This is a genomic window from Rhodococcus sp. 66b (genome assembly GCF_002076325.1).
Taxonomy (GTDB): domain Bacteria; phylum Actinomycetota; class Actinomycetes; order Mycobacteriales; family Mycobacteriaceae; genus Rhodococcus_F; species Rhodococcus_F erythropolis.
The window spans coordinates 1-57,671 of sequence record NZ_MUZB01000022.1 but is presented as its reverse complement, the minus strand read 5'-3'; the positions used below and the strand labels follow the sequence as shown (position 1 = coordinate 57,671).

43 protein-coding genes and 5 tRNA genes (1 of these 48 running past the window's edge) are annotated in these 57,671 nt (G+C 62.8%); 17 read left to right on the top strand and 31 right to left on the bottom strand.

The window, feature by feature from the left end; all coding sequences use genetic code 11:
* Positions 1 to 160: the 5' portion of a hypothetical protein gene (locus tag B0E55_RS29030; protein ID WP_021333455.1), read on the bottom strand. The gene continues 248 nt to the left of window position 1, outside the view; 160 of the gene's 408 nt are visible here — the first part of the coding sequence; its start codon is at positions 158 to 160; the stop codon falls past the left edge of the window.
* A 233-nt stretch (positions 161 to 393) separates the two neighbouring features.
* Here B0E55_RS29030 and B0E55_RS29025 point away from each other — a divergent pair, with 233 nt between their 5' ends.
* Positions 394 to 1,113 carry an aspartate/glutamate racemase family protein gene (locus B0E55_RS29025; RefSeq protein WP_080910972.1) on the top strand — a complete coding sequence of 240 codons (720 nt, stop codon included), beginning with the start codon at positions 394 to 396 and terminating at the stop codon, positions 1,111 to 1,113.
* Positions 1,114 to 1,170: 57 nt separating this feature from the next.
* On the opposite strand, the gene B0E55_RS29020 is transcribed toward B0E55_RS29025, so the two are convergent.
* Positions 1,171 to 1,252: transfer RNA gene (locus B0E55_RS29020), tRNA-Leu, on the bottom strand.
* 73 nt (positions 1,253 to 1,325) lie between these two features.
* Positions 1,326 to 2,042 (bottom strand): hypothetical protein, encoded by a 717-nt coding sequence (locus tag B0E55_RS29015; RefSeq protein ID WP_046378796.1) that lies wholly within the window; start codon positions 2,040 to 2,042, stop codon positions 1,326 to 1,328.
* A gap of 419 nt (positions 2,043 to 2,461) precedes the next feature.
* On the opposite strand from B0E55_RS29015, the gene B0E55_RS29010 reads away from it, so the two are divergent.
* Together B0E55_RS29010 and acpS are read left to right on the top strand one after the other, a co-directional pair.
* Positions 2,462 to 11,773 carry a type I polyketide synthase gene (locus B0E55_RS29010; RefSeq protein WP_080910971.1) on the top strand — a complete coding sequence of 3,104 codons (9,312 nt, stop codon included), beginning with the start codon at positions 2,462 to 2,464 and terminating at the stop codon, positions 11,771 to 11,773.
* Between the two features lie 10 nt (positions 11,774 to 11,783).
* Complete coding sequence (gene acpS, locus B0E55_RS29005; RefSeq protein WP_020970027.1) at positions 11,784 to 12,182, top strand: holo-ACP synthase AcpS; 399 nt, start codon at positions 11,784 to 11,786, stop codon at positions 12,180 to 12,182.
* A 58-nt stretch (positions 12,183 to 12,240) separates the two neighbouring features.
* On the opposite strand, the gene B0E55_RS29000 is transcribed toward acpS, so the two are convergent.
* Positions 12,241 to 12,942: a TetR family transcriptional regulator gene (locus tag B0E55_RS29000; RefSeq protein ID WP_019749142.1), complete on the bottom strand. Its 702-nt coding sequence runs from the start codon at positions 12,940 to 12,942 to the stop codon at positions 12,241 to 12,243.
* Positions 12,943 to 13,232: 290 nt separating this feature from the next.
* On the opposite strand from B0E55_RS29000, the gene B0E55_RS28995 reads away from it, so the two are divergent.
* The gene (locus B0E55_RS28995) at positions 13,233 to 14,582 is read left to right on the top strand and encodes a dipeptidase (protein ID WP_080910970.1); all 1,350 of its coding nucleotides are present in this window, start codon (positions 13,233 to 13,235) and stop codon (positions 14,580 to 14,582) included.
* Here B0E55_RS28995 and bcp read toward each other — a convergent pair.
* Positions 14,579 to 15,052, bottom strand: coding sequence for a thioredoxin-dependent thiol peroxidase (gene bcp / locus B0E55_RS28990; RefSeq protein ID WP_019749140.1), 474 nt, complete (start codon positions 15,050 to 15,052; stop codon positions 14,579 to 14,581). The genes B0E55_RS28995 and bcp overlap by 4 nt on opposite strands.
* Before the next feature lie 145 nt (positions 15,053 to 15,197).
* Here bcp and B0E55_RS28985 point away from each other — a divergent pair, with 145 nt between their 5' ends.
* The gene (locus B0E55_RS28985) at positions 15,198 to 15,419 is read left to right on the top strand and encodes a DUF3618 domain-containing protein (protein WP_003945299.1); all 222 of its coding nucleotides are present in this window, start codon (positions 15,198 to 15,200) and stop codon (positions 15,417 to 15,419) included.
* 66 nt (positions 15,420 to 15,485) lie between these two features.
* On the opposite strand, the gene B0E55_RS28980 is transcribed toward B0E55_RS28985, so the two are convergent.
* The 3 genes from B0E55_RS28980 to B0E55_RS28970 all read right to left on the bottom strand — a co-directional run bounded on the left by B0E55_RS28980 (position 15,486) and on the right by B0E55_RS28970 (position 17,266).
* Positions 15,486 to 15,558, bottom strand: a tRNA-Lys gene (locus B0E55_RS28980).
* A gap of 93 nt (positions 15,559 to 15,651) precedes the next feature.
* Positions 15,652 to 17,082, bottom strand: a complete 1,431-nt coding sequence (locus B0E55_RS28975; protein WP_080910968.1) for an amidase — start codon at positions 17,080 to 17,082, stop codon at positions 15,652 to 15,654.
* A gap of 111 nt (positions 17,083 to 17,193) precedes the next feature.
* Positions 17,194 to 17,266 (bottom strand) — tRNA-Lys (locus B0E55_RS28970).
* 329 nt (positions 17,267 to 17,595) lie between these two features.
* On the opposite strand from B0E55_RS28970, the gene B0E55_RS28965 reads away from it, so the two are divergent.
* Entirely contained in the window at positions 17,596 to 18,804 is a 1,209-nt protein-coding gene (locus tag B0E55_RS28965) for a L,D-transpeptidase (protein ID WP_080910967.1), read from the top strand.
* 134 nt (positions 18,805 to 18,938) lie between these two features.
* Here the strand turns inward: B0E55_RS28965 and B0E55_RS28960 are convergent, their stop codons facing one another.
* Positions 18,939 to 19,901, bottom strand: coding sequence for an oxidoreductase (locus B0E55_RS28960; RefSeq protein ID WP_020908264.1), 963 nt, complete (start codon positions 19,899 to 19,901; stop codon positions 18,939 to 18,941).
* Between the two features lie 55 nt (positions 19,902 to 19,956).
* On the opposite strand from B0E55_RS28960, the gene B0E55_RS28955 reads away from it, so the two are divergent.
* Positions 19,957 to 20,367, top strand: coding sequence for a MerR family transcriptional regulator (locus B0E55_RS28955; protein ID WP_019749137.1), 411 nt, complete (start codon positions 19,957 to 19,959; stop codon positions 20,365 to 20,367).
* A gap of 231 nt (positions 20,368 to 20,598) precedes the next feature.
* On the opposite strand, the gene B0E55_RS28950 is transcribed toward B0E55_RS28955, so the two are convergent.
* Positions 20,599 to 20,671: transfer RNA gene (locus tag B0E55_RS28950), tRNA-His, on the bottom strand.
* Between the two features lie 84 nt (positions 20,672 to 20,755).
* Positions 20,756 to 21,355, bottom strand: a complete 600-nt coding sequence (orn, locus tag B0E55_RS28945; protein ID WP_024487359.1) for an oligoribonuclease — start codon at positions 21,353 to 21,355, stop codon at positions 20,756 to 20,758.
* Positions 21,356 to 21,475: 120 nt separating this feature from the next.
* On the opposite strand from orn, the gene B0E55_RS28940 reads away from it, so the two are divergent.
* Complete coding sequence (locus B0E55_RS28940) at positions 21,476 to 23,215, top strand: helicase HerA-like domain-containing protein (protein ID WP_080910966.1); 1,740 nt, start codon at positions 21,476 to 21,478, stop codon at positions 23,213 to 23,215.
* Between the two features lie 19 nt (positions 23,216 to 23,234).
* Here B0E55_RS28940 and lysA read toward each other — a convergent pair whose 3' ends face one another.
* The 5 genes from lysA to B0E55_RS28915 form a co-directional block, all read right to left on the bottom strand.
* Positions 23,235 to 24,578, bottom strand: a complete 1,344-nt coding sequence (lysA, locus tag B0E55_RS28935) for a diaminopimelate decarboxylase (protein ID WP_021333447.1) — start codon at positions 24,576 to 24,578, stop codon at positions 23,235 to 23,237.
* 153 nt (positions 24,579 to 24,731) lie between these two features.
* Positions 24,732 to 25,169, bottom strand: coding sequence for a hypothetical protein (locus B0E55_RS28930; protein WP_029255689.1), 438 nt, complete (start codon positions 25,167 to 25,169; stop codon positions 24,732 to 24,734).
* A gap of 172 nt (positions 25,170 to 25,341) precedes the next feature.
* Positions 25,342 to 26,145, bottom strand: a complete 804-nt coding sequence (cmrA, locus tag B0E55_RS28925) for a mycolate reductase (RefSeq protein WP_019749133.1) — start codon at positions 26,143 to 26,145, stop codon at positions 25,342 to 25,344.
* A 19-nt stretch (positions 26,146 to 26,164) separates the two neighbouring features.
* Positions 26,165 to 28,195 carry an NADPH-dependent 2,4-dienoyl-CoA reductase gene (locus B0E55_RS28920; RefSeq protein ID WP_021333446.1) on the bottom strand — a complete coding sequence of 677 codons (2,031 nt, stop codon included), beginning with the start codon at positions 28,193 to 28,195 and terminating at the stop codon, positions 26,165 to 26,167.
* Positions 28,192 to 28,806, bottom strand: coding sequence for a PadR family transcriptional regulator (locus tag B0E55_RS28915; protein WP_019749131.1), 615 nt, complete (start codon positions 28,804 to 28,806; stop codon positions 28,192 to 28,194). The genes B0E55_RS28920 and B0E55_RS28915 overlap by 4 nt, the downstream gene beginning before the upstream one ends.
* Positions 28,807 to 28,934: 128 nt before the next feature.
* Between B0E55_RS28915 and B0E55_RS28910 the strand changes: the two genes are divergently transcribed.
* Positions 28,935 to 30,296: an MFS transporter gene (locus B0E55_RS28910; protein WP_046378786.1), complete on the top strand. Its 1,362-nt coding sequence runs from the start codon at positions 28,935 to 28,937 to the stop codon at positions 30,294 to 30,296.
* Here B0E55_RS28910 and B0E55_RS28905 read toward each other — a convergent pair.
* From B0E55_RS28905 to B0E55_RS28895, 3 genes are all read right to left on the bottom strand, one after another.
* Entirely contained in the window at positions 30,286 to 31,107 is an 822-nt protein-coding gene (locus B0E55_RS28905) for an acyl-CoA thioesterase (RefSeq protein ID WP_080910965.1), read from the bottom strand. The genes B0E55_RS28910 and B0E55_RS28905 overlap by 11 nt on opposite strands.
* Before the next feature lie 75 nt (positions 31,108 to 31,182).
* Positions 31,183 to 32,022, bottom strand: coding sequence for an alpha/beta fold hydrolase (locus tag B0E55_RS28900; RefSeq protein ID WP_003945355.1), 840 nt, complete (start codon positions 32,020 to 32,022; stop codon positions 31,183 to 31,185).
* Between the two features lie 35 nt (positions 32,023 to 32,057).
* Entirely contained in the window at positions 32,058 to 32,753 is a 696-nt protein-coding gene (locus B0E55_RS28895; protein WP_003945327.1) for a TetR family transcriptional regulator, read from the bottom strand.
* A 168-nt stretch (positions 32,754 to 32,921) separates the two neighbouring features.
* Here B0E55_RS28895 and B0E55_RS28890 point away from each other — a divergent pair, with 168 nt between their 5' ends.
* The 3 genes from B0E55_RS28890 to B0E55_RS28880 are packed head-to-tail and all read left to right on the top strand — an operon-like array spanning position 32,922 to position 35,522.
* Entirely contained in the window at positions 32,922 to 34,055 is a 1,134-nt protein-coding gene (locus tag B0E55_RS28890) for a ferredoxin reductase (protein WP_041815042.1), read from the top strand.
* A 35-nt stretch (positions 34,056 to 34,090) separates the two neighbouring features.
* Positions 34,091 to 35,263 carry a fatty acid desaturase family protein gene (locus B0E55_RS28885; protein ID WP_020908255.1) on the top strand — a complete coding sequence of 391 codons (1,173 nt, stop codon included), beginning with the start codon at positions 34,091 to 34,093 and terminating at the stop codon, positions 35,261 to 35,263.
* Between the two features lie 13 nt (positions 35,264 to 35,276).
* Entirely contained in the window at positions 35,277 to 35,522 is a 246-nt protein-coding gene (locus B0E55_RS28880) for a hypothetical protein (protein WP_019749125.1), read from the top strand.
* A gap of 175 nt (positions 35,523 to 35,697) precedes the next feature.
* Here B0E55_RS28880 and B0E55_RS32015 read toward each other — a convergent pair whose 3' ends face one another.
* The 4 genes from B0E55_RS32015 to gdhA all read right to left on the bottom strand — a co-directional run bounded on the left by B0E55_RS32015 (position 35,698) and on the right by gdhA (position 39,709).
* Positions 35,698 to 35,865 (bottom strand): hypothetical protein, encoded by a 168-nt coding sequence (locus B0E55_RS32015; RefSeq protein WP_003945367.1) that lies wholly within the window; start codon positions 35,863 to 35,865, stop codon positions 35,698 to 35,700.
* Positions 35,866 to 36,109: 244 nt separating this feature from the next.
* On the bottom strand, positions 36,110 to 36,256 hold the full coding sequence (locus tag B0E55_RS32010) for a hypothetical protein (protein ID WP_167333749.1): 147 nt from the start codon (positions 36,254 to 36,256) through the stop codon (positions 36,110 to 36,112).
* Between the two features lie 363 nt (positions 36,257 to 36,619).
* Positions 36,620 to 37,879, bottom strand: coding sequence for a PucR family transcriptional regulator (locus B0E55_RS28875; protein WP_019749122.1), 1,260 nt, complete (start codon positions 37,877 to 37,879; stop codon positions 36,620 to 36,622).
* Positions 37,880 to 38,365: 486 nt separating this feature from the next.
* A complete protein-coding gene (gene gdhA / locus B0E55_RS28870; RefSeq protein WP_003945368.1) occupies positions 38,366 to 39,709 on the bottom strand; it encodes an NADP-specific glutamate dehydrogenase in 1,344 nt (447 codons plus the stop codon).
* Positions 39,710 to 39,980: 271 nt separating this feature from the next.
* On the opposite strand from gdhA, the gene B0E55_RS28865 reads away from it, so the two are divergent.
* Positions 39,981 to 41,315, top strand: a complete 1,335-nt coding sequence (locus B0E55_RS28865; protein ID WP_080910964.1) for a DUF4185 domain-containing protein — start codon at positions 39,981 to 39,983, stop codon at positions 41,313 to 41,315.
* 82 nt (positions 41,316 to 41,397) lie between these two features.
* On the opposite strand, the gene B0E55_RS28860 is transcribed toward B0E55_RS28865, so the two are convergent.
* Entirely contained in the window at positions 41,398 to 43,575 is a 2,178-nt protein-coding gene (locus tag B0E55_RS28860; protein ID WP_019749120.1) for a glutamine synthetase III family protein, read from the bottom strand.
* Positions 43,576 to 43,800: 225 nt separating this feature from the next.
* Between B0E55_RS28860 and B0E55_RS28855 the strand changes: the two genes are divergently transcribed.
* A complete protein-coding gene (locus B0E55_RS28855) occupies positions 43,801 to 44,070 on the top strand; it encodes a putative quinol monooxygenase (protein ID WP_223257903.1) in 270 nt (89 codons plus the stop codon).
* A 364-nt stretch (positions 44,071 to 44,434) separates the two neighbouring features.
* Here the strand turns inward: B0E55_RS28855 and B0E55_RS28850 are convergent, their stop codons facing one another.
* The 6 genes from B0E55_RS28850 to B0E55_RS28840 all read right to left on the bottom strand — a co-directional run bounded on the left by B0E55_RS28850 (position 44,435) and on the right by B0E55_RS28840 (position 52,287).
* The gene (locus B0E55_RS28850; protein WP_019749117.1) at positions 44,435 to 45,250 is read right to left on the bottom strand and encodes a class E sortase; all 816 of its coding nucleotides are present in this window, start codon (positions 45,248 to 45,250) and stop codon (positions 44,435 to 44,437) included.
* 66 nt (positions 45,251 to 45,316) lie between these two features.
* Positions 45,317 to 45,460, bottom strand: a complete 144-nt coding sequence (locus B0E55_RS32005) for a hypothetical protein (protein WP_003945342.1) — start codon at positions 45,458 to 45,460, stop codon at positions 45,317 to 45,319.
* Positions 45,461 to 45,588: 128 nt separating this feature from the next.
* Positions 45,589 to 50,208 (bottom strand): DUF5979 domain-containing protein, encoded by a 4,620-nt coding sequence (locus B0E55_RS28845; protein ID WP_080910963.1) that lies wholly within the window; start codon positions 50,206 to 50,208, stop codon positions 45,589 to 45,591.
* A 1,132-nt stretch (positions 50,209 to 51,340) separates the two neighbouring features.
* A complete protein-coding gene (locus B0E55_RS32000; protein ID WP_021333432.1) occupies positions 51,341 to 51,484 on the bottom strand; it encodes a hypothetical protein in 144 nt (47 codons plus the stop codon).
* Positions 51,485 to 51,934: 450 nt separating this feature from the next.
* The gene (locus B0E55_RS31995; protein ID WP_020908247.1) at positions 51,935 to 52,093 is read right to left on the bottom strand and encodes a hypothetical protein; all 159 of its coding nucleotides are present in this window, start codon (positions 52,091 to 52,093) and stop codon (positions 51,935 to 51,937) included.
* 118 nt (positions 52,094 to 52,211) lie between these two features.
* A tRNA-Arg gene (locus tag B0E55_RS28840) sits at positions 52,212 to 52,287 on the bottom strand.
* Positions 52,288 to 52,384: 97 nt separating this feature from the next.
* Here B0E55_RS28840 and B0E55_RS28835 point away from each other — a divergent pair.
* Both B0E55_RS28835 and ssb read left to right on the top strand, forming a co-directional pair.
* A complete protein-coding gene (locus B0E55_RS28835) occupies positions 52,385 to 54,520 on the top strand; it encodes a cytochrome c oxidase assembly protein (RefSeq protein ID WP_020908246.1) in 2,136 nt (711 codons plus the stop codon).
* Between the two features lie 181 nt (positions 54,521 to 54,701).
* The gene (ssb, locus tag B0E55_RS28830; RefSeq protein ID WP_007733347.1) at positions 54,702 to 55,115 is read left to right on the top strand and encodes a single-stranded DNA-binding protein; all 414 of its coding nucleotides are present in this window, start codon (positions 54,702 to 54,704) and stop codon (positions 55,113 to 55,115) included.
* Positions 55,116 to 55,119: 4 nt separating this feature from the next.
* Here the strand turns inward: ssb and B0E55_RS28825 are convergent, their stop codons facing one another.
* A complete protein-coding gene (locus B0E55_RS28825) occupies positions 55,120 to 55,578 on the bottom strand; it encodes a MarR family winged helix-turn-helix transcriptional regulator (RefSeq protein WP_003945320.1) in 459 nt (152 codons plus the stop codon).
* A 106-nt stretch (positions 55,579 to 55,684) separates the two neighbouring features.
* Here B0E55_RS28825 and B0E55_RS28820 point away from each other — a divergent pair, with 106 nt between their 5' ends.
* The gene (locus tag B0E55_RS28820; protein WP_049940979.1) at positions 55,685 to 57,502 is read left to right on the top strand and encodes an ABC transporter ATP-binding protein; all 1,818 of its coding nucleotides are present in this window, start codon (positions 55,685 to 55,687) and stop codon (positions 57,500 to 57,502) included.
* Positions 57,503 to 57,671: the final 169 nt, after the last annotated feature.

The following is a 57,671-nucleotide window of genomic DNA, read 5'->3' as shown; positions in this document are numbered from 1 at the left end:
CGAAGAGCGGCCACTGGAACGCGTACCCGAGATTCTGTCCCGAGCCTCCGACGGCTTCGAAGCGCTCCCACTGCCACCAGCCGAGCGCGAGGCAGCCGGCAGCTGACACGATGACCAGCAGAATCAGCGCAGGTCGGCGTTTAGTAGCGTTCTTGGACACACTAAGACGGTACCTGAGAGCTATAGTGCCTCGCCCTGCGATCTCCGACACGGTGTCGTAGAAGCCGTGCCACGGCGTGTCGTAGATGCCGTGCCACGGCGTGTCGTGTAGTCCGTGCCGCAGCGCCTGTGCGCTATGCCCATCCTCACCCGCAACGCCAGGCACTGAACACATTTTCCCAGCTGTGCTGCATCGATAACCTCGGGGCGTATCCGAAAGCAGGGGAGTGTTTCATGCACATCAGAGTGATTCGCCCGGTCATCGACACCACGCTGACTCCGGCGGTGACAGCCGAGGTGGAGCACTGGGCGGCGCCCGGCACGACGGTCGATGTCGTGTCACTGCTCTCTGGCACGGCGAGCATCGAGTCCGAGCACGACGAGGCACTGGCCGGCCCCGGGATCGTGCAGCGGGTCGAAGAGGCGGCAGTCGACGGCGTCGACGGTGTATTCATCACGTGTTTCGCCGATCCCGGAGTGCATGCCGCCCGAGAGATCATCGACGCTCCGGTGGTCGGCGGCTTCGAGCCGTCATTTCTGACAGCGATGAGTCTGGGCGATCGCGTCGGTGTCGTGACCATCCTGCCGAACGTCGTGCCCATGCTGCGATCGCTCACTCGGCGGTATGGGCTCGATAGTCGGCTGGGCAGTATTCGAGTCGTGGACATGCCGGTGCTGGGCCTCACCGATCGGGAGGAACTGATTGATCGACTGGCCGCTCAGGCGTCTGCGGCAGTGGAGAACGGCGAGGCCGATTCCGTCGTTCTCGGTTGCACCGGGATGCTCGGTGTGGCCAGTGCGGTCCGAGACAGGCTGCATGGCAAAGGGATTCACGTTCCGGTTGTGGATCCGACGGCGTCGGCGATCACGTGGTTGGAGAGCTCGGTCCGTCTGGGGCTGACGCCGAGTCGGACGACATACATGACCCCGCCGGTCAAGGCTCGAAAGCGCTGAGCCTGATCTAGAACCGAAAAAGCCCCGCCGGATCTGATCCGGCGGGGCTTTTCGTTGTGCGCGAGGGGGGACTTGAACCCCCACGTCCTGAGACACTGGAACCTAAATCCAGCGCGTCTGCCAATTCCGCCACTCGCGCGCGGAATTCAAAGGATACGCGAGTGGAATCGCTCGCGGGCACACCACCCTGGTCGGGATGCGCCCGCCCGCTCTCAGGCCGTTTCGGCGAGTGGATCCGCTGCGGGCGGCGTGGTGGATTTCTTCGACCGGCGCGGTTGCTCGGCCGTGCGTTGATACCGCCACGCAGCGTGGGTGAGTGTCCGAACATCGACATCGAGATGTTCGGCAACCGCAACTAGCAACTCGGCTGCGTCGGTGCTCGACAACAATTCCTCGCTACTGCTTGCTTCGGTGGCGAACCGTGCAAGTAGATCTATCGAAGTTGCCGTCAACTTCCCAGACAGGAATACCAGCGTCTCGAAGGTCCTGGGGCCCAGGCCTGGAACGGAGACGACTGCCGAACGGAGGCCTTCGGTGTCCTCGACGTCGGCACCGCACCGGCAACCGGCGTCGGCGAGCGCTTTGGCCGCACGAGCCGCACCCTCGGCTTTGGTGAAGTAGTTGCCCGGCACGCGCTGGCGATTGCCGAGAATCGTTGCGAGCTCGTCGCCACGGTCGGTGAAGGCGGCGAGAGCGGACAAGCTGTCGAGGTGTTCGCCTGCGGCTACCGAGCGGTGTGTGCGCCAACGGTCGAGGACGGCGCGGACTCCGGTCTTCGGTGTTCCGTAGGCGGCGCGCGACGAGAAGATCGCATCGAGAAGGGCGGCTTCGGACTCGCGCGGCCATCCCTGATTCCAATGCGGCCACGCCTCGCGCGGAAGCTCGGCGCCGATGAATTCGGCCGCTCTGACTACGTCTGTGTCTTTCATGATTTCTCCCCCCGAGAAGTCGTCCGGTGTGGACGCGCTGAACGTAGCGAGGGGGTCCGACAGATGGTGGCCCGGAACGCACGGGATCGACCGTCCGTCAAGGAGGTCACGAATTGGTAACAATAAATATGAGGGGTTCCTCAGGTTTCTGAAAATCCCGGTAACAGTCCCAGGCAGGGCGTTCGCGACCTACTCGCGAGTCACTTTCTCGAAGTCTCGTGAGGAAGATCACGGCCTCGAAAGTCCAGATTTCCAGGGTGCCGACAAACGTGAGGAAATCCTCATGATTCTGTGTAAACCTTGTCTTGCACGAACGCCCTGACTCCGTCGATTCTCTCGACGAATTCGCGAGCACTTCAGCCGGGCAGCACACCGCAAATCCCACCTCGCCGCAGAGGTGACCAGGAGAGGACGTACGCGTGACGATCGATGACACGACACCTACAGGAAACGGACGCGACTCGAAGGGTGGACGCCGTTTCGGCGTCGATGGGGGACAGTCCCGCACGACCAGCAAAGGTGCCCTCGTCGATTCGCTGAACAACGGCGTTTCCTACGCAATCGCTTTCGGTGGACAGGGCGCTCCCTGGCTCACTTCGCTCGAGGAGCTCAGCCGTGACAACGGCCTGGAGCCCGTTCTGACCGATCTGGTCAATGACGCAGCAGCACGCCTCGCGCCCGTCGCACAGGATCTCCTCGTGGTTCGCCCGGTCGGATTCGATCCGATCGCGTGGATGCTCGAAGCCGAGATCGTCGACGAAGAAGAAGGTGAGAAGTCGGCCGGGCCTTCCGCTGCCGCGCTCACCGCAGCTCCGGTGTCACTCCCCGGCGTCTTCCTCACGCAGCTTGCGGCGTTGCGTGCACTCTCCGCTCAGGGTCTGGATGTAGCCGGCAACCCGCCTGCTGCCGTCATCGGCCACTCGCAGGGCCTGCTGGCCACCGCTGCCGTAGCCGCGCAGGGCAACGACGACGGTGAACTCCTCGCCGTCGCACAGCTCGTCGGTGCTGCTGCCAGCCTGGTCGGCCGTCGCCGCGGCGTCATCGCCGGCGCCTCCGCGAAGCCGATGGTTGCGGTCTCGGGCGTCGATCCCGAGCGTCTCGCCGCCATCGTCGCCGAGCTTGCCGAGGGTGTTGCCCCCGAACGCGCGGCTGTCCTCGCCATTCGCAACGGCCGTCGCCGCGTCGTTCTCGCCGGACCGCCCGCTCAGCTGGCACGCGTGCAAGAGCGTTGCGAGCAGATCGAAGCCGAAGAAGCTCGCGAGCGAGAGGGCAAGAAGCGTGGCGGTTCCGTCTTCGCTCCGTCCTTCGATCCGCTCGACACCGAAATCGGCTTCCATCACCCAGCATTGGCCGAGGCGGTCGAACTTGTCGGCAGCTGGGCAACCCGTTGCGGTCTCGATGCCGACCGTGCGCGTGAACTTGCACAGGGTGTCCTCGTCGATCCGGTCGACTGGGTCGAGGCTGTCGACGGCGCAATCTCCGCCGGCGCCAAGTGGATTCTCGATCTCGGACCCAGCGATCAGCTGACCCGTATGACGTCCTCTTCGCTGCGTGGGCAGGGCATCGGCATCATCGCCGCCGCCACCCGCGGCGGACACCGCAATCTGCTCACCCCCGGTGCTGCGCCTGAGGTCTCCCGTTCGTGGAGCGAATTCGCGCCGAAGCCTGTTTCGCTTCCCGGTGGCCGCATCGGCGTCGAGACCGCGTTCACGAAGCTGACCGGTCGTTCACCCATCCTGCTCGCAGGCATGACGCCGACGACGGTCGACGCCAAGATCGTTGCCGCGGCAGCCAATGCCGGTCACTGGGCTGAGCTCGCCGGTGGCGGACAGGTCACCGAGGAAATCTTCGAAGACCGTGTCGCAGAGCTGAAGATGCTGCTCGAGCCGGGCCGTGCGGTCCAGTTCAACTCCCTGTTCCTCGACCCGTACCTGTGGAAGCTGCAGCTCGGTGGCAAGCGCCTGGTGCAGCGTGCCCGTACTGCCGGCGCTCCCATCGACGGCGTCATCGTCACCGCCGGTATCCCGGAACTCGAAGAGGCCGTTGCCCTCATCGACGAGCTGTCCGAGATCGGCATCACCAACATCGCGTTCAAGCCCGGCACCGTGGCGCAGATCCGCTCCGTGATCCGCATCGCCAACGAGGTTCCGAACTTCCCGGTCATCGTGCACATCGAAGGCGGCCGCGCCGGCGGACACCACTCGTGGGAAGACCTCGACGACCTGCTCCTCGACACGTACGCCGAGCTGCGTACACGTCCGAACCTGGTCATCTGCGTCGGCGGCGGCATCGGAACCCCCGAGCGAGCAGCCGATTACCTCACCGGTCGCTGGTCTGCCGCAGCCGGTTTCCCGGCTATGCCCGTCGACGGCATCCTGGTCGGCACTGCAGCCATGGCGACTCTCGAGGCCACCACCTCTCCTGAGGTCAAGCAGCTCCTCGTCGACACGCCCGGTACACCGGATTGGGTCGGTGCCGGTACCGCTGAAGGCGGAATGGCCTCTGGCCGTAGCCAGCTCGGTGCCGACATTCACGAGATCGACAACGCGGCTTCGCGCACCGGACGCCTCCTCGACGAGGTTGCCGGCGATTCCGAGGCAGTGGCAGAGCGCCGCGACGAGATCATCGCCGCCCTCGACGTCACCGCCAAGCCGTACTTCGGCGACGTCGAGACCATGACGTACGCACAGTGGCTGCGCCGCTACCTCGAGCTGACCGTCGGTATCGACGCGGCGAAGGAATTCGATTGCGGCGCAGATCTTCAGGACGCCATCGTCGAGGCGACCTCGAGCCCGTGGCTCGACATCACCTGGCGTGCTCGCTTCGGCGAGATGCTCCAGCGCACCGAGGCGCGTCTGCACCCGGTCGACCGTGGCCCGATCCCCACACTGTTCGGCGACGCCGAGACTCTCGAGCGCCCCGAGGCTGCGATCTGCGCACTGCAGGCGTCGTACCCGGACTACTCGACGACGGTTCTGCATCCCGCAGACGTCTCGTTCTTCACTTCGCTGTGCAAGACGCCGGGCAAGCCGGTCAACTTCGTTCCCGTCGTCGACGGTGACGTTCGCCGTTGGTGGCGCAGCGACTCCCTGTGGCAGGCACACGATCCCCGCTACACCGCCGATCAGGTTTGTGTCATCCCCGGCACCGTCGCCGTCGCGGGCATCACCCGTGTCGACGAGCCGGTCGGTGACCTGCTCGATCGCTTCGAGAAGGCGACCTACGACGAATTGGTTGCTGCCGGAGCCGCTCCGGTTGCACTCGCGAGCCGTCGCCACCAGGATTCCGCACCCGGACTTCTCGACGCCGTCCTCTCCGCTCCCGACCTCCAGTGGGCCGGCCGCCTGACCCAGAACCCCGTCCGTCGCCTCGGCGACCTCGACGAGTGGAACGCAGAGTCTGCCGACAAGGCAGTTCACGGCACCACGGGGTCCAGCTTGACCGTCGTCGATTCCTCGCACGTGCTGCTCTCGGTTCCGTTGGTGGCAGACAAGTCGGTCGACATCACGATCACCATCCCCGAGTCCGTCGTAGACGGCGGCGCTCCGGTTGTCACCGAAGCCGATGCCGAAGGTGCGATGTCCGCGCTCCTGGCAGTTGCTGCCGGACAGGAACTTCCGACAGTCAAGAACGGCAAGGCTCGCCTCAACGTCGCGTGGGTTCCCGATCGCATCGCCGATCACGCCGGTGTCACCGGTTCGGGTCTGCCCGCCACGCTCAGTGTCAGCGGCAAGGCTGTTCCGGACGTCGTCGTCGGAGCATGCTGGCCTGCAGTGTTCGCAGTCCTCGGCGCAGCCAAGCTCGACAGTCTTTCAGTCATCGAAGGCATGCTCGACCTGGTCCACCTCGACCACACCGTCGACTTCGTCGGTGAGCTGCCCTCCGAGACAAGCATTCTCGTGGTCAATGCCGAGGTCGCCTCGGTTCTCGACACCGACCTCGGTCGCGTCGTCGAGGTCAAGGTCGAGGTCGGTGCCATGCTCGGCGAGGGCCTCGACGCCCCCGCAGTCGTCACCATGACCGAGCGTTTCGCGATCCGCGGACGCACCGGCGCTGGCGAACTCGCCGACCCGGCTCGCGCCGGTGGATCGATCAGCGATGCGGCTGTCGACACCTCGCGTCGTCGTCGCCGTGACGCGAAGATCCTCGCGCCGGTCAGCATGGGTGCGTTCGCTCAGGTTTCCGGTGACCACAACCCGATTCACACCTCCGACAACGCCGCTCTGCTGGCCGGCCTCGGAACCCCGATCGTGCACGGCATGTGGCTCTCCGCCGCAGCGCAACAGGTAGTCACCGCAGTCGACCCGGCCGAGACCCGCGTCCCGCCGCGCCGCCTGACCGCCTGGACCGCCCGCTTCCTCGGGATGGTTCGCCCCGGCGCCGAGATCGACGTCCGCGTCGACCGTGTCGGCATCGACCAGGGCGCAGAAATCGTCGAGGTCGGCTGCCGCATCGACGGCGAACTGGTGATGGTCGCCACCGGCCGCACTGCCGCACCGAAGACCGTCTACGCCTTCCCCGGCCAGGGCATCCAGCGCCCGGGCATGGGCCTCGACGCTCGTGCACGCTCCAAGGCCGCCCGCGACGTCTGGGAGCGTGCGGACAAGCACACCCGCAAGGCGCTCGGATTCTCGATTCTCGCTGTCGTGCGCGACAACCCGGTGACCGTCAAGGCGCGCGGTGTCGAGCACAAGCATCCTGACGGTGTCCTGCACCTGACTCAGTTCACCCAGGTGGCCATGGCCGTTCTCGGTGTTGCCCAGGTTGCCGAGCTGCGCGAGTCAGGAACATTCATCGAGGATTCCCTTCTGGCCGGTCACTCGGTCGGTGAGTACAACGCACTCGCTGCTGTCGCCGAGGTTTTCCCGCTCGAAGCACTTCTCGAGGTCGTCTTCCAGCGTGGCTCCGCCATGCACCAGCTCGTTCCCCGTGACGAAGCCGGTCGCTCCGACTACCGCATGGCTGCTATTCGCCCGTCGCAGATCGGTGTTTCCGACGACGACGTGCAGGGCTTCGTCGCCGGTGTCGCCGAGACCTCCGGTGAGTTCCTCGAAATCGTCAACCTGAACCTGCGCGGCAGCCAGTACGCCATCGCCGGTTCGGTAGCCGGTCTCGACGCACTCGAGGTCGAAATCGATCGTCGCCGAGCAGAATTCGGTGGCAAGCGGGCATACATCCAGGTTCCCGGCATCGACGTGCCGTTCCACTCCACCGTCCTTCGTGGCGGCGTGGCGGACTTCCGCGTGTGCCTGCAGGACTTGCTCCCGCACGACATCGATCCGGACATCCTGATCGGCCGCTACATCCCGAACCTGGTTCCGAAGCCGTTCTCGCTGCGTCGTGACTTCGTTCAGGAAATCGCCGACCTGGTGCCGTCCGAGCCGCTGCAGGAAGTCCTTGCAGACTTCGACAGCTACGCAACGCGCACTCACGAGTTGTCCCGCATCATCCTGATCGAGCTGCTGGCTTGGCAGTTCGCCAGCCCGGTCCGTTGGATCGAGACGCAGGACCTGCTCTTCGGTGACGAGTCCGAAGGTGGACTCGGGGTCGAACGCTTCGTCGAGATCGGTCTCGGTGCTGCCCCGACCGTTGCAAACCTCGCGTCGCAGACCCTCAAGCTGCCGGGCCGCTTCGGCTACCCGGTCGAGGTTCTCAACGTCGAGCGCGAAGCTGCGATCGTCTACGGCACCGACGTCGACCCCGCCGTCGATGACGACGACGAGATCGAAGCGCCTGCTGCGCAGGCTGCACCGGTTGCCGCGGCCGCTGCTCCGGTTGCAGCTGCTGCGCCGGCTGCACCCTCGGGTGGACCGCGTCCGGACGACCTCACCTTCAAGGCGCCCGACGCCACGAAGGTCCTGATCAGCCTGTGGACCAAGCTCCGTCCCGATCAGGTCGGCCCCGCCGACACGATCGAGGCACTGTGCGACGGCGTCTCCTCGCGTCGTAACCAGCTTCTGGTCGACCTCGGCTCCGAGCTGTCCCTCGGCGCCATCGACGGTGCCGCGGATGCCGACATGGGCTCCTTGGGAGCAACCGTCGACAAGCTCGCCCGTACGTACAAGCCGTTCGGACCGGTGCTCTCCGATTCGATCAACGATCACCTGCGCAAGGTCTTCGGCCCCTCGGGCAAGCGTCCCGGCTACATCGCCGACCGCGTCAAGAAGGTCTGGGAACTGGGCGACGGCTGGGCGCACCACGTCACCGCAGCAGTGGCTCTCGGCACCCGTGACGGCGCCAGCATCCGCGGCGGCGACCTCGGTGGCCTGAGCTCCGGCGCACTGGCCGACGCCGCAGCGGTCGACGCAGTCATCGACAGCGCAGTTGCCTCGGTCGGCTCTGCACGCGGAGTCAGCGTCTCGTTGCCGGCTACCGGCGGCGGAAGCGGCGGAACCGTCGACGCAGCCGCCCTGGGTGAGTTCACCGAGAACATCACCGGACGCAACGGCGTTCTGGCCTCGGCTGCACGCCTGGTACTCGAGCAGCTCGGACTGAACGAAGAAACGGCAGTCGCGACGGTCGAGGACACCGAACTGGTCGACCTGGTCTCGGCTGAACTCGGCTCCGACTGGCCGCGTCTGGTTGCTCCGGCATTCGACGCACAGAAAGCCGTGCTGCTCGACGACCGTTGGGCAAGTGCGCGTGAGGATCTCGCTCGTATTTGGCTCGGTGACACCGCGTTGTCGGTCGAGAACTTCATCGGTGCCGGTTCCACCGTCGCCGCACAGGCGAAGTGGTGGGCCACCCGTGCAACCGACGAAGGCCGCACCGCGGTCGCCGAGGTCTACACCCGCATCGCTGATGCGGCCGTGACGACAGAAACCGACGCACCCGAGTGGGCAGGCGAGGTCGCAGTAGTGACCGGCGCCAGCAAGGGTTCCATCGCGGCAGCGGTCACGGGCAAGCTCCTTGCCGGTGGCGCAACGGTATTCGTGACCACCTCACGACTCGACGGTCAGCGTCTCGGCTTCTACCGCGACCTGTACCGCGAGAACGCTCGCGCCGGTGCCGCCCTCTGGGTGGTTCCCGCGAACATGGCGTCGTACACCGACGTCGACGCACTGATCGACTGGATCGGCAACGAGGCCACCGAGAACGCAGGCGGCGCAAAGAAGCTCATCAAGCCGGCCATGACGCCGACGATGCTCTTCCCGTTCGCAGCTCCGCGTGTCGGCGGCGAACTCTCCGACGCCGGCGCTCGCGCCGAAATGGAAATGCGCGTGCTGCTCTGGTCGGTGGAGCGCCTCATCGGCGGTCTGTCGAAGATCGGTTACGACAGCGATGTCGACACGCACCTGCACGTAGTGCTGCCCGGTTCGCCGAACCGCGGAACGTTCGGCGGCGACGGTGCTTACGGTGAGGCCAAGGCTTCGCTGATCGCCGTGGTCAACCGCTGGAAGGCCGAGCGGAACTGGGCCGAGCGGGTCACGTTGGCACACGCGGTCATCGGTTGGGTTCGCGGAACCGGACTCATGGGTCACAACGATCCGATCGTCGACGCGGTCGAAGCTGCGGGCGTCCGCACCTGGTCCACCCAGGAGATGGCGACCCAACTGCTGAAGACGGCAACCCGCGAGTCGCGGCGCGCTGCAGCAGAGGCTCCGCTCGAGGTCGACCTGACCGGCGGACTGTCCGAGGCCAACCTGGATCTGGGTGCTTTGGCCAAGGAAGCTGCCGAGGTTGCCGAGATCGCCGAGGCTGTCGACGAAGCAGTGGACGAGTCCAGCATCCTGGCGCTGCCCACGCCGGCTCGCATCGACGACTCGGTCAAGGCTCCGAGCTGGCCCGAACTGGACGTCACCCCCGCGGACCTCGTGGTCATCGTGGGTGCCGGAGAGCTCGGACCCTACGGTTCCTCGCGTACCCGCTTCGAGATGGAGGTCGACGAGCAGCTCTCTGCCGCAGGCGTTCTCGAATTGGCGTGGAACACCGGACTCATCGTCTGGGAGAACGACCCCAAGCCGGGCTGGTACGACGTCGAATCCGGTGACCTGGTACCCGAGGCGGAAATCGCCGACAAGTACCACGACGCAGTCGTCGAGCGTTGCGGCATCCGTCGCTACGTCGACGAGGGCGCGATGATCGACAACACCGCTCCGCTGCTCACCTCCGTGTTCCTGGACAAGGATCTGAGCTTCGTGGTCGGCAGTGAGGCAGAGGCTCAGGCCTTCGTCGAATCCGATCCGGAGAACACGACGGCGACGGTTTCCGCCGAGTCCGGAGACTGGACGGTCACCCGCCGGGCAGGCACCGAGATCCGCGTCCCGCGCAAGATGAAGCTGACTCGCAGTGTCGGCGGCCAGATCCCGACCAACTTCGACGTCACCAAGTGGGGCATCCCCGCCGACATGGCAGATTCGGTCGACCGCGTCGGACTCTGGAACATCGTCGCAACGGTGGACGCCTTCCTCACCGGCGGCTTCACTCCGAGCGAACTGCTCCGCTGGGTACACCCGAGCCTGGTCGCCAACACGCAGGGCACCGGCATGGGCGGCATGACCTCCATGCGGAGCCTGTACATCGACACGCTGCTCGGCGAGAACCGTCCGAACGACATCCTGCAGGAAGCGCTGCCGAACGTCATTGCAGCGCACGTCGTTCAGTCGTACGTCGGCGGTTACGGCGCGATGGTTCACCCCGTCGCCGCCTGCGCCACGGCCGCGGTATCCGTCGAAGAAGGCGTCGACAAGATCCGACTCGGCAAGGCCCAGTTGGTTGTTGCCGGCGGGTTCGACGATCTGAGCACGGAAGGCATCATCGGCTTCGGTGACATGTCGGCCACTGCCAAGACAGAGGACATGCACGCCAAGGGCATCGAGGATCGCCGCTTCTCGCGGGCCAACGATCGTCGCCGCGGCGGATTCGTCGAGTCGGCCGGTGGCGGAACGATTCTCCTCGCTCGCGGAGACCTGGCACTCGAGATGGGCCTGCCCGTCCTCGGTGTGGTCGCCTGGGCCGGATCGTTCGCCGACGGTGTCCACACCTCGATCCCGGCACCGGGACTCGGAGCACTGGGCGCCGGACGTGGGGGAGCGGATTCGCAGCTCGCACTCTCGCTCAACGCTCTCGGCGTGAGCGCCGACGACATCGCCGTGATCTCCAAGCACGACACCTCCACTGCCGCCAACGATCCGAACGAGGCAGAGCTGCACGAGCGCCTCGCCGGGGCATTGGGACGCAGTGAAGGTGCGCCGATGTTCGTGGTATCGCAGAAGAGCCTGACCGGTCACGCCAAGGGTGGTGCCGCAGCCTTCCAGCTGATCGGGCTCTGCCAGGTACTGAGCCAGGGCATCGTCCCGCCGAACCGCAGCCTCGACTGCGTCGACGACAAGATGGCCGAGTTCGAGCACCTCGTGTGGGCACGTCAGCCGCTCAAGTTCGGTGATCAGCTTCCGCTGCGTGCCGGCCTGCTGACCAGCCTCGGCTTCGGTCACGTCTCCGGCCTGATCGCAGTCGTGCACCCGCAGGCATTCGTCGAGTCGGTTCCGGCCGACAAGCGCGCCGACTATGTTGCTGCGGCGCAGCAGCGGACGATCGACGGTCAGCGCCGCCTCGCCAAGGCGATGTGCGGTGGCGACAGCCTTTACGAGCGCCCGGCGGATCGTCGCCTCGGTGCCGACGGAACGCCGGCAAAGGCGTCGCGTCAGCTCGAAGCGGACATGCTGCTGAGCGAGGACGCACGACTCGGCGCAGATCTGGTGTACCGCTCGAATCTGCCCGGCTGCAAGTAATAATCACGGTATGGGAGTTCTGGGTATCGGCTTCGACCTCGTGACGGTGTCGGAGTTCGCCGAGCAATTGAACAGGCCGGGAACGGCAATGCTCGACAACTTCACACCGGGCGAGCGTCGAGACGCCGCTACCCGGAGCTCCGAACCGGCACGACATTTCGCCGCCCGGTGGGCAGCGAAGGAAGCAGTGATCAAGGCATGGTCAACTGCTCTCTTCGCCAGCCCGCCGGTGCTGGGGGAGATGATCCACAATCAGATCGAGGTCATCTCGGACGCCTGGGGTCGCCCGGGCATCCGGCTTCGCGGTGACGTGGCCAAACACCTCACCGGAGTGAAAATTCATATCTCGCTCACCCACGACGGGGACATGGCGGGCGCTTTCGCGGTCATCGAATCCGACCCGGAGTAGCACTGCCGGACACGAAAGAGCCGGTCTCCCAAGGGGAGACCGGCTCTTTGTCGTTCGACTAGTCCTTCGTGCGGGATTCCTTCTCGGCGACGAGGAGATACGCGATCATCAACCTTTTCAGTTCGGCGACGGCGTCGGCATGCGACTGACCGTCCTGAACCGAGAAATTGAGCATCGAATACACCACGTGGACAAGAACTTCCGCCATCATCAGGCGACGATCTCGCCGCGTACGCGGCGTCAACGGACCGAGCATTTTCGCTACGGTCTCGGCGAACTGCTTTTCGTGAATGACTCCGGTGGCCCGCGTGGACGGCGTCGACTGCATCGCCAGCCAGACCTCGCGGCGCGACGGATCCGACGTCCACAGTCCGGCCATGTGATCGACGAAACTGTTCAGGAACCGCAACCAGTCGAGTGACGGTACTTCGCCGCCGAACTGCGCAAGCTCGTGCTGGACCCCGACGAGGTCCTGGCGGTTCAATTCGCACACGATGACGTACTTGTTCGCGAAGAATTGGTAGAGCGTCCCGATCGGGACGTCAGCACGTGCCGCGACCTCTTCGCAGGTGAACGATTCGAAACCGACATCGGTGAGGAGTTCCCGTGACGCTGCCAGGAGTGCGTCGAATTTACGCTGGCTGCGCTCTTGCGTCGGACGCTTGCGCGGCAGCAGTTCCTGCGGTTCTTCGAGGCTCTGAGGATTCTCCAGTGCTGGGTCGACTCGTCGCCGCGCGCGGTTACGAGTCGTGGGCTGCACGTCTTCCAGGCTATCGGTGTTTTCTGTCGAATTTGGGACTTGTGCATTATCCGGTGTCATCGGCCACCTACTTCGGCGGTCGTGATCGGTCGAAACGCACCGCGCAGGTGCGCGCACACGAGTCCCGATGCTGTTGCCACACCTCGATACTAGGTGACCACCTGTCCAGTAGCTGAAGAGGTTGCTGCGCGGTGTGGCGCAACGGCGATCCTGCCCACTCCCTACGCCCGATTCGGGCACACTGAGATTCTTCGGGCACACCGAGGTTCGATGCCGACGAGAGGGAGACGATGACGGAAGAACTGCGAACCGCGGTACGTGAACTCATGCCGCGTGCCCGTGAAGATCTCAGTGCACTTGTGGCGATGAAGTCCGTCGCAGATGCACGGCAGTACCCGTCGGAAGAGTGCGCGGCCGCGGCACATTGGGTCCTGGAGGCATTCCGGGATCAAGGTTTCGCCGATATCGAGGCGATCGAGACCTCCGACGGCTCGGCCGCCGTCGTCGGTCGTCGACCAGGTCCAGGCGGTGCTCCGACGGTTCTGCTGTACTGCCACTACGACGTTCAGCCGCCCGGAAACGAAGAGCTCTGGGGCTCGCCGCCTTTCACGCTCACCGAGCGGGGTGGACGGTGGTACGGACGCGGCGCTTCCGACTGCAAGGGCAACGTCGTCATGCATCTGACGGCTCTGCGAGCGCTCGCCGCTGCCGGTGTGGATCCGAGCGCCCATCTGACGATCGTCGCCGAAGGATCAGAGGAGATGGGCACTGGCGGTCTCGAGGATCTGGTGCGAGAGCGGCCCGAACTTTTTGCGGCCGACATGATCCTGATCGCCGATACCGGCAACACCGAGGTCGGGGAGCCGACGATCACGACATCACTGCGCGGGATCGCCAACGTGGTGGTCCACGTGTCGACGCTCGAGGGTGAGATTCACTCCGGTGTCTTCGGTGGACCGGCACCCGATGCGATCACCGCGCTGGTGCACATTCTCTCGACGCTGCACGACGGCGCCGGAAACACCACTGTCGAAGGCTTGACCAACGACCAGGAGTGGGAGGGAGTCAGTTACGACGGCGATCAGTTCCGCTCCGACGCCGGGGTACTCGAAGGGGTACAGCTGACTGGTTCCGGTTCGGTCGCGGAGCAGGTGTGGGCTCGTCCGGCGCTGACCATCCTGGGTATCGACTGCCCGCCGGTCGTGGGTTCTGCGGCGGCAATCACGCCCCGTGCATCCGCACGCCTGAATCTTCGTGTCCCGCCTGGCGCGGATCCGGCGCGGGCACAGAAGTTGTTGACGGACCACCTCCGTGCAGCGGCGCCGTGGGGCGTCCACATCGAGGTCGTACCGGAATCGACGGGATCACCGTTCTCGTCGTCGACCGAAGGAGCGGGTTTCGCGCAGCTGAAGTCTGCGCTGACCGATGCCTACGGCCGCGAAGTGGGGTTTGCCGGCCAAGGGGGATCGATTCCGCTGTGCAGTGCGTTGGCCGAGCAGTTCCCCGACGCGGAGATCGCGTTGATCGGCGTCGAGGAACCGCAGTGCCGCATTCATGCACCTGACGAAAGCGTCGACCCGTCGGAGATCGAGAATCTCGCTTTCGCGGAGGCGCTGTTCTTGAGCAGGTACGGGAGTTAGACGGATAGATCGCGTCGTAGCTTGGCGACGTGGCCGGTGGCCCGGACGTTGTACTGGGCCACCTCGATCTTGCCTTCCTCGTCAACGAGGAACGTCGAGCGGATGACGCCCTGGACCGTCTTGCCGTACATCTTCTTCTCTCCGAATGCGCCCCAGGCTTCGAGCGTCGCCTTCTCGGGGTCGGAGAGCAGCGGGAAGGTCAGCTCTTCGGTATCGCGGAACTTCGCGAGTTTGGCTGGCTTGTCCGGCGAGATTCCGACGACCTCCAGCCCGGCGCCGTTCAATTCGGCGAGGCTGTCGCGGAAGTCGCAGGCCTGCTTGGTGCACCCCGGGGTGCTGGCCGCGGGGTAGAAGTACACGATGACCTTGCGGCCGCGGTAATCGTGAAGCGAAACCTCGTTGCCGTCGGCGTCGGGGAGCGTGAAATCCGGCGCGACGTCGCCGGCGGACAATCTACTGTTCTCGGTCACGGGAATCGAGGTTAGTCGAGAAATTGCGCGGCAGGTGGGCGCGAGGGCATTCTGCTCCTCTACGGTAGAGCGAAGTGTCGGCGCGCTGCGTCCGCACAGCAGACCCGCACACAGAGCAGCAGAACACAGACAAGTTGGAGGACACGTGCCCAGGGACACCGAGAGCATCGAACGCGAGATCGAGAAGGCGCGTAACCAGCTCGCGAGCACACTCGACGAACTGACGGTCCGCACCAACCCGAAGCGGCTGGTCGAGAACACCAAGAAGACGGTGCTCGCCAAGCTCAACGAGCCGGCAGTGAAGTACGCGCTTATCGCAGTTGGTTCAGTGGTGGGACTACTCGTGGTCCGGAAGATCATTCGCTGACCCGAGTTTTCGAAGGCAGAACATGAAGAAGGCCCCCACCTGGTGAGGTGGGGGCCTTCTTGCAAGTGCGCCCACAGGGACTCGAACCCCGGACCCAGTGATTAAGAGTCACTTGCTCTACCAACTGAGCTATAGGCGCTCGCTCTTGCGAGACAGAACATTAGCCGACAGGCTCAGGAGTTTGCAAAACGCGTGTTCATCGTGGTGACGATGGTTACATCGCTTCCGGAATTCACGAGTGTGGCGGGCGTGAATCCGGCCAGCGGACGGTGCTTTCCAACTGCTGTGCGACGGCGAGAATCGCCGATTCGCCACCGCTGCGCGCAACCAGTTGGACGCTCAGGGGGAGACCGTGTTCGGAGAAGCCGGCGGGTACCGCGGCCGCCGGGTTGCCGCAGACATTCCAGATAGAACAGTAGGCGGCGATCGGCAACGCCTTGCGGACTGCGGACAGAAGGCCGGTTCCTTCGAGTTGTCCGATCGGGCGTGGCAGCGCGGGCGTCGTCGGCATCAGGACCAGGTCGAAGGTGTCGAAGACCTGGTTGACCGTCGCTGCAATTCGCTCACCTTTGCGGTAGGCGAATTTACCGACGCGCGCGGGTGCAGCTATCCGGCCGATCGAGGCGAGCGCTCGCGTGCGCTTCTCGAGAAGCGCTGGATGATCGACACGAAGCGCTTCGTCGCGGACACCGCCGAGCACCTGCGGGAGAAAAGCGGCAGTGGCATCCGGGTACTCGGGATCGTGTTCTTCGACGTGATGTCCCAACGCGCTCAACATCTCTGCGATCGAGAGCACCGCGGCAACGATCTCCGCTGACGGACGGACGCCCCGGACCGGACTCCGGGTGGACACCGCGATGCGAAGCGGCCCGGGTGCCGACACGGCCGCGTCGGCAAAGCTGGTTCGGAGCGTTTCGGCTGTGTAGTCATCGGTCTCGGTGGTGCCGGTGATTGCGTCGTATACGAGCGCGCTGTCCTCGACCGAACGAGTGAGAGGCCCGATTGTGCCGAGTCCGCGCCAGAGGTTTCGGTTCGGCGCGGTGCTCACCCGACCGCGTTGCGGCTTGAGTCCGAACAACCCGCAGAACGCCGAAGGCAATCGTATGGAACCGCCGCCGTCGCCGCCTATTGCCGCCGCGACCATTCCCGACGCGACGGCCGACGCAGATCCTCCGCTCGATCCGCCGGTGGATATGCCGGTGTCCCAAGGGTTTCTCGTGTATCCGTTTGCGGCAGTCTCGGTGAAGGGCCAGATGCCGAACTCGGGCATCGTCGTCTTGCCGACGATCACCGCACCCGCTTCGCGCAACCGACGGACAACCTCTGAATCGGCCGATGCGATGCGCGTTGCTGCCGCACCGCCGTACGTCGTCGGCGTTCCGGCGACGTCGTTCTCGTCCTTGATTGCAATCGGGACTCCGTGCAGTGGGCCCAGGGTTTTGCCGTCGGCCTGACGTTGATCGAGCCGTGTCGCCTCGTCGAGTGCTTCGTCCGCGAGAACTCGTACAAATGCGTTGAGCGTCGAATCGAGGCGCTCGATACGGCGAAGTGTGGTCTCGGTGAGTTCGCGGGCGGACAAAGCTCCGGACCGGATCAGAGCTGCCTGACCTGCCACCCCGGCAAATGCCAGTTCGCCGCCGGGCGTGAATTCGCGCTCAGTCATCAGACCTCCAGGCCGTGGTTCCGGTAACTGTGAAGTCTATTCACCACGACCTGTCCACCAAGCCACAAAGAAAAATCCCCACCTTCCGAAGAAGGTGGGGACCTTTGCAAGTGCGCCCACAGGGACTCGAACCCCGGACCCAGTGATTAAGAGTCACTTGCTCTACCAACTGAGCTATAGGCGCTCGCTCTTGCGAGACAGAACATTAGCCGAATCGCCGGTTCGGGAGCAAATCGCCAGGTGGCGGCCTCGCTGCCGTAGTCCAATCGGAGGAAATCCGCTGAAAGCGGTAACAAAACGGACGGTTCGGAGCGATTGATACTTGAACGTTACTGACGGCGTGGCCCTTCATGACCGTTGGTAACGAGCGCGCCTGGCATCATTGGTGCAGCGCAGTCATACCGCAAGTCCCACTTGCCTTCCGGTAAGTGGGATTCGCATGTGATGCGGAAGTTAGTCGGAGAAATTGTGAAGCGGAGTCGAACGATGAGTCGTCAAAGGTGGGGTCTGTCCGTGCGCGGGGGGAACGGTCGAGTGTCGAAGAGTGCGGCGATGATCGCGGTGTCTCTCGGTGCGCTCGTTCTGGTCACCGCGTGCACGTCGGGTGGCAAGGACGTCAGCACCGAGGGATCGGCGCCGATCGATTCCAATCCGCTCACCGAACTCATCAAGCCGAAGCTCACCTCGACCGCCGCCGACGGCGCTGTCGGCTTCTCGCCGGGCGACCCGGTCAAGATCAACGTCGCTGACGGCGCCCTGTCCGACGTGACGATGGTCAATCAGGACGGCAAGGCAGTTGCCGGCGCGATTGCTGCCGACGGTGCGTCGTGGACGACCACCGAACCGCTCGGCTACAACCGCAAGTACAAAATCGAGGCCCGCGCATTCGGATTGGGCGGCGCCAGTACGACGGTCACGTCCTTCACCACCAGCGCGCCCGGCAACGTCACCAAGCCGTATGTCTTGCCGAACGAGGGCGACGTGGTCGGCATCGGTCAGCCCATCGCGGTGCAGTTCGACGAGAACATCCCCGATCGCAAGGCTGCCGAAGCCGCGATCACCGTCACCACGACTCCGACCGTCGAAGGTGCGTTCTACTGGGTCAACAATCGTGAGGTCCGTTGGCGTCCGGAGAACTACTGGGCACCCGGCACCAAGGTCGACGTGAGCGTCGACGTGTACGGGCGCAATCTCGGCAAGGGAGTCTTCGGGCAGGAAGACGCGAAGAGTTCCTTCACCATCGGTGATGCCGTCATCGCCACGGCGGACGACAACACCAAGCAGGTCACTTTCCAGGTCAACGGTGAGACCGTCATGACCATGCCCACCTCCATGGGCAAGGACAGCACTCCCACCGACAACGGCGTCTACATCATCGGCGACCGCTTCGCGAACATGATCATGGACTCGTCCACGTACGGCGTCCCGGTCACCTCGGCGCAGGGTTACAAGACCCCCGTCGACTGGGCGACCCGAATGTCCTACAGCGGCATCTTCTTCCACTCGGCGCCGTGGTCGGTCGGGCAGCAGGGGTACTCCAACACCAGTCACGGCTGCCTCAACCTGAGCCCGTCCAACGCCAAGTGGGTCTACGACAACACCAAGCGTGGGGACATCGTCGTCGTCAAGAACACCGTCGGCGGAACGCTCTCCGGCACCGACGGCCTCGGTGACTGGAACATCCCCTGGAGCGTCTGGAAGACCGGCAACGCGGACGTCTGAGTGCGTCCCTGAAGCACTGAACGTCAGAATGCCCCCGACCGTCCGGTTGGGGGCATTTCTGCATCTGTATTCCTTTTGTGAGCGAAAGTGCCTCTCGGTCTATCTGAGGCGACGGGAGGTACGTTCGCTCGGCGTCAGCGTCGACCGAAGGCGTCCACTCCGGTCATTTCAGCGGACAGTGCCCACAATCTGCGTGCGTCGTCGCGATCGGTAGCCCAAGGTTTCACTCCGCCGACGCTCATGTCATCCGTCTGCGCGACGTCCGCGATGTTGCAGTCCTGGAGGTACGCGCCGGAGTGATCGGCGAGTATCGGTGCCGTCGCTGCCCACACCGTTGTAGCGGCGCCCTGGGAGGGAGTCTTGAATCCCGGCACGGCGTCGCCATTCGACGTCGTCCATCCGAGATCGTGTTTCTCCGATGCAGAGAAGTGACGTTGAAGGGGAGTGAGGATGCTCCCGGGATGGACGGAGAACGCAGTGATACCGCGTGAAGCACCGGCGCTCGCCAGCTGGACAGCGAATAGAGCATTTGCAGTCTTGGCTTGACCGTACGCAAGCCAGCGGTCGTAACCGTTGCGGAAATGTATGTCATCCCAACGCACTCCCGACAGAAAATGTCCCGCCGACGAGACAGCGACTACGCGAGAACCGTTTGCGGGCATGGCTGGCACAAGCAGGTTCACCAGTACAAAGTGCCCGAGGTGATTGATCGCGAATTGTGATTCCCATCCGGAGCCGACACGGAGTTCCGGGCAGGCCATGACCCCCGCATTGCAGATGATGATGTCCGGAGTGATCCGGGATTCGAGAATTTCTCGCGCACACGATCTGACACTGCTCGGGTCCGAAAGGTCGCACGCTCGCACTTCGATACCCGGAAGGTCGGCCACCTCGCTCCGTGCCTGTTCTGGTCGGCGGGCAAGAACTACAACTCGCGCGCCGACCGAAGAAAGTGACCGCGAAATCTCGTATCCGAGTCCGGAGTACCCGCCAGTGACCAATGCAGTTGTGCCGGTTAAATCTTGTCCGGCAAGTACGTCGTCGGCAGTGGAGATTCGGGAGAATTCGGTGTTGATTTTGCGCTGAATGGAATTCATGGCCGCGACCGTAAAATCTGGAGTGCACTCCAGGTCAAGGAAAGGTAGACGGGTAATGCGTGAACTATCAATCGGTGACGTAGCTGTCGAGACCGGAATCAGCATCGATTCCCTTCGATACTTCGAACGTGAGGAATTGCTCGTTCACGAGGTTGCGCGCTCGGCAGGTGGGCGTCGGGTCTACGCCGAAAACGATGTCGCTTGGTTGAAGCTGTGCAATCGATTCCGAGACTCGGGTATGCCGATCGCAACGATCCGCGAATTCGCCGCACTCGTCAGGTCAGGGCCGGGAAACGAGAAGGAACGGCTTTCACTTCTACAAAAGCATGAGGTGTTGATTCGATCCAGGATCTCTGCGCTGCAGGACAACCTGACCGTCATCCACGACAAGGTTTCGGCATACGAGCGACACGTTCGCGAGGGGACCGTCGCAGGTGTCTGGGAGCCGCAACCGTCGCCCGAGTGATCGACGGCTGGGCCATTTGCGGCGATTTCCAGCTACCCCGATGTGAGCGAAAGTGGCTTTCGGTCTATCTGAGGCGACGAGAGGTACGTTCGCTCGGCCCGGGCACAGGTTGCTCGGGAGCGCGCGATTTGTCGCGGTCGCCACCCGGCTGTGGAAGGGGGGATTGGGGCCGGCGCACAAACCAAAAGAACCCCCGAAAATGTCTTTCGACATCTTCGGGGGTTCCGCTTGGGTGAGCGACGGGACTCGAACCCGCGACAGCCAGGATCACAACCTGGTGCTCTACCAACTGAACTACGCCCACCATTGCCTCGGCCACCGGTTTGACCCGGCTGCTTTGACGAAAGAGATACTAGCGCGAAAGTCGGTCAGGAAGCCAATCGGCAGGTCAGGCGGGACCCAAGCCCTCTACGACGGCTGCGATCTCCGCGCTCGACGGTCCGGGCGCCGCGACGAATGCAGTGCCGCGGTAGTACTTGAGTTCGCGGATGGATTCCTTGATGTCGGCGAGTGCCCGGTGGGCGAGACCTTTTTCGGGCTGGCCGAAGTAGATTCGCGGGTACCAGCGGCGGGAGAGTTCCTTGATGGAGCTGACATCGATCATCCGGTAGTGCAGGTATGTGTCCAGCGCCGTCATGTCACGCGAGATGAATCCGCGGTCGGTGGCGATGGAATTACCTGCCAGGGGAGCCGTACCGGCGACGGGAACGTGCTTGCGGATGTACGCGAGCACCTCTTTCTCCGCCTCGGCGAGGGTGACCGTCGACTTACGAACCTCTTCGGTCAGTCCCGACTTCGCATGCATCTTCTTCACGACGTCGGGCATTGCAGCCAATGCGTCGTCGTCGGCGTGGATGACGATGTCCACACCTTCGCCCAAGATGTTCAAGTCGCTGTCGGTCACCAGAGCCGCAATCTCGATGAGTTTGTCCGACTCGAGTCGCAGCCCGGTCATTTCACAATCGATCCATACCAATTTGTCCTGCACCAGGAACACAGTAGTGCGCGCGGGCGCGGGATAAGGTCTGCGGTGGAAACTCGACGTGTGTAAGACGGCGTTCGGGTGATGACAAGAACTGCGCCGCATTGCAACGAGGAGGGCTTTTCGATGACCGTGGATCCGAAGGAAGGAGCCGCGCCGCTGACGCCGGCGGAGAAGGCGAAAGCTGCCAAGGCTGCCGCTGCCGAAGCCGCTCGGATTGCAGCTGAAGCCGCGGCAGCAGCTGAGGAAGCCGAGAAGGAAGCGGCTGCCGCTGAGGCCGAAGCATCGGCCGGAGCCACCCCCGCAGCTCAGGCGCCGTCGGGTGCTGCCGCTGAAATCGCGGCCGGCTATTCATCCGAGGGGCGGGCACTCGAGCTCGGCTCGGTGGTGATCGACGGAGTGGCAGATCCCACCGCGCGGGTGCGGATTCCATTGGCGACGATCAACCGTCACGGTCTGATTGCCGGTGCGACGGGTACCGGCAAGACCAAGACGTTGCAGGGCATCGCCGAGCAGCTGTCCGCCGCGGGTGTGCCGGTAGTGATGGCCGACGTCAAGGGCGATCTCTCGGGTCTGTCGAAGGCGGGGGATCCGAGCGAGAAGATGAAGGCTCGCGCAGTCGAGACGGGCGACGATTCGTGGACTCCCGCTGGGATGCCAGTCGAGTTCTTGTCGTTGGGAACGGACGGAATCGGTATCCCGGTGCGCGCGACCATCACCAGTTTCGGGCCGATCCTGCTCAGCAAAGTGTTGGGCCTCAACGAGACCCAGGAATCGACTCTCGGACTGATCTTCCACTGGGCCGACACTCAGGGCCTGGCCCTGCTGGACCTCAAGGATCTGCGTTCGGTCATCGCCCACCTGACGAGCGCTGAGGGCAAAGCGGATCTGAAGGGTATCGGCGGAGTTTCCTCCGCGACGGCGGGGGTGATTCTGCGCGCGTTGGTCAACCTCGAAGCCGACGGCGGTGACACCTTCTTCGGCGAACCGGAACTCGAAACCGAGGACCTGCTGCGTGTCGTCGGCGGTGCCGGTGTGATCACGTTGTTCGAACTCGGTGCCCAGGCCGCGCGTCCGGCAATGTTCTCCACCTTCCTGATGTGGGTGCTCGCGGACCTGTTCCAGACGCTGCCCGAAGAGGGAGATCTGGACAAGCCGAAGCTGGTGTTCATCTTCGACGAGGCGCACCTTCTGTTCGCGGACGCGTCGAAGGCCTTCCTGCAGCAGGTCGAACAGACGGTCAAGCTGATTCGCTCCAAGGGCGTCGGCGTGTTCTTCTGCACGCAACTTCCGACCGACATTCCCAATTCGGTGCTGTCACAGTTGGGCGCGCGCGTCCAGCACGCCCTACGCGCATTCACGCCCGACGATCAGAAGGCGCTCAACAAGACCGTTCGTACCTACCCGAAGACCGAGCACTACGACCTGGAAAAGGCACTGACTTCACTCGGCATCGGTGAAGCCATCGTGACCGTGCTTTCGGAAAAGGGTGCGCCGACGCCGGTGGCCTGGACCAAGATTCGTCCTCCGAGGTCGCTGATGGACACCATCGGCAACGACGCGATCAAGGCGGCAGCGTCGTCGAGTCCGCTGAATCAGAAGTACGGCCAGACCATCGACCGCGAGTCGGCGTACGAGAAGCTGACGGCGAAGGTGGCCGGTGCTCCGACGGCGGATCAGTCCGTGGATCTTCCGTCGCTGCCCGATCTGCCGCCACCGCCGCCGGCCGAACCTGAGGGCCCCAACATCGCCGAGCAGATCTTGGGTAACTCGGCCGTGAAGAGCTTCCTGCGTTCTGCGGCTTCGGCTGCAGGGCGGGAGATTTCGCGAAACATCTTCGGTACCGGTAGCCGTCGCAAGCGCTGAGGCTTAGGCGCCCGCGAGGTCAGATGCCGACCTCGCGGGCCAATAGGTCGTTGATCGATTCACGCCTGATCAACGGCCGCGCAATCCCGCCCAGCACAGCGACGACCGGCGGCCGGCCGACGCTGTTGTAGGTGGAGGCCATGCTGTGGTGGTATGCGCCCGTACACGGCACTGCCAACACGTCACCTTCATGTAGGTCGGCGGGAAGCCTTGCTCCGACGGCGATTTCGTCGCCCGATTCGCAGTGCCGCCCGGCGACGGTGACTTCCTGGAGCGGTGCGCTCGAATGCCGGTTCACCAGTTCGACGTCGTAGTGGCTGTCGTACAACGACACCCGAGGGTTGTCGCTCATCCCACCGTCGACGGAAACGAAGGTTCGACCGCCGCTGATCGACTTGATGTTCTGTACGCGATATAGCGTGACTCCGGCGCGCGCGGCGATCGCTCGGCCAGGCTCGAGCACGATTTCGGGGCGAGGGAAGCGGTTTCGGGTGCACGCGTCGTCGAGAGTTTCGTCGATGACGTGAGCGAGGCGGGTCAGATCCAGTTGGGCGTCTCCCGGCATGTATGCGATCCCATGGCCACCGCCGAGATCGAGTTCGGTGAGGATGATTCGATGCGTGCGTCGTATGTCGTCCATCTGTGCGATCATCGTCTCGATCGCGGGGCGGAAGAGTTCGGGATCGGTGATCTGGGAGCCGAGATGGCAATGCAGGCCGATGAGTTGCAGGTGCGCCGCGTTGGCGACGACGGATACCGTACGTTCCAGTTCTTCGGAAAACGCTGGTAGGCCGAACTTTTGGTCCAAGATGCCTGTGGACACTGCCTTGTGTCCGTGTATGTCGATGCCGGGTGTGACTCTGATCAACACCTTCTGTCGGTGGGTACACACCGACGCGAGCCGTACCGCTTCGCTGGGGGAGTCGAGGACGATCCGGCCCACACCCGCGTTGACCGCCGCCCTCAGTTCGGAAACCGATTTGGCATTGCCGTGCAGGATGATTCGGTGGGGGTCCACGCCCGCGGCGAGCGCGACGGCGAGTTCACCGGCGGAACAGACATCCACCCCGAGTCCCTCGTCGGAGACCCAGGTAGCCATCGCTCGAATCATCAGTGCCTTGCCGGCGTACACGATCTCCGAGTCGGGGAAGATCTCTCGATACGTGCGGCAGCGGTGCCGCACGTCCGCCTCGTCGACGACGTACGTCGGTGTGCCGTACTGGTCCGCGATCTCTTCGAGGGAGACGTCGCCGATGCAGACACGCCCGCTGTGGTCGTGGCGAGTACTGATGGGCCACAACGCAGGATCCATACGCGGTGTCATTGCGCCGCGTAGGGAGGGGAAGATTTCGAGTAGCGTCACGTCGATCTCCTGAAGGTGACCCGCCGTGTTGCGGGCTACCTTCAGATCTACTCCCGAAGATCACCGGTGGGGCGGTTCTTGACGCTTACTTGACGCGCCGCCGAACGAGGTTGACGCGGCCCTGACGGGGCTCGAATCACTGTGCCTGTCGAATCACTGTGCTCGCCGGCGCTTCCATCCGAACCAACCGAGCACCGCGAGCAATGCCACCGCGGCGCCTCCGCCGATGACCGCCGATCTGTCGGCGGACACACCAACGGACGGAGTTCCGCCGGCGCTCGGGGCGTAACCGGCGCCGTACACGGACTCGACCGCCGCTTGGATGTCGAACCCGGTTTCGGTAGCCGGCCCGCAGCTGTGCCCCTCGTGCTCGGCGTCGACGTCGTACGGCGCAGAAACGAACATCAGCTGCTCGGTGCCGAGCACGTAGCTTGTGCCACAACCGTTCCCGTTCGCGAGTGTCCCCACCGACGTCACCGATGCCAGATCGCCTTTGTAGACCCGGCTGACGTCGAACAGGTAGGTGTCCTCGAACCCGTCCGAAGTTTTCTCCGTCGGAGTCCCGAGGAAAACGGTGCTGGAGACGCTCACGGCTTCTTCCGGGGTAGCCGATGATGCGCACGAACATGCATTCGCTGCCGTGGGCAGCAGTAAGGGCAACCCTCCGGTCAAAAGAAGGATTGCCCCGACTGCCAGTGTTCTTCGCATCGCCATTAACCGACTATATGGTCTGCTATGGCCTGCTCTGAGAAGTTTGCGTGAATCAGCCGCCGAGCTTCTTGTAGAACGTGCCCACGATGGGCGCAACGACGGCACGCGGGCTGTAGCCGCCCGCGACGGACATCGCCTTGCTCAAGATGCCCGGTACGACGCGCATCTTGTTCTCGGCCAGGCCGTCGAGCGAGACCTTGGCGGTGTACTCGCTCGAGATCCAGAAGAAGTCCGGGACGAGCTTGTCGACGATCGACGCTTCGGCCGGGTCCGGGGTTTCGGTGCGTACTGGGCCTGGGGCGAGCAGGGTGACGTTCACTCCGGTGCCCTTGAGTTCACCTCGCAACGATTCCGCGAAGGTGTTCACGAACGCCTTCGTGGCGGCGTACGTCGCGTTGTTGGGGATCGGCATGTTTCCGGCCGCGGACCCGACCATCAGGATGGCTCCGGACTTGCGTGCGAGCATGCCGGGCAGCACGGCCAGCGTGAGATCGTGCACTGCAACGGCGTTGAGCTCGACCTGGTCGCGCTCGTATGCCGGGTCCAGCTCGGCGATCGGCCCGAAGGTGGCGATACCGGCGTTGTTGCACAGGATGCTGATGTCGCGGCCACCGAGTTCCTCGACCAGAACGGCACGCGCCGCGCTGTCGGAGAGGTCCGATGCACGGACCTCCACCTCGACGCCGTGCGCGGCGCGAAGCTTCTCGGCGAGGACCTCCATGACCTCGCCACGACGGGCAACGAGGATCAGGGAATGTCCGCGTGATGCCAGATCAGCGGCCAGTGCCTCTCCGATGCCGGAGGAGGCGCCGGTCACTACGGCGCGGGCTGTGGTTGTGGGTGTCGGCAGGCTCACGATCAGTCAGCGTAGCCGGTCAGATCTTCGCGGCCAGTCGTGTGCCCTGTTCGATGGCACGCTTGGCGTCGAGTTCTCCTGCCACGTCGGCGCCGCCGATGATGTGGGTCACCACGCCCGCGACGGTCAGTTCGTCCACGAGATCGCGAACCGACTCCTGCCCGGCGCAGATGACGATGGTGTCGACCTCGAGAAGTCGGGGCTTCTCGTGCTTCTCACCGAAGGTGATGTGCAGGCCGGCGTCGTCGATGCGCTCGTAGTTGACGCCCGAGAGCTCGTGGACGCCCTTGTTCTTGAGGGCCGCCCGATGGACCCAGCCGGTGGTCTTCGCGAGGCCGGCGCCGATGCGTCCTGGCTTGCGTTGGAGGAGGTAGACCTCCCGCTCGGAGAGCTCCGGTACCGGAGTGGTTAGAGCGCCCGGGGCCATTTCGGGTTCGGTGACGCCCCATTCCTGCTTCCACTCCTTGAGATGAAGAGTGGGGGAAGTCGGGTGCGTGAGGAATTCGCTCACGTCGACGCCGATGCCGCCGGCGCCGATGACGGCGACGGACTTGCCGACGGGCTTGCCCTCTCGGACGACCTCGGCGTAGGTCAGCACCTTCGAGTTCTCGATGCCGGGGATCTTGGGAACGCGCGGTGTCACGCCGGTGGCAACCACCACTTCGTCGAAGGATCCGATGAGATCTGCCGGTGCGACGCGGGTTTCGAGCTTGACCGTCACTCCGGCCACGTCCAGCATGCGGGTGTAGTAGCGAATGGTTTCGGCGAACTCTTCCTTACCCGGAATGAGCTGTGCGATCCCGAACTGTCCGCCGATCTTGTCCGAAGCCTCGAACAACGTGACCGAATGACCACGCTGAGCAAGATTGAGTGCTGCGGAAAGTCCGGCAGGACCGGCACCGACGACGGCGAGGTTCTTGGTCCGCCGAGTGGGGGAGAGGATCAGTGTGGTTTCGCGGCCCGCGCGCGGGTTGAGCAGGCAGGAGACCTGCTTGTGAACGAAGGCGTGGTCGAGGCAGGCCTGGTTGCAGGCAATGCACGTGTTGATCTCGTCGGACGCTCCACGTTCTGCTTTGTTCACCCAGTCGGGATCGGCGAGCATCGGCCTGGCCATCGAAATCAATTGTGCGTCACCGCGGTTGAGGATCTCTTCGGCAGTCTCGGGCATGTTGATCCGATTCGAGGCGGCTACCGGAATGTCGACGTGCTTCTCGAGTTTGCCGGTGATGTCGACAAAGGCTGCTCGGGGAACCGAGGTGACGATGGTGGGCACCCGTGACTCGTGCCACCCGATGTCGGTGTTGATGATCGTGGCGCCGGCGGCTTCGACTTCCTTTGCCAGTGAGACGATTTCATCCCAGGTCTGACCGCCCTCGACCAGATCTGCCATCGACAGCCGGAACACGATGATGAAGTTCGGGCCGACAGCCTTGCGTGTGCGTCGCACGATTTCGACTGCCATGCGTCGACGGTTCTCGGAACTGCCGCCCCACTGGTCGGTGCGCTTGTTCGTGCGCTCGCAGAGGAACTGGTTGATGAAGTAGCCCTCACCGCCCATGATTTCGACGCCGTCGTAACCCGCGGACTTGGCCAGGCGCGCGCAGCGAACGTAGTTGCGGATCTGCCAACGCACCCCACGGCCGGTCAGCTTGCGCGGACGGAACGGGTTGATGGGCGCCTTGATCGACGACGCGGAGACACTGAAAGGCTGGTAGCTGTAGCGGCCGGCGTGCAGGATCTGCATGGCGATCTTTCCGCCCGCGTCGTGAACCGCCTTGGTGATCCGGCGGTGACGGCGCGCTTCGATGCGGTTGGTCAGCTTGGCACCGAAGGGCAAGAGCCAACCGGTGCGGTTGGGCGCGTAGCCGCCGGTGATGATCAAGCCGACTCCGCCACGGGCACGTTCGGCGAAGTACTCGGCCAAGCGGTCGGTGTCCTTCGCGCGATCTTCGAGGCCGGTGTGGATCGATCCCATGACGACGCGGTTCTTCAGCGTCGTGAATCCGAGGTCGAGCGGTTCGAGCAGGCGGGGGAACTGTGTATCCGTCATGACTGAAGATGTCCTTCCGTGGCGTACTCGCCGGTGTCTTCGATGGCGTACTCGCCAGTGTCTTCGATGGCGTACTCGCCAGTGGGCAATGCGTCCAGAACTTCCTGGCACCAGTCGGTGAATCCTTCTTCGACGCGGATACCGCCGCGAAGTACCAGGTACTGGTGCAGTGAAGAGCCGGAAAGTGCTGCTGGATTAGGGAAGTCACGCTTTTCGATGAGTCGGTAGACGTCGAGGCGGGCGGCGTGGCCGTCGCGGTGGCGAGCGACTTCGCGTCGTAGAGCGGGGAGATCGGCGTGCGCTGCGGCCCTGATCTTGATGGCCAACTCGTTGCGCAGGTGGTTCGGTTCGGACGGCTCGGCGATCCATCGGGTCAGTTCGGCGCGGCCGGCATCGCTGACGCGGTACATCTTCTTGTCCGGGCGGCCGTCCTGCGCGATGGCCTCCACCTCCACCCAGCCTGCCTCGTCCATTCGCTTGAGGACTCGGTAGATCTGCTGGTGCGTCGCGCTGTGGAAGAAGCCGATCGACTTGTCGAACCGGCGTGTGAGGTCGTATCCCGACGCATCCTGTTCGGACAGGGAGACGAGCAACGCATGTTCGAGTGCCATGGAAAAAGTATCTATGCACTCAGGTGCGTATGCAACTAAGTGCGTACTAACTTGGGTGCATAGAAGGTTTTGTATGTCGACTTCGGAGAGAGGCGCCGAGTCGCCCGCGCGCAGTTAGGCTTCGCCGTATGAGCGCCGAGTCCACGAGCATGCAGGCCGAGCCACCCGCAGGCATCGGTGGTGCGGCCACGAAGAGTCAAGTGTTCGCGTGGGGGCTGTGGGATTGGGGATCGGCAGCATTCAATGCCGTGATCCTCACGTTCGTCTTCTCGGTCTATCTCACCGACGCGGTCGGCGACGACCTGCCCGGCACGATTTCGGCAACTACGTGGCTCAGTTGGGCTCTCGGGATCGCCGGCTTCTTCATCGCGATACTCGCCCCGATCACCGGACAGCGTTTCGATGCGTCGGGTAAACGCAAACTCTCGCTCGCGATACTCACCGGCATCACCGTGCTCTCGATGGCGGGTCTCTATTTCGTCGAAGACAACTACCGCTACCTGTGGCTCGGATTGGTTCTGCTCGCAATCGGTTCGGTGATTTTCGAACTGGCCGGCGTTCCGTACAACGCCATGATGCGGCAGGTGTCGACACCGGAGAATCTGGGACGAGTCTCCGGCTTCGGCTGGGCCATGGGATATTTCGGCGGAATCGTGCTGCTGTTGCTGTGCTACTTCGGGTTCATCGTCGGCGACGGCGACACTCGGGGATTCCTGGGATTGACCACCGACGGCGGCATGAACATCCGGATGGTGGCACTGCTGGCTGCAGTGTGGTTCGCGGTCTTCGCGATTCCGGTGTTCTTCAAGGTTCCCGAGTTGCCCAGCCCCGCGGTCGATCCGGGAGCGTCCAAGGCCGGGTTCCTCGACTCCTATCGGGTGTTGTGGCGCGATCTGCGCGAACTCTGGAACGTCGACAGGCGCACGATCTGGTACCTGATCGCGAGCGCACTCTTTCGTGACGGTCTGGCGGGTGTGTTCACCTTCGGAGCCGTGTTGGCTGTCAACGTCTACGGAATCAGTGCGGCCGACGTCCTGCTGTTCGGTGTTGCCGCCAACGTGATTTCCGCAATCGGTGCATTGGTGGCCGGACGCTTCGACGATCGGATCGGACCCAAACAGGTCATCACCGTCTCGCTGGCGTCGATGATCGTGGTCGGCGCGATATTGATCGCGGTGTCCGGGCCGGTGATGTTCTGGATCTTCGGTCTCGCCCTCTGCCTGTTCGTCGGGCCCGCTCAGTCTTCGGCACGAACCTTCTTGGCACGCATCACCCCGCCTGGGCGTGAAGGTCAGATGTTCGGCCTGTATGCGACCACAGGCCGAGCAGTGTCGTTCTTGGCGCCGACACTGTTCGGCCTGTTCGCTTGGCTCTTCGGTGCAGACCGTGCCGGCATCATCGGACTGCTGGTGGTTCTCGGCGTCGGCCTTGCCGCATTGTCGATGGTGAAGGCGCCGGAAGGGGACAGTGCGATCCCCGTCAATCCTTGAAGTAGACCAACTGGTGTGTCGTAGCGAGCAATGCGCCGTCACTGCCCCAAATTTCGGCCGACTGATCGAAGTATCCGTTTCCGAACCGTTGGGTCCGCGCCGTTCCCAGCACGGAATTGTCTGCCTGTGCGGTCAGCGTCTGAGCGTCGGCGTGGAAGTAGATGGTCATCGAGACCGTTCCGGCCGGAGCCATCTTGCCTCGGCGCAAGAAGACTCGTGGGAAGAAGACATCACACAGTGCGGTCAGCGACGTGAAGTCGAGAGCGCGTGCCGGCTGATCTCGCACCCAGAGCGTCGTGGTCGAGTCGGGGTGCTCGCCCGACTCCAGATCGGGGATCGCACCTTCGACAAAGCGCATCTCGTAGTTCTGTGCCCAGGCGATGAACTCGGGGAACGGCAGCAGCGCAACGTTTTCGGCCGACGGAACTTCCGGCATCGTGATCTCGGTAGACGACCAGGTTTCACGCCTGGTACCGAACACAGCCGTCGCGGTAGTGGCGACGGTTCCGTCCTGAGACAGTTCGATGGACCAGTGCTGCGTCGAGCGGTTGGTACGCACCGGCCGGGCGGAGATCTCGAAGGCGCCCTCGGAGATCGGACCGGCAAAGTTGACGGTCAACGACAGCGGATCGCCGAGGCGTTCGGGGTGCTTCAGTACAGATTCGAGCAATGTGGCAGCGGTGACGCCGCCGAACGGCCCGACCATGTTGTTGTACGCCGGATTGGTTTCGCCGGTCGACAAGCCGGCCGTGAGTGGCGTCAATCCGACAGCGGTGTCGAACGGATGGGGTGGTGCAACGGTCTCGGTCATCGCAGAACTCCTGGTGGTGGAATCAATTCGGCTCTATGTATGACAACATACATAGAGCCGAATTCGTCGCGACGATCAGGATCCTGCACGTGCGAGGATTGCCTCGGCCAACTCTTCGGCTCGCTCCTCCGGAATCCAGTGACTTCCGCCGTCGAGCACGACGAACTCGTAGGGAGCGTCCACGAATTCACCACAGCGTTCTGCGCCTGCGCGGCCGAGCGCTGTGTCGCCGGTGCTCCAGACATACGTGGTCGGCACGGTGGTGCGATCGATGTCGCCGAAGTCGCGAGTCATCGCGCGGTACCAGTTCAAGGCGCCGGTGAGCGCGCCCTCCCCGCTCAGGACACGAATGTGCTCGTCGGCGAATTCAGGATCGATCTGGCCGTCGAACATGGCGCGCAGCCGGCGGAAGTTGTCCTCCGACAACACTTCCTCGGCTTTGCCCTCCTGTCGGAGAAGTCCGATGTACGACGAGCGTTGCTTCTGGTCCTCGTCCTCGCGGAGTGCCCAACCGAAGGCGGTGGGGTGGGGGACCGAGATGGCTGTCAGGCTGCGGATCCGGTTCGGATGGCGACCGGCGACCTGCCAGGCGACCGCCGAACCCCAGTCGTGGCCGACCAGATGCGCGTCGGACAGGCCGAGTGCGTCGAGCAATCCGACGACGTCGGCTACCAGATGCTCGATCTTGTAGGCATCCACCCCTTCGGGGCGCGCGCCGGCGGAGTATCCGCGCTGATTCGGTGCGATCACACGGTATCCCGCCGCGGTGAGCAGTGGTGTGACCTTGCCCCAGGATGCGGCGCTCTCCGGGAAGCCGTGCAGCGCTACCAGCGGAATGCCGTCGTCCGGGCCCGAGATCAGTACGTCGAAGGTGAGGTCGCCAACGGGGATTTCGTATGTACTCGTGGAAGACATGACTCTCACCGTACGTCGAAAAGGTGAACCCGAGGTCAGTTTCGAGGTGGATTCCAGGTGGCCATTCCGAGCATGATGACTCGCAGTTGCTTCTCGGCTCGTGTGATGACGGCGGCTTCGTCGCGATACCCGGCCGTCCCGGCGTCCAGCAGTTCGACGACAGCGCTGAACATCGTCGAGACGATCAGGTCGGCAGCCATTTCCAGATCGTCCGACGACCAGCTTTCCAGTCCGGCAATTCTGGAGAGGTCGATGGTCAGTTCGCTGACGAACAACCGCATTTCAGTGGCTATCGCACGTCGTACCTCACTGACGCCGCTGTAGCGTTCGCGGCAGAGGAACCGAAACTGTCGCTCGTGTGTATGCACTTGTCGCACAAGGATGCCCAGTGACGTAGCGGCGTCCTTGGTGCTGGGATTACGCCTTGCGTCGCGCAGCATCTGGCGCAACATGCGCATGCTCTCTTCGACGAGGACGACACCGACGTCCTCCAGTGAAGCGAAGTGGCGGTAGAACGCCGTCGGAACGATCCCGGCTTCCCTGGCTACCTCTCGCAAGCTGATTCCGGCGAAGCCGCGATCGGCCGAGAGGTCCATGGCAGTGTCCAGGAGCGCTTGGCGTGTGCGTTCCTTCTTTGCGGCACGACTTTCCGGTTCCCTGTTGTCGGGTTCCCTGCGCTCTGGGTTCACCGGTCCGGCCTTCGTCACGACGTCGAGTGTAGGTACAGGCATTCCGGCTCCTTTCGGCAACTCGTGTAACTCGGATCACATTCTTGTTGACATGTACTTGTGTGCACCTGTCACACTATCTTCGGTGAACATTTGTACACTGAATTCACGCCGTCGGGGGAAGCTAGCCCAGCAATCGATACACCCGGCAACCGAAGTACGAGGAGGGTCATGACAATCGCATCTGCTCCTGAGAACACGACACCGAAGTCCACACCTCGGCGCGGACTGTCCTTGGTGGGACTGATCGAAGCCATGGCTGCTCCACATCAGATCGATCGGTACCTCGAGTTGGTCAACCCGATGGCGACCGTTCGTGACATCCGCGCGCAGGTTGTCGCCGTCGACCATCCGACCGCTGACTCCGTCACTCTGACGCTGCGCCCGACTCGCCAGTGGCGCGGTTTTCAGGCGGGCCAGTTCGTGCAGTTGGGCGTGGTGATCGACGGTGTTCGTCACACTCGCTGCTACTCGCCGGCCGGCGGCGCGTCTACGCGCAGCGGGCTGATCGAGCTCACCGTGAAAGCGCATCCCGGTGGCCTGGTGTCGCAGTATCTGTACGCCAACGCGGCGCCCGGACTCGTTGTCAGCCTCTCGCAGGCAGACGGTGTGTTCTCCCTTCCCGTCGACCGCCCGCGTCGGGTGTTGTTGATCAGTGGCGGCAGTGGAATCACCCCGGTCATGTCGATGCTTCGGACGCTGGTGGAGGAGGAGCACTCGGGCGAGATCGTGTTCGTGCATTACGCGAACACCGATGCCGACGTGGCATACACGCGCGCGCTGAAGACCATCGCCGAGCAGAACCCGAACGTGAAACTGGTACTCGTGTACACCGAAAGCGGTGGAGGTGACCTCGAAGGTTTCTTCGATCGCGGGCACCTCGACGCCGTGGCTCCGTGGATCGCCGATCCGGACACGATCGACGCCCAGGCTTATCTCTGCGGGCCTCCCGGTCTGATGCGGGGAGTGCGTGAGGTGTTCCGTGAGGTCGACGTCGAGCACTTGCTCAATACCGAGGAGTTCGCGCCGGCGGTGGCCGAGCCGGGTGAGGCCGGCGGCGAGGTGTCATTCACCAAAAGTGGGGTGGCGGCCGAGAACTCCGGCGAAACACTTCTCGAACAAGCAGAAGCTGCGGGCCTCAATCCCGAATACGGATGCCGGATGGGAATCTGCTTCTCCTGCACCTCCGTCAAGAAGGCGGGTCGTACCCGAAACGTGCGCACCGGTGAGACAGACGACGAGCCGGACAAGAAGATCCAGCTGTGCGTCAGCGCTCCCGTCGGCGACGTCACCGTCGACATCTGAAGTCCCATTTTCCACACGACTGTCTGGAGACCGACATGTTTGGACTTTCACTTCCCACCCTCCCGTTCCTCGGCAACGGTTCCGATGCGAAGGACGACGCTCCCGTCGTCCTGACGTACGAGCAGGTCGAGGAGATCGGCCGCGAGTTGGACGCCTTGCGTGATCGCACCGTCGCTTCGCTTGGGGCCGAAGACCGGGAGTACATCTACAAGATCATCAAGGCTCAGCGCGGGTTCGAGGTCGCAGGTCGCGGCTTGATGTACCTCGGATTCCTACCGCCGGTGTGGCTCGCGGCAGTCGGTGCGCTGAGTGTGTCGAAGATTCTCGACAACATGGAGATCGGCCACAACGTCATGCACGGTCAATATGACTGGATGCGGGAACCCGGGCTCAATTCCGAAGTCTTCGAATGGGATACGGTGTGCCCGGCCGACCAGTGGCGCCACTCGCACAACTACATGCATCACACGTACACCAATATTCTCGGCAAAGACCGTGACATCGGATACGGCATCCTGCGTATCGACGACGCGCAGAAGTGGAACCCCTATTACCTCGGTAATCCGGTCTGGGCCTTTGCCTTGATGATGCTCTTCGAGTGGGGTGTGATGATGCACGATCTCGAGATCGAGAACGTCATCCAGGGCAAACGCAAGTGGCACGACGTCAAGCCGCTTCTGAAGGGCTGGTGGAACAAGGCGGGCAAGCAGGTCCTCAAGGACTACGTCATCTTCCCGGTTCTGACGGGGCCGCTGTTCGTGACCACTCTCGCGGGGAACGTCACCGCCAACCTGGTCCGAAACGTGTGGACGTACTCGATCATCTTCTGTGGCCATTTCCCCACCGGCGTACAGAGCTTCACCGAGGACGAGACGGCCGACGAGACTCGTGGTCAGTGGTACGTGCGTCAGATGCTCGGCAGCGCCAACATCGAGGGAAGCCCGCTCTTCCACATCATGTCCGGCAACCTCTCGCACCAGATCGAGCACCACCTGTTCCCGGACCTGCCTGCGCATCGTTATCCGGAACTCGCTCCCCAGGTGAAAGAATTGTGTGGGAAGTACGGTTTGCCGTACAACACCGGTGGGTTCTTCAAGCAGATCGGTTCGGTATGGGGCAAGATCTTCAAGCTCGCTCTTCCGCCCGGTTTGGTCAAGTCGAAGACCCCTCCCGGTGTTATCGTCGAGCGCCAGCGAACTGCAGCCTGAGAGGCACACACTGATGGTCGGGAAATTCGAACGCCGCAAGGACACGGTCCAGGAACTGACCGAAAGTGCAGCCAACCACGTGGGCTCCATCGCGATGATCATCGCCGGGGCTGTTCGAGACGTGACGCGCGAGATCGGTGACTGGGTGTCCGACGGAATCGAGATGCGTGAAGCAGCGAAAAAGGCTGCGGCTGACGATCGTTCGGAGTCCGTGACCATCGAGCACGACGAGACCGATCCACCGGAAGATTGGCGTTGATTCCAACTCTTCGATCGCCGAGACAGTAAGGCCGACGGCCGGATCGCCCAACCGCGAGCCGTTTCGCCTGAACGACCACGTTGCCCTCCGTCACAGATGACGGAGGGCAACGTGGGTTTCGTGGACTGTTTCGGCGGCCGAAGACGCGGATCGAACACCGATCACAAGTGAGGCCCTAAGCAGCGCTTCCGAGGCTCGCCGAGTCGAAGCTGCCGAGCCCGGTGCTGCCGAGACCGCTGCTACCGACCCCGCCCAATGCGAGCGCATTGCTGCTACCCGCGCTCAGTAGCTGGACGATGATGTTGATGACGATGGGGTCGCCGGTGAGCGGAATTGTAGGCACAGGGGGACCTGCTTTCTGTTTCGAAATGTGGTGAGCAAGGTGAGCGGCGACGGGTTCGTCGACGTGGTCAGGCGGGCTGTTTCAGCCACTTCCGGTGCTGCCGAGCGACACGATAGAGCCGTTGCCGAAGCCGAGTGCTCGGGAGAGTGAGCCGAAGTCGATGACCAGGCTGCCCAGGGTGTGCTGGTTTATCACGGTGGTTCCTGTCTGTGCCGCGACTTTGTGATGCGAGCGGGTAAGTCGATCAGGGAGCAGGCGTCGTGGGAGTTTCGCCGCCGCCGCCGCCAATCGGAGAGTTGTTGGTGTAGAGGAAACTGCTGCCGGCGTTGAACATCTGTAGGACGGTGTTCATGACGACGGCCAAAGCGCCTGTGGTTGGTGCGGCGATCATGTGCTTGCTCCTGGTTTCAGCGGTGGCGACGTGGTGGTCACCGTGGTCACCGCCATCACAGTGTCAGGCGGCTTGGAGCGGGCCCTGTGCGAGAGATTCTCTCGCACAGGGCCCGAGATTCGTCCTAGGAGACGCCGCCGCCATCCGTCGAGCCCGTGCCGGTGCTGCCCGCGTTGAAGAGCTGCAGGATGGTGTCGAAGAAGGCACCGAGGAGAGCGTTATCCTGGCCGTTGATCATGTGTTTCCCCTTAATTGTTACTGGTTTGCGCGGTGATTCGCACCACACTTTTATAGCCCGGTTCGGAGCGGAAAAGTGGGGTCCAGGCGCCACACGTGGACAGCTAATAGCGAGGATGTGAGTGTTCACATTTTCGCTGGACGATTGTCCACATCAGTGCTTGCGAAAGTCAGAGAGATCATGGCAGCGCGCAGTTTGAGCAGTTCAGAGGGCAGGGCCGGATCCAATCCGGTCAGGGTTGCGATGCGCTTGATTCGATTGTCGACGGTGTTGGTGTGCAGGCCGAGCGCCGACGCGGTGCGCTGACGATGCTGGCCGTTGGCGAGGTGTATGGACAATGTCTGCAGCAGTTCCGGATTGCCGTCGAGTGGCCTTAGAAGATTGATCAAGCTGTCGCGGCCTGCGCCACCCCGAGTGAGTTGATACTCGAGCGCGAGGTCTTCCATTCGGTACGACCGCGCCGGCAGTCTCAGGCGCCGCACGAGTTGCGCCAATTCGTGAGTGGTTGCTTGGGCGGCGGCGATATCTCGTACCGCGGCGTTCTCGGCGATTGCTGTGATCTCCACCCCGACCGTTGCGCGTGCACGTTGGATGACCTCGCACACTGTTCCCCAGTCGGGTGTGCCCTCGATCAGGACCAGACCACGTTGCGGTGCAGGAGCTTCGAGCAGTGCCGACCCGAAGTGGGCCGCGATTTTCGATTGAGCGACGGAGAGGTCACGGTAGGCCTGTATGCGCTGGTGGTTGCCGTTGCGTGCTCCCGGGCGGATGGGCGGCAGGTTCACCAGGAGCCGCAGGACGAGATAGCGGGGTGCGAGTTCAACGCCCATCTGCAACGCAAGCTGGGTGGGATCGTCGCCGTCCAGCATGGCTTTCACGAGAGCGCCGGCGGAGTATTCCCCGAGTTGGGAGCCAGCTGGAAGAGCCGAGAGATAGCTGATCGAGATGAACGAGTGAAGCCGCTGCGCGAGTGCGAACAAGAACTCGTTGAGATCCCCGAGATTGGCGGAGTCCTCGGCGTCGGCCCGGCTGAGGATGAGGGTGCGGAAAGTGCTGATGCCCTCGTTGGTCAAGTTGAGGATCGCGCTGAGTGGCACGCCTTTCAATGCTTGTTGGACGGTCATCGTGTGAATGCCGTCCAACTCTTGGTCGGTGGGAAGTTTGCGGTGATCCAGCAGCTGGATCCCCACTTGGAGCCCCTGCACGATCACCGCAATCAGTTCCCGACGAACTGCCTCCGTTTGGAGGGAAGTCAACGTCGGGTTGGCACGGGACAGGTGATCTACGAGATCGCTTGCCAGTGGGATGACGTCGTTGACCGCTGTGGAGGCGGGCTTGCCTCCCAACATGAGCGGTCCCGGGTTGTTCAGCAGCGCTGGGGACATGGGTGGCCTCCTCTAGACAGGTGCGTCGCCTGGCACAGGCACCCGGAGGCTCGGCGCGTTACGAAGCGGGGTACACGCTGAGGCCTTGTTCGGGGGCATACTCGCCGCTGAAATTTGCGGATCGAATTGCGCCAGGCGTTGTGATTTCTACCACATGAACGATCGTCCAACTGTGAAATGGACAAATGTGAAGATAAGTCCATATGCCCCACGCGCTGCGGACCTAAACAATCGTCCACTTACGGTGTTTTTCGACGTCAGAGGGGAAAACGGATTCGGAGGACACCACGAGTTCCGTCTGGGATCATTGCCGGCGCCCACGGTGCTCGTCGCGGGCGATTTGCTCAGATCAAGCTCGAGGGCCCTGGGTCCTCGCGGACCCAGGGCCCTCGAGGCCTAGGTATTGATTCGACCAGTCCGATGTACGGGAACCGGTTCAGGGTGAAATCACCCCTTTTTGTACTGCTGTCTGTATTGCGGAAATCTCTAGATGACGCCCAGCGAAATCATGGCGTCGGCCACCTTCACGAAGCCGGCAATGTTCGCGCCGTGCACGTAGTCGCCCGGCTTTCCGTACTCGGCAGCGGTGTTGATGGTGCGCTTGTGAATGCCGCGCATGATTCCGGCGAGACGCTCGTCGGTGTACTCGAAGCTCCAGGAATCACGCGAAGCATTCTGCTGCATTTCGAGGGCGGAGGTTGCGACGCCACCGGCGTTGGCCGCCTTGCCGGGCGCGAAGGCTACGTTCGCGTCACGGAAGAGCTGGATGCCACCGGGGGTGGTGGGCATGTTCGCGCCTTCGGCAACGGCCTGAACGCCGTTGGCGATCAAGGTCTTTGCGGCATCTTCGTCGAGCTCGTTCTGAGTCGCGCAGGGGAGTGCGACGTCGCACGGCACGTCCCAGATGGAGCCATCGGCGATGAACTCGGCATGCGGAACTGCGTCGGCGTACTCGCTGATGCGGCCGCGGCGAACTTCCTTGATCTCCTTGAGGAGGTCGAGATCGATGCCCTTCTTGTCCACGATGTATCCCGAGGAATCCGAGCAGGCGATCGCGACGCCGCCGAGCTGGTGGATCTTCTGGATTGCGTAGATGGCGACATTGCCGGATCCGGAGATCACGACGTTCTTGCCTTCGAGGCCTTCACCCTTTGCCTTGAGCATTTCGGCGACGAAGTACGCGACGCCGTAGCCGGTGGCCTCGGTGCGAACCTGCGATCCGCCCCAGGTGATGCCCTTGCCGGTGAGGACGCCCGACTCGTACGTGTTGGTCAGCCGCTTGTACTGACCGAACAGGTAGCCGATCTCGCGACCACCGACGCCGATGTCGCCGGCCGGAACGTCGGTGTATTCACCGATGTGACGCTGCAGTTCGGTCATGAAGGACTGACAGAAGCGCATGACCTCTGCGTCGGAGCGGCCCTTGGGATCGAAGTCCGAGCCACCCTTGCCGCCGCCGATGGGCAGGCCGGTGAGTGAGTTCTTGAAGATCTGCTCGAAGCCGAGGAACTTCACGATGCCCAGGTTGACGCTGGGGTGGAAGCGCAGGCCGCCCTTGTAGGGGCCGAGTGCACTGTTGTACTGCACGCGGAAGCCACGGTTGACGTGAACGTTGCCCTGGTCGTCGGTCCACGGCACGCGGAAGATGATCTGGCGTTCCGGCTCGCAAAGCCGCTCGATGAGTCCGGCGTCGGCGTAGCGGGGGTGGCGTTCGAGCACTACGTGAAGAGACTCGAAGACCTCTGCGGCGGCCTGATGGAACTCGGGCTCTCCTGCATTGCGAACCAAAACCTGATCGTAAATCTGCGCTACGCGGTCACGTACGGACACCGCTCACCTACCTCGTTGTGAGAACTCTTTTACATTTCCGTTACATACTAGGCGCCTTTATTGCTGTATCGGACAACTGTCCTGTGAAGGTGAAATCGGACACAGCTGTCACTTGTGTCAGTTGAACGGGCGATTTATAACAATTTGCTCAGCTTTCACTCTCTTAACACAGTCCAAATGGTTTGCTTCTGCGGTCGGGGATCACTGTGCCTGTGGTCCGAACGGGAGTCGAAATGATCAGAGGGGCTGCACGTGCGTAAAAAAACACTCCATGTCGGCGATGTTGTCGATAGGCGTCGTCACGATTGCCGCGACGATTGCCGCAGCACCGTCTGCGTCGGCGATCGGCGGACCGTGTGGGTCGGGAGGAAGTGGTTCCGCCGGATCGATGACGGGTTCGCTCGGTTCGCTGACCGGATCACTTGGCAGTGGTTCCGCCGGTACCGGCTCCCTCGCCAACGCGTTGCCGTGGATCACCGGCTCGCCCAACGGTGCTCTGCCGGTGCTGACCGGCCGCACCAAAGCGATCGAAATGGTCACTGGCCCAGGCAGTCCCAACAACACTATCGAGCGGTTCAACGTGTCGGGAACCGACCTCGGAATCATGTGGGACAACGGTCTTTCGGGGCCGGATCACGACGTACTGATGGCATTCGGCGATACGGTTGGCGACTGCGACACCCCGGGTGACGACTGGCGCAGCAACGTGTTGTTCCGCAGCAACGACACCGCCATTGCCGACGGGATGAAGATCGACAGTTCTCCTTTGGACGGCCCCAATCATTCCAAGGAGATCATTCCGGGATTCGGCATTCCGGGCGAGTTCACCACCATCCCGACCGCTGGAATCTCTTACGGTGGTGTGCAGTACATCAGATTCATGTCCGTTCGGTCGTGGGACGAACCAGGAGCCTGGACCACCAACTATTCGGCTCTGGCTTTCTCCACGGACAACGGCGAGAACTGGGAGCTCGATCCGGCGACGGTTCGCGCGAACACAGAAGGACTCGGTATCCCGGGGATTCCGGCGGTATCACCGATCAATTCCAACTTCCAGCAGAGTGCCTTCGTCGACGGACGCGATGGTTACCTGTACGAATACGGAACTCCCTCAGGCCGTTTCGGTAAGGCGATCCTGGCGCGAGTTGCCGGAGCCGACATCAGAAACCTCGGCGCGTACGAATACTGGGACGGCTCCGGTTGGAGTCCGCGAGATACCGATGCGGTGCAGGTCATCAAAGCGCCGGTCAGTGAACTTGCCGTGCAGTGGAACGACTACCTGAACAAGTACGTCGCGATGTACACCAGTGCCGAGGGCAACCTCGTGATCCGTCAGGCCGACCAACCGCAAGGCCCGTGGAGCGGTACGCAAACTCTGTTGAGCGGAATCACGTTGCCCGCGTTGTACGGCGGATTCATGCACCCGTGGGCGAGCGGACAGTTCCTCGAATTCGTCGCCACCACGTGGGACCGTTACAACGTCATCTACATGCGAACCGACTTGAACGGACTCAAGATGGCGTCGTCGGATTCGCGCGATCGTCCTGACCCCGCGACCACCGGTGAGGCTCGCGTCCTCGAAGTCACGATGCCGGAAGACCGCTAGCCCGAGCGAGATTCAACAACTGTGGCCTGCAACTCGATCGAGTTGCAGGCCACAGTTTTGTGAGCGTTGATTTCGGTGATGCTCAGAGAATGAAGAGCATTTCCTGATACGTCGGGAGTGGCCAGTGATCGTCGGCGACGATGGTTTCGAGGAAGTCGGCCGCTGCACGTACCTCGGCCATGGCGGGCAGGAGTGCGTCCTGTGCGTGCTTGGCCTGATCGAATGGCGACTCGCCGGCGTCGGTGTCGATTGCTGCGCGCAGGGCCGCGAGCGCTGTGCGCAGAGCCGCAACGGGCGCCGACACTTCTTCGAGCGGAGCTGAATCCGGTTCGAGGCCGGCGGACTTCAGTGCGACGAAGTTCTGCGCAACTTCCGTCTGGTGGCGCACTGCAGCCGGAAGGATCAGCGTCGTACCGATTTCGGCGGCCAGGCGTGCCTCGACGCCGATGCTCAGTGCGTACTGTTCGAGTCCGACCTCGTAGCGACTGTGCATCTCTCGGTGGTTGAAGACCTTGTACTTCTCGAAGAGTTCCATCGAGGACTCGGTGATCAGTTCAGGAAGGGCGTCCAGCGTCGTGCGAAGGTTCGGCAGGCCGCGAGACTCGGCCTCGATCTGCCAGTTCTCCGAGTAACCGTCGCCGTTGAAGACAACCGCACCGTGGTTGGTGATGATCTCGGTGAGCAGATTCTGGACGGCGGTGTCGAAATCCGCGCCGTCGGCAACCGCGGCCTCCAGTTCGGTGGCCATGTAGTCCAAGGCCTCGGCCATGATCGTGTTGATGGTGACCATCGGGCCGTTGACTGTTTGCAGCGATCCTGGTGCGCGGAACTCGAAACGGTTGCCGGTGAAGGCAAATGGGCTCGTGCGGTTGCGGTCGCCCGGATCGGTCGGCAGGACGGGAAGGGTGTCGGCTCCGATCATCATGGTGCCCTTGTCCTTCGACGATGTTGCCGCGCCCTTGGCGATCTGCTCGAAGACGTCGGCCAGTTGATCGCCGAGGAAGATCGAGATGATTGCCGGGGGCGCCTCGTTGGCACCGAGACGGTGATCGTTGGTTGCCGATGCGACCGACGCGCGCAGGAGGCCGGCGTATTTGTGGACGGCCCGGATGACTGCGGCGCAGAATACGAGGAACTGGGCGTTGTCATGCGGATTGTCGCCGGGGACAAGCAAACTGCCGAGTTCGGAGTTGCCCAGCGAGAAGTTGACGTGCTTGCCGGAGCCGTTGACACCGTCGAACGGCTTCTCGTGGAACAGACATTCCATGCCGTGCTTCTTGGCGATGGTCTTGAAGGTGGTCATCAGCAACTGCTGGTGGTCGGCGGCGATGTTGCCTCGCTCGAACATCGGGGCGATTTCGAACTGGCCGGGGGCAACCTCGTTGTGCCGTGTCTTGGCGGGGATACCGAGTTTGAACAGTTCCCGCTCGGTGTCCATCATGAATCCGAGCACACGTTCCGGGATCGCCCCGAAGTAGTGGTCGTCGAACTCCTGGCCCTTGGGCGGCTTTGCGCCGAAGAGTGTTCGGCCGGCGTTGAGGAGGTCGGGGCGGGCGAGGAAGAAGTGTCGATCGATCAGGAAGTACTCCTGCTCGGGACCGCAGAACGACACGATGTGCTCGGGGTCGTCGTGGCCGAACAACTTCAGGATTCGTTCGGCGTGGAAACCCATTGCCTGTTGTGAACGCAGCAGGGGAGTCTTGTGGTCGAGCGCTTCGCCGGTCATCGAAACGAACACGGTCGGGATACACAGTGTGTTGCCGTTGGGGTTTTCGAGAACGTAGGCCGGGCTCGTGACATCCCAGCCGGTGTATCCGCGAGCCTCGAATGTGTTGCGCAGCCCGCCGTTCGGGAAACTCGAGGCGTCGGGTTCACCTTGGATCAAGGTCTTGCCGGCGAACTCCGCCAGTGCACTGCCGTCGCCGACCGGCTCGAGGAAGCTGTCGTGCTTCTCGGCCGTCAACCCGGTCAGTGGATAGAAGACGTGGGCGTAGTGGGTTGCGCCTTTCTCCAACGCCCAGTCCTTCATCGCCGACGCGACCGCATCGGCGACCATGGGATCAAGCGGTTTGCCTTGCTCGATCGTCGCCATCACCGACTTGTAGACGAGCTTGGGCAGTCGCTTCTGCATGACCACCTTGTTGAAGACGTTGGCACCGAACACCTCGCCGGGTGTCTCGTCGGTGGTGAAACTGACCACCGGAGGTGTGTAGGCCTCGACGTCCTTGATCGCTTGCAAGCGAACTGCATTTCCACTCATGTGCTTACCCCTCGCCCGGGCCCAGGGCTGCGCTGCTGATTGCGAGCCCGACTTCGGCAAACCCTACGAACCTCCGGTATCGGGGGTGTTTCGTAGATATTGCGCCTGTCCGCAAACTTCGAGTCACAACGGAAATGTCGATCTGTCGGAGGTCTACGGCAGACTTCGAGCCGACGGGCTATTGCAGGACAGTCGAATCGGAGAGTCTTTGTGATCAGGGTGTTGGTGCCAACAACGGTGGAGCAGGGCGATCTCGCGGAAGTGCTTCGGTTGTATGACGAACTTGTCACCGAGACCCGAAAAGAGGTCGGCTGCATCAATTACGAGTTACTGCAGCGCACCGACAATCCCTGCGAGCTCGTGTTGGCGGAGGAATGGGAATCGCAGGAGCACCTCGACGCCCACACTCATACCGAGCACTTCGTCAGGTTGGTTGAGGCGCTGGACAAGCTCGAGACGGCAGCGCCGGCGCAGATCTTCACGAAGGTTCTGTAGCGGCGGAGTCCGGTCTCAGTGCTCGCTCAGGCGTCGAACGAACATTCCGGAGAGCCTCGAGCGTCAACTAGGCGAGCCGTTCCGACACACGCGGAAACTGGTTTGCATCGACACGCCAGAATCATCGTAGGTCCGTCGAGTCCGATGTAGGACAGCGCCTTCGGGCTCCAGCCGGGCCTTGTGCCGGTGTCGGCCGACCTGCACGGGCGCTCTATACGGTCACGTCGGAGTAGGGCATATGCTCTGACACCCAAGGAAATACGACTTCCATGAGTAGCAGCACCACCGCGACCAAGAGAACGATCGCCAGCAGGGCCTTCACTGGTCGGGGGCCGGGGAGCGCGCCCCAGAGGTAGCCGTACATTCATTGCTCCTGGAATGCCGCGGGAATGGTGCCCGAAGTCTTCGAGATTGTTTCGACGAGAACCGCGTGGACGATCAAGCGTTCGCTGTTCGAGTAGAGCGGATGGCACGTGGTCAGTGTCAACATACTTTCCAGCGTGGCGTCGGGCTCGGCCCAAGGGCTTCCGGGCAGCGGGTTGACGACCGCAACATCCCCGGGCACGGTGATGTGCCGCCCGAGGAGATGGGCGTAGTCGCCTTCGGAAACCCGATCGGCTTGCTCGGGATTCAAGCAGGCTTTCGCCGCAGCGCGACGTTCGGGCGAGGCCTGGTCGAGTGGGAGTAACCGGTACGTCATCCACTGGGACTCGGTCTCCACGACGACGGCATCGCATGCATCGAGTCGATCCAGGTGTTGGAAGACTGCGCCGGAACCATTGCGGTGCCCGGCGAGCGCGAAGTTTCCGGCTTCGCCGGGCATCTGCGAGTCCGGGTAGTGGCCGGGGCCGGCCCGCAGGTCCTCGTTGCGTGTGCCCTCGACGATTGCGTACGCGGCGCCGAGTGTGGGGAAATGCACGCGCGCGAATCCCTCGCCGAGCACAGGGATCAGCGGGGACACCGGCTGACCGTCGATCGCTCCTGGGGCTTCGGGGTCTTCGGCCCAGGATTCCTCCAGACTGTTGTTGAGCTCGTCCTGGAGCCGCCCTGAGACGATATTGGTCCAGAACGCCTCATAGATGACGAACAGCAGGACGACGACCCCGGCCGTGAGGAGCAGTTCGCCGATTACCTGGCCTGTGCCCGGCCGCCGATGCCCTCGAACTTTGGTATCGCTCACGGACCGGGGTCTCCTCTTCACAGATCTACCGAGCTAGCTGATGTGTCGAATTGGTGCCGTATCGAACTAGCTGCCCGCGTTGATCGTGGCGCTTCCGGTACCGCCGAGGAGATCGTAAAGGAGTACGGACAGGCGACCGAGGCCGTCGATCGCGGCAGAACCAGTGGTCTCGATGCCTTCGATGACGATCGGGAACGGGAGGAATGACATGGTGTTTCTCCTTCGAGGGGTGGGCCACGGGGGCGGCCGCGAGATAGATACGTCGTGACGGTGAAACAGGGCGGGGGCGACCAGGCGTAGGTCGCCACCCGCCCTGTTTCGGTATTCCTGGTTGGGAGTTACTCCCGGCCGGGTGCACGCTTGCGGTTACGCAGGGTGAGCCATGCGCCACCGCCGATCAGCGCCAGCGCCAGACCGGCGAGCCAGATGACGTTCGCGCCGGTTACCGGCAGGGACGATGACTGGTCCGGTTTGGCCTGAGCAGGATTTCCCGGAGCAGGCGTGCCCGGAGCACCGTTGTGTCCACCACCGTTATTGCCGGGAGTGTTGTTGCCGGGAGTCGACACGTCGGTGCCTGGTCCTCCGGGTACCTCAGAGCCCGGCCACGTCGGGATTTCCCCCGGCGGCAGCGGGATCGGGATCGGGATGATGATCAGCCCATTGCTGCTGGTTTTGTTCTCGAGTCCCAGGACCACCGACTTGTTTGCTTCGCCGGTGAGCTTGACGGAAGTTGCGGTCGGGTCGCCGTCGATATTCGAGACGTCCGCCTTGCCTTCCTTGACGCCCCAGATCACTTCACCCCACTTGACGTTGGTGACGTCAGTGTGAGCACCGGTTTCTGTGAAAGTGATGTCGGTGTTCAGCGGGAACTGGACCCGGCCGTCGATGACGGCTGCGTCGCACTGGGCGGTCGGAGTGACCGAAGCGCCCGGTCTGACATCGAGAACACAAGACCGCGCCTCATTGTCGATGTCCGTCCACGTAGCCGTGACCTGGAAGATCGTGGATCCGTCCTTTGCCACCTGGCCGCCCTTGGGGCCGGTCACGATCTTGTCGATATCCACCTCGGTGGTCGGGATCGGGCGGTTGTGGATCTCCACCACAGCCTTCTCACCGGCTACCGCCTTGACGGTGTCGCGGTATTCGGCGTCACCGGCATCCGCGGACACGTAGTAATACGGCCGCGCCCAGTCGATACCGGCCAGGGGCTTGGGGTCGACCTCGGAGAAGGTGATCACGGTGTTCCGCGGCACAACCTCGTCGGACGTCCAGCTCCAGTCGTTTCCGGCATCGAGGGTGATGGTCTGGCCCACTGCCGGGAAATCGGTTCCGGCGGGGAGCGCCGGATCGATTCCGTCGATACGGACTTCGAACTTCGTGCTGTCAGGCAGGTCGGCCTCGGGGGCGCGGACGGGGTTGCCGTCAGCGTCGAGGATGAACTTCGTGAATTCGACCGATCCGAATTTCCACAGCGCCTCGTTCGACAGCGTGATCAGTCGACCGTCGGTCGGGTCGTCGGAGACTATGCCCGTCGCGGTGCCGTCGAGGTTCGAATGCAGCCACGATTCGCCTTCCGGGCTGGTTCCCCAGGAGATGGTGCCCCACTCGACTCCGTCGACATCGGGACGGCCGGTCTCGGTGAAGGTCACCTCGGTGCCGACGGGGAGGTCGACGCCGAGCGGTGTGGTCTGTCCCTGCTTGACGCTCAGCACCTGGGTGCGGTACTCCACACCGTCGCGCCAACGCGCCTCGACCGTGAACTCCACGTCGTCGCCGACGGCCTCGGCGGCCTCACCGCCGACCTGCTTTGCGATGCGCAGAGTGCCGTCGTTGACGTCGACGAAGTTCGACACCTCGATCTTGCGCAGATCCTTGCCGATGGTCACCACGGCTGCGTTGTCCGGATTGATCCTGACATTCCCGGAGTATGCGGGCACGCCATAGGCGAGACCGTCACCGTTTGCCGGAACCAGCTCTGTCAGTGTGACTTCGGTGCCACCGGGCAGGTTCTCGCCGAACGGAACCGCGGTGCCGTCGGACGGAAGAGACAGTGTCTTGCTCTGCGGTTTGTCGTCCGTATCGAGCCAGGTGGCAATCACGTCGAAGCTCGCCGGTACGGCCTTGTCGAACGCCTTCGGGCCCGTGAGTTTCTTGCTCACTTCGAAGGTGCCTTGCGTGATCTTGGCCTCGTTGGTGACGGAGACCGTGTTCGCCGACGCATCGGCGCCGATGGTGAGCATTTTCGGGTTGATCACCGGCTCCGACCAGGTCACGAGGTCGGTGTTCATCGGTTGTACCTCGGTGAAGGTGACTTTCGCTCCGATGGGCAATTTGCCCAGTTCGTAGTGCTGACCGTCCTTCAGAGTGAATTGACGCAACTCGTTGCCGGCGGCGTCGTCACCAAAGGCGATCTCTGCGTTGACGACGAAAGCCTCGAGTCCCGTGCGCGCTCCGTCACCGATGACGGACTTGGTGATCCGCGCCGATCCCAGACTCGCTTTGTTGAGCAGTGTGACACCGACATTGCTCTTCGGCGTGATGGTCACCAGCGCCTCGGTGCGGTCCCCGTTGAGCGTCACACCCTCTGACGGGCGGAAAGTCCCTCTCTCGAAATACACACCGTCAACGGTGGGGAGGTTGATCTCGGACAGTCGGATCTGCCAGCCGGTTCCGCGGGGGTTGATCCCACTGACCGGTGTCCCGTCAGCCTTCACCTTGATCTCGTAGGAGCTCACCGGGGCGTCGGTCGCTGGGATTTGCCCGGGGGCGAACTCCTCGACTTTCACGGTGAACTCGGTGTCTTGCGGGAATTTCTCGGAGAAGGGAGCGATCTCCTTCAGAAGCGAGAACGAGCCCCGCGACACACCTTGACCGGTGCCGCCACCGCCCCATTCCTGCTTGACACTCTGCGTCGACTGAGTCTTGCCGTTGTAGAAGACCGAGTTCCCGTAAACCGTGCCGCGCTGATCCAGCCCACCGCTGCTGGTGCAGAGGGTGTATTCGACGTAATAGCGTGTCTCACGGTTGTAGTCGCCCGCGTCCTTCGGGAGGGTGATGGCAATCCCGTTGTCGCCGCTGCGTGTGACCGTGGTGCCCGCGGTGATGTCCGTCCCGCCCTCTTTTGCAAGGAAGTCGCGCGCGGTGACCTTGAAATTGAGGTCCTTCTTCAGATCGCCGCTGACATCACACACCGCCAAGCTGTCGGAGAACGTGTCGGTGATGACCGCCGGTGCGTCGAGGCCCTCGAGGGTGTGCCCGGAGACCTGCACCTTCCAGTCGATGGTCGTGCCGGCAGGCTGCTTCTCGCCCGCGACGTCCTTCGGTTCGGTGTTGAGCGTGCCGGTCTTGCCGCCCTCGAACTTGGGCCCCGTCACCGAAGCGTCTTTGGAGATGCCGTTGACGACCGCCGTATTGGTGAACACATCAGAGGAGTCCGGCACCTCCTTCTCGATCACACAGGACCGGAACTTCACGTAGTAGTACTGCGTCGAGTCTTGCTTGATCTTTTCCTTCGGCGTGATGGTCATGCTGAAGGATTGGGCACTCGCCGTGGCACCGGAAGCGTCGATGTCGAACTCGGAGGTGACGTTGACGTGGTTGGTTGTTTCACCGTTCAGCCCGGGTAGACGGTTCGCGCGCCAGACCGTCGGGACGAGGCCGCCCTCGCAGACCTCGTGATTGGCGCCGAGAGTCTCCTTGATGATGACTTTCTGGTCGGGGAGGCTCGCGATGAAAGTGCCCGGAAGCGTTATGCTCCAGTCGATCTCGCTGTACCGGGTGCCCCCGGCCCAACCGCCGGACTTCGACGGCCCGGTCTGTGGCGACCAATCCTGGCCGACGCCTGCCGCGCCTACGGTGTTCCCGCCGATGGTCACGGAGTTGTCGTAGACGGTGCCCGTGTTGTCCACTTCGCCGCTGGTTGTGCACGAGGTGTACTCGATGCGGTAGAGCTTGTTTCTTTCGAAGGGGCCGCCGTTGTCGAGCGCGATGCTGACTGGATCTCCAGCGGCACTCTGGGTGACGGTGACGCCGCCTGCGACCGGCTTGAGATCGTTCGGGCGACCGGACAACAGCTTCGCGTTGAGCAGGTTGCCCGTACACAGCTTCATGTTCTCTGAGAGCGCGTCGCTCAGGGTCACCGAACCGGTGCCGCCCGCGTCCAGTGCGGCCAGATCGGCACCGGGAATGTCGATGGTCCAGCGCACAGACTGCTTGTTGCCCTGGAGTTGGCCGGACTTCTTGGCAGCGCTGATCACGCTGCCGTCGCTGATGCCGCCACCGCCGGGTAGCTCGTGCGTCACGTCGAAACTGCCGTTGATCGTGAAATCAACTTTCTCTTCGGTGGTGTACGCGACAGCCTTGGTGTAGACGAAGAAATCGCCCTTCACCTCGTCCGGGCGATCCGCCACGGCATCGGAGAGAACACACGTCATCAGATTGGTGGAAGCAACCAGATCGCATGTGCCCCAAACCGTCCCGTCGTCGCCCTCGAGCGCGATCGTCGGGTTGGACTGGAGCTTCAACTCGTCAGGGAATCCGATGGTGAACTGGTCGCCCGGTTGCGGGCTCGCGCTTGACGCGTCCCAGGTGCCCTTCACCGTGACGGAGTCCCCGACCGTGATCTGCTGGTCGTTCTTTCCCTCGACCTGGACGTCGGTGATTTTCACATCGATGCCGGGATTGACTCCGCGTGCGGCCAGTCGCTGCGCCGCCACAGAAGTCGTAGACGGGGGCGCTGTGGATGTGATCGGCGGTTTCGCAGAAGTGGGTGACTCCGACGTGGAAGTAGGCGGCGCCGTCGTTTTCAGTGGCGCCTCCGTCGTAGTCGCGGGCGGCTTCGTTGTGGTCGGAACTGTGGTGGTCGGAACTGTGGTGGTCGAGGTCCCGATGTCATCTGCCGAGGCAACTTGGACGAATGAGAACGACGATATGACCAGCGCCAGGACCGCAACAATCATCCCCAACCCCGCCCACCGAGACACCACCCCCTCCCCGGCACGGCGTGGGAAGACACGGTTACGCATGACGAACACCTTTCGTTCAGAACACATGATTTAGGCCCCGTTTCCGGGGCCGGCGAATAGCGAAACGGGACCTTGGAGCAGCTCTGGAGCCTGAATGCGAGCGTTGGTGATTCTCAGGCGTCCTATTGCGGAGCCGAACAGTTGGTAATCGGACCTGGTTGGCGCCAGCGCAGACCGACGGCCGGCTCTGGGTAGGCCAGGAAATTCCAAGAAAGATCGACCGCCGGCATTCCCTAACGCGACGACCTACGAGGTACTAAAGGCTGCGGCCGAGGATCTTTCCTGCGCGATTCATTGCAGTTCGGGCATGAGCACCATCCCGGATAGCAATAGCAACAGTGCGATGGCTCCGAGGGGGAGTCTTCGTGCTGCGTGCTTCGCTGCCGTGACGGTTTTCATGAAATTCCTTTCTTTGGCACAACGTAAAGAAATGTGCGCGGGGCCGTTCGCGAGAAGATGCAAATTCCGCGCAAACAACGCAGAAGGCGCAAACCGGGCGATGCGCAATCAGGAATCTAACACGAGCAAATCGCATAGCTGGACACGCCATGGACGTGCGTCCATGCAAGAAAAAATGCGCTTAGCTGGGTATATCTATCTTCCGTTGATTTCTTTCAAGTTAACTGGCTGGTTCATCACAATTCGATCTCGACCATCAGTTGCATGCCTGCCTTGGCCCTTGTCGACAATCGGTGAGCGGCCGAGCCGAGTCGGCGCTGCTGTACCGAATGGGCCTTTATGCAGTTCACCGCCCCTTATTTGCTGTCGGAACGACAAGGCGTGGAGCGAATTATCTGTGCACACACGCTCGACATAAATGCAAATCATTTTTCTGTGTATAGGAGGAGGGTGAATTAGGGGGTGAATTCAGTCGCGCGTCATCGAAACCCCTGTTCTGAAAGGATCCAGAGATAGGGGTCACATTAGATTCGTTTTTCTTAGCAGATTGGATTTCGGCCTGAGTTAACCGTCGCTAATGCTTCGGGGGCCGACATGGCATTTCGAGACGAAGAATCGCCCAGCTTTTCGTAGAAAGCCTTCGGTACGGTTACGTCAGTCCAGCTGATCACGCGCCGCAGCGACTTTTGGCGACGCTCTTGTGCGCACGGATGAGGCACTGCCTGGGATGTGAGTGGATCTCGGAAAATGCCACGTCGGAGGCTTCTTCGAAGATCTCGAGACCTCGCAAGTTCAGGTCGTTCTCGCGCATCTCGGCACGATGAAATGGCTTACTTTTCAAGCGCTTTCGATGCCCGGAGTCAAATGGTGACGGTCGTTGCGTAGTCGCTGACGGCGGATGCGGCCGGTTCGATCGGTGCGCAGTCGCCACATCCGAGCAACCGCACCGAGTAGCCGCGAGGTCCCACAGCCGGTACTTTTCGCAGCTCTCTGGACACTTCGCGAAATCGGACCTACGAATCGAGTTCTCGCGCAACCATTCTGACGCAGCTTGTGTCATTGGTGCTACACCCATGGCTGCCCGCAAGGTTCGACTGCCCCGGCTGCTGTTACGCCTTGGGATCCAGAGCTGAGAGGTTCTGTGACACTCACGGCCGCTCTGTATAGCGCGGTGCACGCGACTCAGCCGGCATTGGTGGGCAATTGCCTACCGGCTCTCGTCGTAGAACTTCGTGAGACGGCCTTTGTCGCAAGGGAAGGGCTACAACGATTGGTCGGGTCCGGTCAACGACGCGGGACCGGTCGTCGGTTGATGTGCTCCGGTGAACCTCTCGACGACGGATACCACGACGATCGCGAATGCCAGGATTCCAACCGTCCGGGCGAGTGACTTCAGGGTCTTCGGAAGTGCCTTCTTCATGCGAGGCAGATTACTGCGGACGGCACGTAATTTGTGGGCTAGGTTTCGGTCCGGATCGGACTGCTCTGCCCAGCGGCCGCTCGTCCACGCAGTGTGACTATCCGTGAATCAAATCTTGTGGTGCCCCCGGCAGGATTCGAACCTGCGACCAAGAGATTAGAAGGCTCTTGCTCTATCCCCTGAGCTACGGAGGCGCGTGGAACATCATACTCGAGGGTTCGGGATGTGACGCGCGCCGCCCAACTCCGACGCGTTGTCGTAGTCGGTTCGCGAAGGTCCTACCCTTGAGGTATGGCTACACCCGACCTCGCGCCGACAGATTCCCCACCGGAGTCCACACAGCACAGCGGTGCACCCGCTTCTTCGACCGCGATATTCGTGGTCAGTGGACTCATCGCAGGGCTCACCGCAGCCATCGTGGTGGGATTCTCCGCGTCGCAGGCACTGACTCTTCTGGGTATCCCGGATCCAGGCCCGATCACCACGTACGGCCTGCCCGCGATGCGCGCACTGGGGGAGATCGCCGCAGTCATCGCGATCGGGTCACTGCTTCTGGCCGCGTTCTTCGTGCCGCCGCAGAAGTCGGGTGTCCTCGACGTCGACGGCTATCGGGCAGTCCGAACTGCATCGCACGCCGCGATCGTGTGGGCGATCTGTTCGTTCATGATGGTGCCTCTGACGCTCTCTGACACGTCGGGTCAGCCGTTTGCCGAAGCGATCAAACCGGCAAACCTCTGGTCGGGACTCGATCAGGTCGAGATCGCCGGCGCTTGGCGTTGGACGGCGATCATCGCGGTTGTTCTGGCGATCCTGGCCCGACTGACACTGCGCTGGTGGTGGACTCCGCTCCTGCTGCTGGTCGGTCTCCTCGGACTGATGCCGCTTGCTCTCACCGGTCACTCGTCTTCGGGCGGCTCGCATGACATCGCTACCAATAGTCTGATCCTGCACCTCGTGGCGGCTTCGCTCTGGGCCGGCGGGTTGTTCGCGCTACTGGCCCACGCGCGCCGCGGCGGCGATTACACCGACGTAGCAGCCCGACGCTTTTCGACGGTCGCATCCATCTGCTTCGTCGTCATGGGATTCAGCGGCGTCATCAATGCGATTGTCCGTCTGCCTCTCGACGACGTGTTCACCACGACCTACGGACGATTGATCGTCGCCAAAACAGTTGCACTGATCATCCTCGGGTTCTTCGGTTGGGCTCAGCGGAGTCGGGCGCTACCGGCGCTGGCGGAGAACCCGAAGAGTCGCTCTGCCCTGATTCGATTTGCCGGCGCCGAAACGATCGTGATGGCGGCGACCATCGGTCTCGCGATCGGCCTCGGTCGTACCCCGCCGCCTCCGCCGCTGTCGATTCCCTCGATCCCCGAGGTCGAACTCGGTTACAACCTTCCGGACCCGCCGTCGTTCATGGCGTTCGTGACGGACTGGCGATTCGACCTCATGTTCGGCACCGCCGCAATTGCTGCGGCGATTCTGTACGGCATCGGCCTGCGCAAGCTGGCCAAGCGTGGAGACTCCTGGCCCGTCGGCCGAACCATCGCCTGGATGAGCGGTTGCGCGGTGCTCCTGATCGCCACGTCGTCCGGTGTCGGCAAGTACGCGCCGGCAGTCTTCAGCGTTCACATGGGCGCACATATGGCGCTGTCGATGTTGGGCCCAGTCCTGCTGGTTCTGGGTGCGCCGATCACTTTGGCTCTGCGGGCGCTCGATCCGGCGGGCAAGGACGGCGTGCCAGGCATTCGCGAGTGGATTCTGACCGCGCTGCACAGCCCGTTCTCACGATTCATCACCCACCCGATCGTTGCGGCAGTTCTCTTCGTCGGCGGTTTCTACGCGCTGTATCTCGGCGGAATCTACGGCGCGACCGTCGACTCGCACAGCGCTCACCTGCTGATGAACCTGCACTTCATCCTCAGCGGCTATCTCTTCTACTGGGTGGCGATCGGAATAGACCCGTCACCACGCCAATTGCAGCCGGTGACCAAGCTGGCGATGGTCTTCGGCTCACTTCCGTTCCACGCGTTTTTCGGCGTGGCATTGATGAGCACCACCGCCGTCATGGGCGGCGCGTACTTCCGCTCGCTCGGACTCGGTTGGAACAACGACCTGATCGGCGATCAGCAGCTGGGCGGCAGCATCGCGTGGGCGACCGGCGAGATCCCACTCATGGTGGTCATGCTCGCGCTGCTGGTTCAGTGGTCGCGCAGTGACGGAAGGACCGCGCGCCGAACGGACCGTGCGGCCGAGCGTGACCACGACGCCGACCTCGCTGCTCACAACGCCATGTTCGCCGAATTGGCCAGGCGGGACCGCGAGGGGTGGAAACCGCGTGAGGCTGCTGACGCGGAGACTGCAAGCGAGGACTCTGCGGACGAGACACCCAGCGAGAAGAAATCCGACGAATCCTCCACTAGCACTTAGTTCCGACACTGCCCGGGCCGTTTGGCTCGGGCAGTGCTGTTTCTCCACAGCTGTCCCGCCGATGCACAGGTGGAAATCGAAATCCCGAGCCAGGCGTTTGCCGTTCCACAATCGAAACTGCCGACGCAATGATCGGCCCCGCGGCAGTTGGCGGGTTCTGGAGTTCGAAGGGGGATCGGACATGTACGAAACGCATGCAACGGTTGTCGGAACCGTCATCACCAATCCGGTGAAGCGGCAGACAACCAATGGCGAGGAGGTGCTGAGCTTTCGGATGGCGAGCAACACGCGTCGCAAAGACGCGGTGACCGGAGAGTGGACGGACGGAGCGACCCTCTATCTCACGGTCAGTTGCTGGCGGCGGTTGGTCACCGGCGTCGGCGCATCCATCATGAAGGGTGATCCGGTCATGGTGGCGGGGGAGTTGCGCACCAACGAGTACACGACCAAAGAGGGTGTGCCTCGTTCCGATCTCGAGTTGCGGGCGACGGCAGTTGGCGCGGACCTTGCTCGTTGCATCTCGAAGATCGAGCGTCAGAGCAAGCCGACGTCGGCGGAGAATGTCGAGGACGCAGTCGACACCGTCGCTGCGTGAGGACTCACACCGAAGGTTTCGGGCAGTCGCGGGGCCGAGAGTCGTGCCCCGCGTCCACTCGCTCGAGAAGTTCGGTGAGAGTTGCTCGCTCCGATTCGTCGAGGTCGTCGAACACATCCGAGGATTCGCGTCGTTGAGCTTTCGCGACGTCGGCAGCGAGGGTAGCGCCGGCGTCGGTGAGCTCGAGTAACACGGCTCGCCGATCGTTCGGATCGGGAGTGCGGCGCACCCATCCGGCCTCTTCGAGGGAATCCACGACGTCGGTCGCCGACCGCGGAACGATGCGCAATCGCTCGGCAAGAAACCCGAGTCGAACCGGCTCGCCCACTCGGGTCAGTACTCGCAGCGCTCGGCTTTGCGACGGCGAGAGACCGAATGGTTCCAGCGCTGCCACTTGGCGTCGGCGGATGAGCCGTGCCACGGACATCACTACGTCGGTGAGTTCGCGCTCTCGGGAATGCATGGCGTCAGTCTAGCGTTGTTGGTGTCAGCCTCATAGTGAGGTAACCTCATCAATATGAAACTAGGGTGAGAAAGCCTCCAGGAGGTAGAACGTGAAACCAGATCACATGCGAAACATCGAACGATCCGCTGTCGAGATCACTCCGGCGGACTCCGTACCGGCAAAGCGCGTACTCGGACTGTTCGCGCCGTATCGAACTCAGATCGCCATCGTCACCGCGGTCATCACACTCAGCGCGATCGTGGCGTTGGGCAGTCCGCTGCTCCTACGCGAAATGCTCGACAAGGCGATCCCGGACAAGAACCTCGGACTCGTCAGCGTTCTGGCCATCGGCATGATCGCCATTGCCGTGATCACGAGCTGTCTCGGCGTGGCGCAGACTTGGATGTCCAACAGCATCGGCCAGAAACTGATGCACCAACTGCGTGTGCGGGTCTACTCGCATCTGCAGAATCAGTCGCTCGGATTCTTCGCTCGAACCCGAACCGGAGAAGTTCAGTCGCGCATTGCCAACGACATCGGCGGTATGCAGTCGGTGGTCACCAACACGGCAACGTCCATCGCGCAGAATGCAACGACCGTGGCAGCCACCATTGTTGCTCTGTTCCTTCTGGATTGGCGACTCGCCATCTTCTCGCTGGCGATCTTGCCGGTGTTCATCCGTATCGCACGCAAGATCGGTGACGAGCGCCGCAAGATCTCGGGTAAGCGGCAGAAGCTACTCAGTGATCTGTCGGTCCAGGTGGAGGAATCTCTCTCCGTCAGTGGCATTCTCCTCGGCAAGACGACCGGCGCGAAGTCGGCTCTGACGGATCGATTCACCGAGCGTTCAGCGGAAGTCGCGGACGTCGAACTCCGGGCCATGATGGCCGGCAAGTGGCGCATGGCGACCATGTCGATCACTTTCGCGGCCATGCCCGCACTGGTCTACTGGTTTGCCGGTTTCACTCTCGATCACGGCAACACCATCACCGTCGGCACCCTCGTCGCATTCACCACACTGCAGACCCAATTGTTCCGCCCCACCATGATGCTGCTCAACACGGGCGTCGAGGTGCAGAGTTCGATGGCACTGTTCAGTCGCGTGTTCGAGTACCTGGATCTGCCGATCGACATTGCGGATCCGGAAGAGTCGAAGAGCTTCGACCGCACCAAGATGTCCGGCGAACTTCGGTTCGACCACGTCGACTTCTCGTATCCAGGAACCGACAGCAAGACTCTCGACAACATCGACCTCACGGTCCCGGCCGGCGGAACCTTGGCGCTGGTCGGCTCCACAGGTTCGGGCAAGACCACCCTCGGATACTTGGCGGCACGTCTGTACGACCCGACTGCGGGATCGGTGAGAATCGACGACATCGATCTGCGGGACCTCGATCTGGCGACGGTCTCCGATCTGGTGGGCGTGGTGTCGCAGGAGACGTACCTCTTCCATACGACGATTCGTGAGAACCTTCGGTTCGCGAAACCCGATGCCACCGACGCCGAGATCGAGCAAGCAGCGCGCATCGCGCAAATCCACGAGTTCATCTCCGGCCTCGACGACGGGTACGACACCATGGTCGGCGAGCGCGGCTACCGATTCTCCGGTGGTGAGAAACAGCGCATCGCGATCGCGCGCACAGTTCTGCGGAATCCGCCGATCCTGGTCCTCGACGAGGCGACGAGCGCCTTGGACAATCGCACTGAACGTGCGCTGCAGGACGCGCTCGACGAGCTGATGGTCGGACGCACCACTCTTGTTGTAGCGCACCGACTCTCCACGGTTCGAGATGCGGATCTCATCGCGGTCCTCGACCAGGGCGTGGTTGTGGAAAAGGGCACCCACGACGAACTTGTGCAACAAGGTGGGCGATACGCACAGTTGCTTGCGGCCTCGGGTAGCGACGCCGTCGAACTCCCGTCGGAACTGCAGACCGTGTGAGTGTAAGAAATGTCGGCCATTTCACTTCCGCAAGTTTCTAGAACGTGTTCTACTTTAATGGTCGTTGATCGACTATCAGTGGAGGCGGAAAGATCATGGGTCAGGTTCTGGACAACATCTCACAGTTCGCCGACGAGATCCGCGCCGACGGAGTCGAGGGCGACAAGCT

Bases quoted from the DNA above. Each gene is read 5' to 3' on its own strand.
- B0E55_RS28845 (WP_080910963.1), bottom strand. From the start codon at position 50,208: ATGATTGTTGCGGTCCTGGCGCTGGTCATATCGTCGTTCTCATTCGTC.
- ssb (WP_007733347.1), top strand. From the start codon at position 54,702: ATGTACGAAACGCATGCAACGGTTGTCGGAACCGTCATCACCAATCCG.
- B0E55_RS28825 (WP_003945320.1), bottom strand. From the start codon at position 55,578: ATGCATTCCCGAGAGCGCGAACTCACCGACGTAGTGATGTCCGTGGCA.
- B0E55_RS28895 (WP_003945327.1), bottom strand. From the start codon at position 32,753: ATGCCTGTACCTACACTCGACGTCGTGACGAAGGCCGGACCGGTGAAC.
- B0E55_RS28900 (WP_003945355.1), bottom strand. From the start codon at position 32,022: ATGTCTTCCACGAGTACATACGAAATCCCCGTTGGCGACCTCACCTTC.
- B0E55_RS28885 (WP_020908255.1), top strand. From the start codon at position 34,091: ATGTTTGGACTTTCACTTCCCACCCTCCCGTTCCTCGGCAACGGTTCC.
- B0E55_RS28955 (WP_019749137.1), top strand. From the start codon at position 19,957: ATGCGTGAACTATCAATCGGTGACGTAGCTGTCGAGACCGGAATCAGC.
- B0E55_RS28890 (WP_041815042.1), top strand. From the start codon at position 32,922: ATGACAATCGCATCTGCTCCTGAGAACACGACACCGAAGTCCACACCT.
- B0E55_RS28820 (WP_049940979.1), top strand. From the start codon at position 55,685: ATGCGAAACATCGAACGATCCGCTGTCGAGATCACTCCGGCGGACTCC.
- B0E55_RS32000 (WP_021333432.1), bottom strand. From the start codon at position 51,484: ATGCGCGAGAACGACCTGAACTTGCGAGGTCTCGAGATCTTCGAAGAA.
- B0E55_RS28960 (WP_020908264.1), bottom strand. From the start codon at position 19,901: ATGAATTCCATTCAGCGCAAAATCAACACCGAATTCTCCCGAATCTCC.
- B0E55_RS28910 (WP_046378786.1), top strand. From the start codon at position 28,935: ATGAGCGCCGAGTCCACGAGCATGCAGGCCGAGCCACCCGCAGGCATC.
- B0E55_RS28865 (WP_080910964.1), top strand. From the start codon at position 39,981: ATGTCGGCGATGTTGTCGATAGGCGTCGTCACGATTGCCGCGACGATT.
- B0E55_RS32005 (WP_003945342.1), bottom strand. From the start codon at position 45,460: ATGTCATTCCTCCCGTTCCCGATCGTCATCGAAGGCATCGAGACCACT.
- B0E55_RS32010 (WP_167333749.1), bottom strand. From the start codon at position 36,256: ATGATCGCCGCACCAACCACAGGCGCTTTGGCCGTCGTCATGAACACC.
- B0E55_RS28915 (WP_019749131.1), bottom strand. From the start codon at position 28,806: ATGGCACTCGAACATGCGTTGCTCGTCTCCCTGTCCGAACAGGATGCG.
- B0E55_RS28995 (WP_080910970.1), top strand. From the start codon at position 13,233: ATGACGGAAGAACTGCGAACCGCGGTACGTGAACTCATGCCGCGTGCC.
- B0E55_RS28975 (WP_080910968.1), bottom strand. From the start codon at position 17,082: ATGACTGAGCGCGAATTCACGCCCGGCGGCGAACTGGCATTTGCCGGG.
- B0E55_RS28920 (WP_021333446.1), bottom strand. From the start codon at position 28,195: ATGACGGATACACAGTTCCCCCGCCTGCTCGAACCGCTCGACCTCGGA.
- B0E55_RS28940 (WP_080910966.1), top strand. From the start codon at position 21,476: ATGACCGTGGATCCGAAGGAAGGAGCCGCGCCGCTGACGCCGGCGGAG.
- acpS (WP_020970027.1), top strand. From the start codon at position 11,784: ATGGGAGTTCTGGGTATCGGCTTCGACCTCGTGACGGTGTCGGAGTTC.
- B0E55_RS28835 (WP_020908246.1), top strand. From the start codon at position 52,385: ATGGCTACACCCGACCTCGCGCCGACAGATTCCCCACCGGAGTCCACA.
- B0E55_RS28875 (WP_019749122.1), bottom strand. From the start codon at position 37,879: ATGTCCCCAGCGCTGCTGAACAACCCGGGACCGCTCATGTTGGGAGGC.
- B0E55_RS28860 (WP_019749120.1), bottom strand. From the start codon at position 43,575: ATGAGTGGAAATGCAGTTCGCTTGCAAGCGATCAAGGACGTCGAGGCC.
- B0E55_RS31995 (WP_020908247.1), bottom strand. From the start codon at position 52,093: ATGAAGAAGGCACTTCCGAAGACCCTGAAGTCACTCGCCCGGACGGTT.
- B0E55_RS28880 (WP_019749125.1), top strand. From the start codon at position 35,277: ATGGTCGGGAAATTCGAACGCCGCAAGGACACGGTCCAGGAACTGACC.
- B0E55_RS29015 (WP_046378796.1), bottom strand. From the start codon at position 2,042: ATGAAAGACACAGACGTAGTCAGAGCGGCCGAATTCATCGGCGCCGAG.
- B0E55_RS29025 (WP_080910972.1), top strand. From the start codon at position 394: ATGCACATCAGAGTGATTCGCCCGGTCATCGACACCACGCTGACTCCG.
- B0E55_RS28905 (WP_080910965.1), bottom strand. From the start codon at position 31,107: ATGACCGAGACCGTTGCACCACCCCATCCGTTCGACACCGCTGTCGGA.